The following is a 48,689-nucleotide window of genomic DNA, read 5'->3' as shown; positions in this document are numbered from 1 at the left end:
TGTTTTGGCGGCTGGCGCCGCGGGTTTTTCGGCCCATTGGGCCTCGCATCCGAGGGGCGATACTCCGCCTTCGGCGTTACGTCTCGCCCCTCGGATGCGAGGCGGCCGAAAACCCGTTTCTGGTTCCGTTTCGCGGCCCGTTGTTGGTTCCGTTCTACGGTCTGTTGTTGGTTCGTTGACGAAAGAACCCGGTCTCACCGTGTGGGTGAGGCCGGGTTCCTTGGTTTCGTGGTTCTACGCTTCGAGTTTGTAGCCGAGTCCTCGGACGGTGACCAGGTGTTCCGGCTTGGCGGGGTCGGCTTCGATCTTCGAGCGCAGGCGTTTGACGTGCACGTCCAGGGTCTTGGTGTCGCCCACGTAGTCGGCGCCCCAGACTCGGTCGATGAGCTGGCCGCGGGTGAGCACGCGGCCGGAGTTGCGCAGCAGGTATTCGAGCAGATCGAACTCCTTGAGGGGCAGGGTGACCTGGCCGCCGTTGACGTGGACGGTGTGCCGGTCGACATCCATCCGCACGGGGCCGGCCTCGAGCACGCCGTTCTCGCTGCTGGAATCGAGTTCGTCGCCCGCGCCGCGGCGCAGCACCGCGCGGATGCGGGCGATCAGCTCGCGCGCGGAGTACGGCTTGGTGACGTAGTCGTCGGCGCCCAGTTCCAGGCCGACCACCTTGTCGATCTCGCTGTCGCGGGCGGTCACCATGATCACCGGCACGCCGCTGCGGGTGCGCAGCTGCTTGCACACGTCGGTGCCGCTCATGCCGGGCAGCATCAGGTCCAGCAGCACGATGTCGGCGCCGGAACGGTCGAACTCGGCCAGCGCGGACGGGCCGTCGCCGACGACGGTGACGTCGAAGCCTTCCTTGCGCAGCAGGAATGCCAGCGGATCGGCCAGCGACTCCTCGTCCTCGACGATCAACACACTCGTCATCTGCGTGCCTCCACACCGTTCGTTCGGCCAGCTGGGGTGCGCTGGGCGATGGTTTCTCTCGTGCCGAGCTCCGGCACCGACGCCGCGTCTTCGTCGCCCTCTGTCTCCAGATGGGCGGGAATGCGCAGGGTGAACGTCGAGCCGGTGCCCAGCTTGCTCCACAGGGTGATCTCACCGTTGTGGTTGGCGGCCACGTGTTTGACGATGGCCAGGCCGAGTCCGGTCCCCCCGGTCGAGCGGGAGCGGGCCTTGTCGGAGCGGAAGAACCGCTCGAACACCCGCTCCTGGTCTTCCTTGGCGATGCCGATCCCACGGTCGGTCACCGCCATCGCGACGTGGTCGCCGCGCAGCGACCGGCTCACCGACACGTGCGAACCCTGCGGCGAGTACGCGATGGCGTTCTCCACCAGGTTCGACAGCGCGGTGACCAGCAGCGTCTCGTCGCCGAGCACCTCGAGCCCGCTGGGCCGGTCGGTGCTGACGGTGATGCCCGCGGCCTCGGCGGCGGTGCGCGAGCGGTCGACCGCCTGCTGCACCACCGTGTCGACATCGACCACGGCCAGATCGGGCAGCTTCTCCGCGCCCTGCAACCGCGAGAGCGCGATCAGCTCGGTGACCATCTTGCCCAGGCGCCGCGATTCGGCCAGCACACGCGAGCCGAAGTGCCGCACGGCCTCGGGATCGTCGGCCGATTCGAGCATGGCCTCGGCCAGCAGGCTCATCGCGCCGACGGGGGTCTTGAGTTCGTGGCTGACATTGGCGACGAAATCGCGCCGGGTCGCCTCCATGCGGGCCTGCTCGGAATCGTCGTCGGCGAACAGCACGACGAAGCTGGTCTCCTCCCGCGACAGTTTGCGGGCGACGCCACGCACGGCGATCCGGCCGCGGCCGGGCGAGGGGTTCTTGGCGGTGAGGTCGTATTCGGCGGCGTCGCCGGTGGCGAGCACCTTCTCCACCGCCGCCCAGGCGCGTTCGTCGAGCAGCCGGTTGCGGACCAGGCCCAGTTCCTCGGCGCGCGGATTCACCAGCACCACATCGCGGTACTCGTCGACCACGGCGATGCCGCTCTCCGAGGCCAGCACGATCAGGTCGAGCACCTGCGACATCGTCAGCCCGGTGTCCTCCTGATTGCGCGCGGCGTGGCGGGCATTGACGTACGGGATCAGCAGGCCACCGACTGCCAGTCCCACGACAGCCGCGAGGACTGCCAACAGCACCGCCTGCGGAACACTCACATGATTGATCGTACGAGTGCGAACCCCGGCCCCGACGCCGGGTCACAGAAGTTTCGCGCAGGTCACAGGCCCTTGGCATCCCGTTCGCCTGCCGTTCACCCGACCGTCGACCGGCGTGTCAGCCCGGCGTGTCACCGGCGCGGACGTGGGATCATGCAGTGGACACCCGGGTGAATTTCGGCGGGAAAGGATCGCGATGAGCAAGATTCTGAATTCTCTGTCCGACGACGAGTACGTCCTGGTCCGCAAGACCAAGAAATCCCAGATGGCGAAGCTCGACGAGGGCCACCTGATCGACCTGCACTCCCGCATCCGGCGGGCCCGCAACAAATACGTCAAGCTCTACCGGCGCGAGGGCGCCGCCAAGGTCGAGGCCAAGGGCGCACGCGGCTCCGGCAAGTCGGCCAACAAGCGCAACGCCGCCCGCGCCGAAGTCTTCGAGGACGCCCTCAGCCGCGTCAGCCGCCGCCTGGCCAAGGTCGCCGCGCACAGCGCCGAGCAACTGAAGGAACAACGCCTCGCCCGCGCCCGCACGGACGCCCCCTCCTTCAGCGACGTCGACTCCGTCGACGGAAAAGTCGACTCCGCGGGCCGCATCCGCGTCGACGAAACCCGGCAATCCCCAGGCCGCAAGAAGTACGAGGCCGCCACAATCGCCGCCGGCACCCGCCGCCAGGCAGCGAAGGACAACAGGTAGACCAGAAGCGAACCTGCGTCCACAACCCTCTGACGTGCTGACCGTGCCCAACGAGGCGCGGCGGCCGTTCGTCCGCTGAGACGACCAGTGGCGCCGGTGCGGATACAGCTACCGAGTTACGACGGTCCCGGCGACCGGGGTCAGCCGAAGAGTTCGTCGGCGCTGTTGGCTGTCAGCGCCTGCGCCAACCAAGCGTTGAGCTGATCGAGATCCGTCGTCTCGGTGAGCAGCGTGCGCTGAGCCGCCGACAGTTCGATGCCGCGGCCGGTGAGCACCGTCGACAACGCGCGCTGAACTCCGAGCGCGAGACCCTGCTCACGCCCTTGTTCGAGGCCCTCCTCACGCCCCTGCTCCCGCAGGCGCTGCGCCGATTCGGAGCGGAAGAACGACAGATCGGTGGCCATTTTGTCCCTCCAGAGCTTGGCTGCCTCGGTATGTGAAATTCCCTGCTCGACCAGTTCAGCGTAGAACTCGGTCTCCTCGCTCGCCCCACGTCGACGAAACGCCACCACGATCGCTTCCAGTATCTCACCGATCTCGGGCTCACGCGCATGCGTTATCGCAGACAAGGCGGCCAGCGGCAGATCGGCCTCCGCCTCGGCGGGGTCGATGATCGCGGGGACGTTGTGCGGGCCGAGGACCAACGGCGACAAGCGGAAGGTGGCCCACCGGCGGTAGGAGACCGACATCGGCCTGCTCGCCCAGGTGGCGGTTTCCTTGTCGTGGCAGACCACGACGAGCACTACGGGGAGGTCGTACTTGTTGTGCAGGAAGGTCACATAGTAGGACCACGCGGCAATACGCGAGGGGTCCCGCGTCGATTGTGCCTCGACGACCAGCAGAAACGCATCGTCTTCGGTCTCGATCCGCAAGATGGTGTCGGCGCGGCGTTCGATCGGCGCGGTCTCGGTCAGGTCGACCGAGATCTACTCCACCGCGACAGGGTCGGGGAACGGAAGACCCAGCACATGGAAGGCGCGGGCGAACGCCGCCGGATCGTGGGTGAAGATCTTGTGCATCGCCTCGTGCGACGAACTGACCATGCGGACAAGCTATCAGTCACCGAACTCATGTTCGAATCGGGCAAATCGACACGAGGACAAGAGGATTCACGTAGCCAGGCCCAAACCCAGCGCGGCCGCGACCGGGGCCAGGTAGAGGATCGGGAAGGCGACCGTCTTGTAGGAGTGGGCGCGCAGGACCGTGATAACGGCGCCGGTGAAGTACAGGATCAGCCCGATCGCGGCGGCGATGCCGATCGCGGGGACGGCGAGGCCGAGCAGGAGGCCGATCGAACCGGCGGCCTTGGCGATACCCAGGGGCGTCCACCAGGACTGGGGGACGCCGTAGGTGACGAGGGGGTCGACGACGAAGGGGGCTCGGCGCAGGAGGGAGACGGCGGAGAAGCCGACCCAGAGGGCGGCGGCGATGGTGACGGTGACGTAGGCGGTGTGCATGGCGGACTCCTTCGGTGGCCGCGGTGATCGCGGCGGCTACCGAGGTGACGACGTGACCGCCGGTCCTGTGACATCCACACAGCACAGCGCCCCGGTCCACAGGGGTGGACCGGGGCGCTGTGGAGAGCTGGGGACTACTTGCCGCCCTGGTTGGCGACCGCGGCGGCGCCTGCGGCGGCGGCCTCGGGGTCCAGGTATTCGGCGGGCTTCACGGGGCGCAGGTTCTCGTCGAGTTCGTAGCGCAGCGGGATGCCGGTGGGGATGTTGAGGCCGGAGATGTCCTCGTCGGAGATGTTGTCGAGGTGCTTGACCAGCGCGCGCAGCGAGTTGCCGTGGGCGGCGACCAGGACGGTCTTACCGGTGCGCAGCTCCTGGGAGATGGTGTTCTCCCAGTACGGGATCATCCGGGCGACGACGTCCTGCAGGCACTCGGTCTTGGGGATCTCGATGCCGGCGTAGCGCGGGTCGCCTTCCTGGCTGTACTCGTTGTCGTCGGCGATCGGCGGCGGCGGGGTGTCGTAGCTGCGGCGCCACAGCATGAACTGGTCGTGGCCGTACTGCTCGCGGACCTGCTCCTTGTTCTTGCCCTGCAGGTCGCCGTAGTGGCGCTCGTTGAGGCGCCAGTCGCGGATGACCGGGATCCAGTGCCGGTCGGCGGCGTCGAGCGCGTTGTTGGCGGTGCTGATCGCGCGACGCAGCAGCGAGGTGTAGACGATGTCGGGCAGGATGCCGTGCTCGGCGAGCAGCTCACCGGCCCGCTTGCCCTCGGCGATGCCCTTGTCGGTCAGGTGCACATCCACCCAGCCGGTGAACAAGTTGAGGGCATTCCATTCGCTCTCGCCGTGGCGCAGCAGCACGAGGGTGTAGGTCATGGGGCCATTCTGGCATTGCGCCGAAGGTCAGGCCCACTCCACCTCGTCGAACCCGAGGCTCATCTCGTGTGGTCCGCCCGGGACCAGAGCGTCGACCTGTAATCGGGACGCGTCCGCGTCGACCTCGCGCACCACGGCGCACACACCTCGCAGCGGTCCATCCGGAATATGGACGACATCCCCCGGCACGTAGTCGGCAGCCACCTGTCCGAGGCTACGCGCGCGGGCACCCCGACCACGGCGAACTCGCCGCACGCGGACCGAAGAGTCCGGCCACGGCGGTTTACGCCTCGACCGCCAGGACGCCCGCCCCGACGAGGGTCGCGCCGTCCCCGATCGGCGAGAGCTCGACGGTCAGTTCCCGCACGAAGCCCAGTCCCGCGTGCCGGGCGACGGCGGCGCGCAGTGGCCCCCACAGCGGTTCGCCCGACTGCGCGAAGCCGCCGCCGATCACCACCCGGTCGGTGTCGAGCAGCGCTGCGGCCGAGCAGATCGCCTGTCCCAGCCCGGTTCCCGCCCTTTCCAGCACGGCGAGGGCGATCGGGTCACCGGCCGCGGCGGCGGCCGCCAGTTCGACGCCGGTCTCCCCCGTCCACCCTCGCGAACGCGCCAAGCGCACCGACGACATCCCACTGGCCACCGCTTCCACACACCCGAATCCCCCACAGGCACAAGGGGTGTCGTCACCAGGAACGATGATGTGACCGATGTGCCCGGCATTTCCGGTGCGCCCCACCAGCACTCGCCCGTCGGCGACGATCCCGCCACCCACGCCCGAGGACACCGTCAGCGCCAGCCCGTTGCGTACTCCGCGCAGCCCGCCCACGCGGTGCTCGGCCAGCGCCAGGCAGGCACCGTCGATCGCCAAGCGCACCACCGCATCCGGGAACAGCGCGCGCACCCGCTCGACGATCGGGAAGCCGTCGCGCCACGGCAGCAGGTTCAGCGGGCCGATCACCCCGCCGGGCACGTCCACCGGACCGGCCGCGCCGATGCCGATCGCGGTGACGCGCATGTCGTGTGCCACAACGCCCAGCAGCTCCCGGCAGGCGTCCCACGGGTCGTCCACGGCGGCGGCCACACGGCGCACACCACGCAGCGAATAGTCCGAGTTCACCACTGCCGCAGCGAATTTCGTCGCCCCGATATCGAGCGCCAGTGCCGTCATCGCAACTCCTGTTCTCGCCGGTCCCGGCACCACTCCCGCCCGGACGCGCTCGCCCGGCGGCTTCGGTGATGTGAAGTCTCACAGGATGTGGCACCCGACACTTTGACTACTGGTCGGTACGCGCGGGGCCGTTTCGTTGGATACTTCCACACGGGTCGGGTCGTGACAGTTGGGCAGCACTACATTGATGAAGGATAGCTGTGTCGAAATTCGTTGTACTGGTGTTGAGCCTGTTGACGGCGGGCGTGCTCGCCGCACCGGCCGGCGCGAACCCGTTGTATCCGACCCCGGATCCGGACCCGTTCTTCAGCGCACCGAGTGACATCAGCACATTGGCTCCCGGCGACGTCGTGCGTACCCGCCGCGTCGACACCTGGATGTACCCGGGCACCGAGGGCTGGCAGGTGGCGTTCCGCTCCACCAACTCCGCGGGCAACGCCATCATGGGCGTGACCACCGTCCTGATGCCGGTGGGGGTGAAGAACCCGCCGCTGGTCTCCTACCAGGCGCTGATCAACTCGATCGGCACCCGCTGCAACCCCTCGCAGTCGCTGTTCAACGGCGAGTTGCAGGACGCGCCCGGCGCCATGCTGCCGTTGCAGCGCGGCTGGGCCATCTCGGTGCCCGACTACCTCGGGCCCACCGTCGCCTACGGCGCGGCCAAGCTCAGCGGCATGGTCACCCTCGACAGCGTGCGGGCCGTGCAGAAGGTCGCCGAGCTGGGCGTGAGCGACTCGCCGGTGGCGATCGCGGGCTACTCCGGTGGCGGCATGGCCACCGCGTGGGCCGGTGCGTTGCAGCCGACCTACGCCCCCGAGCTGAAGCTGGCCGCCGTGGTCGCGGGCGGTATCCCGGCCGATCTCGAATTGATGGCCGACGCACTGGGTTTCGCGCCGCACCCCGGCTTCGGCCTGGCCTTCGCCGCGGCGATGGGCATCGAGCGGGAATATCCCCAGCAGGTGCCGGTCTCGGACTCGCTCAACGAGAACGGGCTGTGGTTCCGCGAGTTCACCAAGGACGCGTGCCGCCGATTCCTGTTGTTCCACGGCATCTTCCGCAATGCCGAGCAGATGGCGGCCTCGAAGGACCTGATGAGCAGCGAGGTGGCGCGCGGCGTGCTGCGTGAGAACAGCCTCGTGCACTTCACCGGGGCGCCGACCGCGCCGACCTACATCTGGCAGGGCAAATACGACACCCTGACCCCGTACGGTCCGGTGGCCGAATCGGTGGCGCACTTCTGCGCTCAGGGCGCGCCGGTGCAGCTGGCCACGATCGAGATCTCCGAGCACATGACCGCCGCGGCGGCCGGGTTCGTGGATGCGTGGAACTACGTGGAGTCGCGGTTCCGCGACGAGCCGGTGCCGACCAACTGCTGAGGTAGAACCGCGGTTCTCGGCCGCCTTGATCTGGACTGACCGGAGGGTGCGACGAAGGAGTGCCCGCAGGGAGGGAAGATCAAGGGAACAGGCCGAGAACCCGCGGCGCCAGCCGCAAATGTTACAGCTCTTTCTCGTCGATGAGGTGCTCGAAGGCGCGCAGGTTCTTCAGCGATTCACCGCGCGAGACCCGCCATTTCCATTCCTTGCGGATGGATTCGGCGAAGCCGAGTTCGAGCAGCACGTTGAAGTCGGTGTCGACGGCTTCCAGAATCTGACCGAAGAGCCGGTCGAGTTCGTCGGGGGTCACCGATTCGGCCGAGGTGCGGCCGACGAGGTAGATGTCACCGACATTGTCGAGGGTGTAGGCCACGCCGTAGAGGCGGCGGTTACGGCGCAGCAGGTATTTGTAGACGCCTTCGAAGTTCTCGTCGGGCTTGCGGCAGACGAACGATTCGATGCGCACGCCGTGCTTGCCGACGGTCAGCATCACCGTGGTCTTGAGCTTGCGCTCGCCCGGCAGCACGACGATGAAGGTGTCCTCGCCGTGGCGGGTGTATTCGATCTCGCGCTCGCGCAGCGTCTCGTCGATCACCTGCGATACGGCGTTCACCTGCGTACTCCTGTCCGGCGCCGCCACAGCGCCCGCGATCTGGCCTGGCCGGTGTCGCCCGCGAGCAGGGCGATCGGGCCGCGTTCGGCGCGGAATCCGGCCATGGCGGCAGCGTAGCTGTCGAGCAGGCCCTCGGCGGTGTGCGCCCAGGAGAAGCGGCTCGCGTGCGCGACCGCGGTGGCGCCCATGCGGGCCAGCCGGGCGGGGTCGTCGAGCAGGGCGGCCAGCGCGTCGGCCCAGTCGGGGGTGCGGTGCCCGGCGACGAGCAGGCCGGATTCACCGTCGCGGACCGCGGTGCCGAGCCCGCCCACATCGGCGGCCAGCACCGGGGTGCCGCTGGCCTGGGCCTCGATGGCGACCAGGCCGAAGGATTCGTTGTAGCTGGGCACCGCCACCACGTCGGCGGCGCGGTACACCTGCACCAGCCGGTCGGGGGCCTGCGGCGGCAGGAAGGTGACCCGCTCGGCGATGCCGAGATCGGCGGCCAGTTCGATGAGCGCGTCAGGCCGGGCCAGACCGGTGCCGGACGGTCCGCCGACGATGAGGACGCGCAGGTCACGGCGGGGATCGCGGCGCAGCAGTTCGGCGGCGGCGCGCACCAGCACATCGGGGGCCTTGAGCGGCTGGATGCGGCCGACGAAGGCGACGATCTGCTCCTCGGGACGCAGGCCCAGTTCGGCGCGCGCGGCGAGCTTGTCGCCGGGCCGGTAGCGGGTCAGGTCGGCGCCGGGGGGCACCACGTCGATGCGCTCGGGTGCCGCGCCGTAGAGGTCGACGAGCTGACCGGCCTCGTCGGCGGTGTTGGCGACCAGGCGGTCGGCCTCGGCGATGACCTGCTTCTCGCCGATCACCCTGGTCTCGGGTTCGGGGGTGTCGCCCTCGGCCAGCGCGGCGTTCTTGACCGCGGCCAGGGTGTGCGCGGTGTGCACCAGCGGCACCCGCCAGCGGTCGCGGGTGAGCCAGCCGACCTGGCCGGAGAGCCAGTAGTGCGAGTGCACGAGGTCGTAGTGGCCGGGCAGGTGCCGGGCCTCCTGGCGCAGCACCTCGGCGGTGAAGGGGCACAGCTGGGTGGGCAGCTCGTGCTTGTCGAGGCCCTCGAAGGGCCCGGCGACCACGTGGCGCACCAGCACGCCGGGGGCGGCCTCGGCGACCGGGGGCAGGTCCGAGGAGGTCGCGCGGGTGAAGATCTCCACCTCGGTGCCGCGTTTGGCGAGTTCGAGCGCGGTCTGGAGCACGTAGACGTTCATGCCGCCCGCGTCACCGGTGCCGGGCTGGGCCAGCGGTGAGGTATGCACCGACAGCACCGCGATGCGGTGGGGCAAGAGATCCTGGCGACGCTGACTCACACCTTCCAGTGTGCACGCCGCGACGCCGCCACCATCATCCCCACCGGGATCGGTGACGGCTGTCACATCGGTTTCGTGAGTGAGTTCACGCCGCGTCCGCCATCGAGCGTGCCCGATTCCGGCCGCCGTCGCGAGCGATTTTTCGCCATCGAAGTCGGCGCACCGGTCACTTGTTCAGCGCCGACTCGAACAGTGGCCACGACTTGTGCAGATCCTGTTCCCAGTAGCCCCAGGAGTGCGTGCCGGTGGGTCGCAGATCGACCGTCGCGGGGATGCCGAGCGACTGGAGCCGGTCGCGCAACTGCTGGGTGCACACATTGGTGACCGCCTCCAGCGTCGCGCCGAACAGCAGCTGATAGGTGAGCTGGATCGGGTCGCCCTGGGCGGCGACGGTATCGAGCGGGCCGGGGATACCGGTGCCCGAGGAGATGTAGACCTCGGTGCCGCGCAACGCTTCCGCGTGCAGATAGGGGTCGTGCGCCGACCACGCCGGGTCGGTGGGCGGGCCCCACATATTGGCCGCGTTGCCGAGCCTGCTGCCCACGACCGTGCGCACGATGGCCTGCCCGCGCGGATCGCTGGTGCGCACACAGCCGCTGTAGGACCCGATCGCCCGGTACAGCCCCGGCTCGGCCAGCGCCAGCTGGAACACCGAGGTGCCCGCCATCGACAGTCCCGCAATGGCATTGGCGCCGGTGCCGCCGAAGGCCGCGTCGATCACCGGCGGCAGTTCCTTGGTGAGGAAGGTGGTCCAGCGCTGCTTGCCCAGCACCGGGTCGTCGGCGCGCCAGTCGGCGAAGTAGCTGCCCGCCCCGCCGAACGGGATCACGACGTTGACCTGCTTGTCCTTGAAGAACGACACCACATCGGTGCGGTCGAGCCAGTTCCCGTCGGCCCCGCCGCCGACCCCGTTGAGCAGGTACAGCGTGGGCGCGGGCTCGTCCGGGTTCGCCGCGCGCAGCACCCGTACCCGGTTCACCGTGTCCATCGACGGCGAGTAGACGCCGATGTCGATGGTGTTGTCGGCCTCGGTGCGCTGGTCGTCGATCCGCGCCGCGTCGGTGGGGGTCGCGGGCGCGTAGGCAGCCGTACCCACCGCGGTGACCAGCGCGGCCACCGCCGCGACGACGATCCGCGCGCCTCTTGCCCGACCAGACATCATCGAACTCCGATCTCGACGCCGAATCCTGTTCCCTGCTCGCGATCCAACGACATCTTTGAACGCTACACACGGATTCGGGAAAACATTGTGACGATTACCAGAAGATTTTCCGCGCCCCTGTGCGCGAATGCAGGATGCCGACCCGTCGGTGTCCTGTCACAATCACGGCCTTATCACGTTGGTGCCGTGGACGAACCACGTTACTACCTCCGCCGGTGCGGTTCCTGGCAACCTACGCTGCGCTGACCGGGCACATGCCGTTTCGGGTGCCCCGATGCGGAGGAATCATGTCGGACATCGCTGTTGTGGGAATCGGCTGCCGATTCGCCGGCGGAATAGACTCACCGGAATCATTCTGGGATTTCTTCGCCGAAAAGCGCGACGACAGTAATCCAGTGGAGTTCGACCCTGATTTCTTCGGAATTCCGCATCGCGAGGCCGCCGACCTGGACCCACGGCAGCGTGTGCTGCTCGAGGTCGTCTGGGAGGCGATGGACGACGCGGGCCTGGCCGGGAAGGTCGGCAGACACTCGGTCGGGGTGTACGTGGGCGGGGTCGGGATCGACCGCGTCGCCGACGTACTCGGCTTCACCGGCCCCGCGCACACGTGCTCATCCTCGCCGGCCGCGGTGCCCCTGGCCTGCCGGGCGCTGACCGACGGCGACTGCACCATCGCGCTGGCGGGCGGGGTGAACCCGGCGAGCGACGGGCACGGCGAGGGCCCGCGCATGGTGGTGCTCAGACGGCTCGACGACGCCGTGCGCGACGGCGACCGGGTGTACGCGGTGCTCGAGGGCGGCGTGTCCGACCCGGACGGCCGCCCTGTCGTCCGCTCGAAGGCGGCCACCGAACCAGCTCCCCCGCGAGTGCCGAAACACTATGGAGTCCTGCCGATCTCGGCGCACAGCGCGGCGGCCTGCCGTGCCATGGCAGACCGTTTCGCCGACCTGCTCGCCGACGGCGCCGACCCGGACCGGCTCGCCGAAGCGGCCTGGACCCGGCGGGCACACCACCCGTTCCGCACCGGTGTGCTCCTCGACGGCGCGCCCGAATTGATCCGTGAACTGCGCGGATACGCCGCGGGCGCCGGTCGCGACGCGACCCGCACGGTCGCCGGGAGCGGTGCCGATCCGGTGTTCGTGTTCTCCGGCATGGGTCCGCAGTGGTGGGGCATGGCGCGTGAACTGCTGTGCGCCGAGGGCGCTTTCGCCGCGACGGCACAGCGGGTCGACGCGGCGTTCCACGAGGTGGCGGGCTGGTCGATCATCGGGGAACTGCTGCGGCCGGAGCAGGAGTCGCGGGTGACCGCGACCATGATCGCCCAGCCCGCGAACTTCCTGGTGCAGGTCGCGCTGGTCGACGAGCTGGCCGCCCAGGGCATCCGGCCCGGGGCGATCGTCGGTCACAGCGTCGGGGAAGTGGCGGCGGCGTATGTGTCGGGCGTGCTGACGCTGCGTGAGGCGGTGACCGTCGCCTATCACCGGGCCCGGTTGCAGTCGATCACCGCCGGGTCGGGCGGCATGCTGGCGGCCGGGCTGAGTGCGGAGCGGGCGGCCGGGCTGATCGGGCCCGCGATCGATATCGCCGCGGTGAACAGCCCGCACGCCCTCACCCTCGCCGGTGATCCGGAAGAGCTCGACGAGCTGGCCGAAATGCTCACCGAACAGGGAGTTTTCGCGCGGCGGCTGCGGGTGGAGGTGCCGTACCACAGCCGCATGATGGACCCGATCCTGTCCGAATTGCGCACGGCGCTGGCCCATCTCGATCCCCGAGCACCGCGGATTCCGCTGTACTCCACGGTCACCGGCGCGCCGGTCGGCGCGGGCGAATGGGACGGCGAGTACTGGTGCGCGAATGTCCGCCGGACCGTGCGCTTCTGCGACGCGATGACCGCGCTGATCGGTGCGGGCAGCCGGGTGTTCGTCGAGGTCGGCCCGCATCCGGTGCTCTCCGGCAACATCCACGACCTGCTGCTCGAACTGAGCGAGACCGGCGCCATCGTGCCCACCCTCGATCGCGAACAGCCCGACGCGCACAGCATCCGCGCCACCGTCGCCGGGCTCTACCGCGCGGGCGCGCTCGACCTCGACGCGCTGTTCCCGCCGGAGGAGCCCACGCCACCGCACCAGCCGCTGCCCGGCTATCCCTGGCAGCGCATCCTGCTACGGCCCGCGCCGCCGGCGTCCGAGCAGCGGCGGGGTTCGTACGCCATGCTCGGCGATCCGGACCCGGAGGGCAGGCCGGGCAGGCTGTTGCGGGTCGACCCCGAGACGCTGCCGTGGCTGGCCGACCATGTCGTGGGCGAGATGCGGGTCCTGCCGGGCGCGGCCTACCTGGACGCGGCGCTGAGCGCGGCGGCGCTGCGTCGGGGCGAGTGCCGGGTGGCGCTGGAGAATGTGCGGTTCGTCGCCCCGGTGACCATGAACTCCCCCGATGCGCCGCTGCTGGAACTGAGTGTGGAGGAGGCCAGCGGCCGGTTCCTGATCCGCTCGCGCGGCGCGACCGGCACGGTGTGGACGGTGAACGCGACGGGCAGGGTGCTCAACGGCAGTTTCGAGGCCACCGAAATGGTTGTCCCCGTGCTGGATTCGGCGGCCGAGTTCGAGCCCGAGCAGTTCTACTCGGCACTGGCGGCACGGGGGTTGCGGTACGGGCCCGCCTTCCGCCGGGTCACCTCGGTACGCGCCGACAGCGACACGGTGGTGGCGACGGTCGACGCGGGGATCGCGGCCGGGTCGGGGCATCTCGCGCATCCGGCGGTGGTCGAGGCGGCCGTGCAGGTGGCGGCGCTGTTGTTCGCCGACGACGCGCTCGGCGCGGGCGCGCTGGTGCCGGTCGCCGTGGACGCGGTGCGTCTGTTCGGCGCGTTGCCCGAGCAGGTCACCGTGCTGGCCCGCCGCGACCCGACGGCCCGGCTGCGCGCCGATGTCGAACTGCTCGACGCCTCCGGCACCCGCTGCCTGCAGTTGCTCGGCGTCCAGGTCGGTGCCCTCGACCCCGCCGCCAGTCCCCTGCACCGCATGGCCGAGATCTGCTACACCGACGAATTCGAGCCCCGCCCACCCCTCGACCCCACCGGGCTGCCGAGCGCGGACGACACCGCCACCATCGTCATCGCCCTGGGCTCCGGCCCCCGCGCCCGCCAGCTCGCGAGCGCCCTCCCCGCCGCCGTCCTCCACCACGCCGAACCCACCACCGACCCCACCGAAACGACCTACGTCACCGAGGAACTCACCCAACACCTCTACGCCGCCGTCCACGCATTGCGCTCGGCCAAAACCCCCCACCCGCTCACCCCCGACCTCGCGCACACCTCCGCCGAGCCCACACACTCGCCAACCGCCGACAGCTCGCCAACCGGCCACGCGCTCGCTTCGGCCGACTCCGCACAGCAGTCGACCGCCGACAGCTCGCCCGGACACCCCGCGCGCGCTTCCGCCGAGCCCCCACACCCGCCCACCGCCGACAGCGCGCCCACCAGCCACGCACTCGCTTCGGCCGACTCCGCACAGCAGTCGACCGCCGACAGCTCGCCCGGACACCCCGCGCACACCTCCGCCAAGCCCCCACACTCGCCCACCTCCGACAGCTCGCCAACCGGCCGCGCGCTCGCTTCGGTCGACTCCGCGCACCAGTCGACGATTGGCAGCAAGACATCCACTCGTGCCCGTCCAGCGGCGGAGTCCGCGCCCGGCGACACCGGGCGGTCCGGTTCAACCCGGCGCGATCGCCTGCACGTCTGCCTGGTCGTGGGGACCGTCCACGATGACCTCGCCGCTCTCTGGATGCTGAAGCAGATCGCCGTCACGCTGGGTGAATTCGCCGAGACGCTGGTGGCGCCCGGGGAGGTGGTGCCCGCGCTCGGGGAGGGGCTGATCGACGTCACGCTCGTCACCGAGCAGGCTTTCGTGCTGCCCGATGACGCCGCCGAACCGCAGTACCGGCATCGGGCGCTGGCGGGGGCGCGGCGGGTGCTGCTCACCGAGCAGACGGGGTTGCGGTGGCGGTTGATCGATGTCGATCCCGCGACGGAGCTGGGGGCGCTCGTCGGCGAACTGGGGGTGCCGGGCGCGTTCACCGCCGATGGCACCGACGAGATCCTGCTGCGCGCGGGCACCCGCTGGGCGCCGATGGTGACCAAACGGATCCAGGAGCGCATCGACGAACTCGGCACCGCGCATCCGCTGGCGGACCCGGCGGCCGATTTCGCCCTCGAGCTACCGGCATCGCGGCTGCTCTCGGGCCTGTCGTGGCGGGCGAGCACCCGGCGCGATCCCGAACCGGGGCAGGTGGAGGTGCGGATGCGGGTGATCGGGCTCAACTACAAGGACCCGCTCAAGGTGATGGGCCTGCTCGGGGAACGCGAACTGGCGGGCACCTTCTTCGGCACCTCGCCGGGCATGGAAGGCGTCGGCACGGTGGTGCGGCTCGGCGAGGGGGTCACCGCGCTGGCCGAGGGCGACCTGGTCGCCATCGCGGCCAAGGACATGATGCGCCGCTACCACCTGGTCGACCAGTACGCCGCCATCCGCCTGCCCGCCGACGCGGAGCCCGGATTGTGCACCAGCAGCACCGCTTTCGGCACCGCCGAGTACGCGCTGCTGGACCTGGCCCGGCTGCTGCCCGGTGAGACCGTGCTGATCCACGGCGCGGCGGGCGGGGTCGGCTCGGCGGCCGTGCAGGTGGCCAGGTCGCGCGGGGCCCGCATCATCGGCACCGCGAGCACGCCCGAGCGGCGCGCGCATATCCGCACCCTCGGCGTGGATCACGCGCTGCACTCGCGTTCGCTCAATTTCGCCGACGACGTGCTCCGGCTCACCGACGGCGTCGGCGTGGACGTGGTGCTCAACACCGCGCCGGGTGAGATCCTGCGCCAGAACTTCCGCGCCGTCACCGAATTCGGCCGCATCGTGGAGGTCGGCAAGGCCGACGTGTACACCGGCGGCCTGCTGGAACTGGGCAACTTCGACAAGAACCTCTCATACTTCTCCGTCGACCTGGACCGCATGTGCGCGGTGCGCCCGATGCAGCTCGCCGACCTGTTGCGCAGCGTGTACGCGAAGCTCGAGGCGGGTGCCTACCAGCCGCTGCCCTTCGAGGTGTTTGAAACACATGAGGTGGCAAGGGCTTTCGACGAGGTGATCCGGTCACCGCGAATCGGCCGGATCGCGCTGAGCATGGACGACACCGCCCCGCCGGTGCGGCCACAGCTTCCCGAGGTGCCGATCCACGACGCCGCGACCTACCTGATCAGCGGCGGATTCGGCGGTTTCGGGCTGGCCACCGGGCGCTGGCTGGTGAGCAAGGGGGCCCGGCGGCTCGTGCTGGTGGACCGGGACGGGGCGCGCGGTGCCGACGCGCGTCAGCAGATCGAGGCGTGGCGCGCGCACGGCGTCGAGGTGGTCGAGGAGCTCGCGGACATCGCCGATCTGGTGGCGGTGACCGAGGTGGTGGGACGGGCGCACCGCGCCGGGTATCCGCTGCGCGGTATCTGTCACGCGGCGGGTGCTGTCGCCGACAACCGGATCGGGCTGATGGACCTCGACGAACTCACCCGGGTGTACCGGCCGAAGGCGCAGGGCGCGCGGATGCTGCACCGCGCGGTGAGCAACGCGGGCATCGAGCTGGACATGTTCGTCCTGTACTCCTCGGCCGACTCGATGTTCGGCCTCGGCGGCCGCTACAACCACAGCGCGGCCGATCTCGCCGTCGAGGCACTGGCCGAACAGTGGGCCAGGGCGGGCGAACGGGTGCTGTGTGTGGGCTGGGGACACCTGTCGGGCGCCACCGCAGGCACGGCCGCCGACGAGAAGACGGCCGGGTTCGCGCCGATCGACCCGGCCGACGGCACCGGATACCTCGAACAGGCCCTGCGCCTCGGCCTCACCCGGGCCGCGATCATCCCCACCGACTGGTCCCGGCTGGCCGCCGCGTTCCCGCACCTGCGCCACACCGGCAGGTTCATCGCCCAGATCGCCGCCGAGGACGATTCGACGCAGGCGCGCCTACACGCCGAACTGTCCGCACTCGACGAGGGCGAGCACGACCACATGCCGACCGTGGCGCTGGGAGGCGTGCGATGACCCCCGAAGGGCAGATCGCCGACGCGACGAGGCCCGCCGGCGGAGGACCGGATCAGCGGGCGACCGCGCCGGGCACCCGCCACGGCGCCTGGCCCGCCTTCGCCGGCTGCCTGATCGCGGTGTTCATGCAGATGATCGACGTGACGATCGTCAACACCGCCCTGCCCAGCATCACCGCCGACCTGCGCGCCTCCCCCGCCCAGCAACTGCTGGTGGTCACCGCGTACTCGCTGGCCTTCGCCTGCACGCTGCTCCCGGCGGCCCGGCTCGGGGCGATGTTCGGGCGGCGATGGTTGTTCCTCGGCTCGGTGATCGCGTTCACGGCCGCCTCGGTGTGGTGCGCGATGTCGGGCAGTGCCGTGGAATTGATCGTCGCGCGTGTGGCGCAGGGTGTCGCCGGTGGAGCCATGGCGGCGCAGACCATCGCCATTCTCACCGCGAGCTTTCCGCGCAGCAGGCATCCGCTGGTGTTCGCCGTGTACGGCGGCACGGCGGGGTTCGGCGGCATGCTGGGACCCATCGTCGGCGGCGTGCTGATCACCGCGAATATCGCTGGTACCGGCTGGCATTCGGTGTTCCTCATCAATGTGCCGCTCGGTGCGCTGGCATTCGCGCTGGCCTTCCGGTGGTTGCATCTGGGACCGGCGCGCGAGCGCGGGCGACTCGATCTGGCCGGGGCGGCGCTCTCGACGGTGAGCCTGTTCCTGCTGCTGTCGGCGCTGGCGGCGGTGCAGCAGGACGGGTGGCGGATCGGGCCGGCCGCGGTGCTGCTCGTCGCGCTCGGGATCGGCGCGGGTTTCCTTGTCCAGCAGCGACGTTCGTCGCGCACGCCGCTGGTGCGGCTGGCGCTGTTCGAGGACCGTGGATTCGCGGTCGGCTCGATCCTGGTGACGATGTTCTTCGGGCTGTTCACCGCCTTCGTCTTCGCCATCTCGATCACGTTGCAGGACATCGTCGGGTTCTCGCCGCTGCGCACCGGTGTCGCCATGACGCCCTTCGCCCTCGGCGCCGGGGCGGGCGCGCTGGCCTCGCCCTGGCTGATCGCGCGGTGGGGCGCGCGGGCCATCGCGGCGGGGATCGCGTGGTTCGGGGTGTGCGTGGCCATCGGGGCGACGTATCTGTGGTTCACCGACGGCACCGTCGACCTGCGGATCGCGCTGGTGCCGATCTTCGTCGCGGGCACCGGGGTCGGCGTGTTCGGGGTGCAGTTGCCGCCGATGATGCTGGCGGGGCTGTCACAGCAGCGCATGGACGACGCGTCCGGGCTGCTGCCGACCATCGAACAGGTGGGCAACGGGCTCGGGCTCGCGCTGCTCAGCGCCGTGTTCTTCCGCGCGCACACCCTCGGTGGGGCGCTCACCATGTTCGCCGCCGTCTCGGTCATCGCCCTCGCGATGGGTGCGCTCGCCCTCGCGCTGCCCGGCCGCGAACGGACCTAGCCGCGTGGTCGGTTTCGGTCTCCTCGAGGAATGGCACCCCGCCACCGGACGGCTGGTGAGCTGGCACGCCCGCGCCGGATCGGTGGCGCGGGCCGCGCGGGCGCCGCGTCATCCGGTGCCGCCCTCGCATCAGCAGGAGCAGTATCTGGCGACGGCGTACCGGCATCGCGAGGCCGCGTTCCGGTTCTCCGGGCTGTGCGTGACGACCACGGTGGTGCCGGGTGTGCTCGACCGGCACGCGATGACCCGCGCCGTCAACGCCTTCCTGCGCCGCCACGACACCTTCCACAGCTGGTTCGACCGTGCACCCGACGGCACCTTCGGCAGACACCTCGTCGACCCGGCCCACATCGAGTTCGTCGCGGTGGATCACGGCCTCGCCGACGGCAACCGGGTCCGCGCGCACGTCCGGCAGAGCACGCCGGGCCCGTTCGAATGGCACTGCTTCACCTTCGGCGCGATCGAGCACGGCCAGTCCACCACGCTCTACCTGGCCATCGACCACCTGCACACCGACGGTGTGGGCCAATACATCTCGTGCTTCGAACTCACGCACCTCTACCTGTACGAAACAGGCCGGAACATCGGGACTCTCACCCGGCCCGCCGGTTTCCTCGCCTACTGCGCCCGCGAGCGCGCCGCCTCGGCCGAACTCACCCGCACCTCGCCCGGGGTACGCCGCTGGCTGGAACTCCTGCGCGGCAACGACGGCGAATTCCCCGCCTTTCCCCTGGATCTGGGCCGGGGCCACGAGACCTACCACCGCAGCGCGCACCGCACCATCGACCTGTTCGGCGAGGCCACCGCGCTGCGCTTCGAGAAGATCTGCCGCGAGCACGGCGCGGACTTCCTCGGCGGAATCCTCGCCGCCGCCGCGCTGACCGAACGCGAACTCCTCGACAGCGACTACTACTTCGCCCTGTCGCCGCTCGGCACCCGGTCCACCCTCGCCGAACGCGTCTCCGTGGGCTGGTACGTCAGCCTCGTCCCGGTCGCCTTCCCGATCGGCGCCACCGCCGGTTTCGCCCGCACCCTCGCCGCCGCCCAGCGCGCCTACGAACACGGCCGCACCCTCGCCGCCGTCTCCCCGCACCGCGTCCTCGAACTCGCCGCCGACGACCCCGACATCGCCGCCCGCCCCGGCTGGACGGCCCCCATGATCTCCTACGTCGACGCCCGCGACTGCGCGGGCAACGGGTACTTCCCCGGCACCCCGACCGGCGTCTACGCCGACCGCGCTGCCACCGAGGAAGTCCTCCTCTGGATCACCCGCCTGCCCACCACGACCACCCTCAGCGCCGTCTACCCCGACACCCCCACCGCCCACCGCGCCGTCGACCGCTACCTCCACACCCTGCGCACCACCTTCCACACCGCCATCCAGCGGTAACGGGCGCGCCCCGCCGATCCCGGCGTACGCCAGGATGGGAAGCGACAGCGGCGAGCGGGAGGACGGAGCGAGGTATGGCCACGCCACCACCGGAACGGCCGGGACGGCGCTATTCCGGGATGGACGCCGAGGAACGGACCCGTGCGCGCCGGGCGGCGATCCTGGAGGCCGCGCTGGAACTGTTCGGGACCGACGGGTTCGCGGCGACCTCGGTGAAACAGATCTGCCGGACGGCGGGGCTGACGGAACGGTACTTCTACGAGTCGTTCAAGGATCGCCAAGCCTGTCTGGTCGGGTTGTACAACGACCTGGTCGCCGACCTGCGGGTGGCGACGGAGGCCGCGGTCGCCGCGGCGGGGACCGCCGAGGTCGCGGCGGCGGCGCACGACGGGCTGGCGGCGTTCATCGGTCATCTGACCGACGATCCCCGGCGGGCGCGTGTGATCCTGATCGAGGTGGTCGGGGTATCGGCGGAGATCGAGGAATTGCGCCATGGCGTACTGCGGGCGTTCGCGGAGCTGATCGGGGCCGTGTCGGCGATCGAGCCCGGCGTCGATGCCGCCGACGAGGACACCCGGCTCACCGCCATCGCACTGTCGGGGGCGGTGAACAACCTGCTCGTGGACTGGATGATGACCGGAAGAAGCCAGTCGCCCGACGTGCTGACCAGGGTGTGCTCGACCCTGTTCGTCTCCGCCGCCGCCGGTCTGCGCCGCTAGTCGCTAGTCGTTCAGGGCGGCGGCGAACAGTGGCCAGGAGCGGTGGAAGTCCTCGCGCCAGTAGCCCCAGGAGTGGGTGCCGGTGGGGCGCAGGTCGACGGTGGCGGGGATGTCGAGTTCGGCCAGGCGGGTGGCGAGTTGCTGGGTGCACAGGCCGGTGACGGCGTCGAGGGCGCCGCCGATGAGGAGCTGGTCGAGCAGTTTCATCGAGTCGCCGCGCAGGCCGGGGCCGTCGACCGTGTCGAGGGGGCCGGGCAGGCCGGTGCCGGAGGCGATGTAGAGGGCGAGGCCGCGCAGGCGGTCGGCGTGCAGGAAGGGGTCGTTGGCGGCCCAGAGCGGGTCGCCGGGTTGTCCCCACATGTTCACCGGGTCGCCGTTCTGGCCGGAGACGACGGTGTTGACGATGGCGTGGCCCTGCGGACCACTGGTCGCCACGCAGCCGCTGTAGGAGGCCACCGCGCGGTACAGGCGCGGCGCGGCCAGGGCGAGCTGGAAGGCCGCGGTGCCCGCCATCGACACCCCGGCCACGGCATTGGCGCCGCTGCCGTGGAATCCGGCGTCGATCACGCGCGGGAGTTCCCTGGTGAGGAAGGTGGCCCAGCGCTGACGGCCCAGGACCGGGTCGTCGGCGCGCCAGTCGGCGTAGTAACTGCCCGCGCCGCCGACCGGCATCACCACGGTGACCTGTTCGCCGGCCAGGAACTCGGCGATATCGGTGCGGGTCAGCCAGTTTCCGCCGGTGTGCCAGTCACCGTCGGGTCCGCTGCCGCCGTCGACACCGTTGAGCAGGTAGAGCACCGGGGCGCTCGCGGTGGGGTCGGCGGCGGGCAGCACGGTGACGGTCACCGGTTTGCCCATGGCCACCGAGTACACGACCAGCTCGACCACCCGGCCCGGGCCCGGCGACGCCGAGACGATCCACGCCGCGTCGGCGGTGCGCCCGGCGGGCTCGGCCGAGGCCACCGCGTGCCCGAGCAGGAGTCCGGCCGTGAGCACGAACAGCAGACATCGCGTCCCGACGCTCATGCGTCACCTCCATGACCGGCCGCCGAACAGGCCGCGTCACACAGGGTAAAGGGCTCCGACCTGCGCCGGAGTCACTTCTGAAACATTAGCCCTTCACAGGCCGTCGACGAACTCGCCCACCTCGGCCACGAAACGCGCACGGTCCTCGATGAACAGGCCGTGCTGGGCGCCATCCCAATAGGAGGCGCGGGCGTCGGGGGCGTTCTCGGCGATGTAGCGGCCGTTGTCCACGGGCACCACCGGGTCGGCGGTGCCATGCAGGACCAGCACGGGGACATCGAGGGCGCGCAGGGTCTCGGTGTTGTCGACGGTGCGGTAGAACAGCGCCTTGCGCACCGAGGGCGGGGTGGCCAGACTGCCGCCGAACAGGCGCTGCGCGTCGGGACCCTTGTCCTCGCCGGGGCCGGTATTGGCATTGCCGAACACCGCGAAGGCGCGCACGGCCCGGCCCGCGGCCTCGTCGAAGACGCCAGGAATGGCCTTCTCCATCGCGGGACCGGGCGCCGCGCCGGGCACCTCGCGGCCGATGTGGGCGGGCGCGCCGCAGTAGACGACACCGGCGACCGCCCCGGTGCCGTGGGTGGCCAGGTAGTCGGTCGCGACGATGCCGCCGTAGGACCAGCCCAGCAGCACCGCACCGGACTCGATGCCCTCGGCCGCGAGCACGGCGGCCACGTCGGCGGCCCAGGCCTTGGGATCGTCGTAGCCGGTGCCCGGATCGTCGGAGTAGCCGTGGCCGCGCAGGTCGACGGCGATCACCCGGTAGCGCTGGGCGAGGTCGTCGGCGGCGGCGCCCCAGCAGCGCAGATTGCCCGCCCAGCCGTGCAGCAGCACCAGCGGCCTGCCCGTCTCCGGGCCGGTCACCCGGTAGACGATCCTGGTTCCCTCGGCACTGACAGCATCGCGAATAGCCATGCCGACAGGGTAGAACGCACCGTGATCGGAGCCATGGCACGGGCGAATCGGCGGCGAATAGGATCGGCGCATGAGCACTCGTCACGCCGTCGTCACCGGCGCCAGTTCCGGAATCGGAGAAGCCACCGCCCGCACACTCGCCGCGCAGGGTTTCCACGTCTACGTCGGGGCGCGGCGGTTCGATCGGGTGAAGCAGCTGGCCGACGAGATCGGTGGCACCGCGCTCGAACTCGACGTCACCGACGAGGACTCGGTGCGCGCGTTCACCGACGCGATCGGCGAGGTGAACGTGCTGGTCAACAACGCGGGCGGCGCCAAGGGCCTGGCCTCGGTGCTCGATGCCGACCTCGACGACTGGCGCTGGATGTGGGAGACCAACGTGCTGGGCACCCTGCGCCTGACCAAGGCGCTGCTGCCCAAACTGATCGCCTCCGGCGACGGCCTCATCGTCACCATCACCTCGATCGCCGCGCTGCACGCCTACCCCAACGGCTCCGGCTACACCTCGGCCAAGCACGCCCAGGCCGTGCTGCACCGCACCCTGCGCGAGGAACTGCTGGGCCAGCCGGTGCGGCTCACCGAGATCGCGCCCGGCGCGGTGGAGACCGAGTTCTCGCTGGTCCGCTTCGACGGAGACGCCGAGCGCGCGGCCAAGGTCTACGAGGGCATCGACCCGCTCTACGCCGCCGACATCGCCGAGATCGTCGGCTTCGTCGCGTCGCGTCCCGCGCACGTGAACCTCGACACCATCGTCGTCAAGCCCCGTGACCAGGCCGGTCCCGGCAGCTTCGCCCGGCGCTCCTGACCTGCGGCGTTCAATCCCCGGACCGGACAACCGATCCGGGGCCTCGCGCCGCCCGGGTGGCGGCCCGGCCCGTCGGCACCGATACTGCCCATGACCCACCCTGTCGCGTAGCTGTGAATTCGCTACGCGGCGGGGAGGTCGTTAGCATCACCACGTTTGCCGATAGCCAGGATGAGGAGTGCTCCACCGATGCGCAGTATCAAGTCCGTATTCGACGGGTTCAAAGACTTCCTGATGCGCGGGAACGTCATCGACCTCGCAGTCGCGGTGGTCATGGGCACCGCCTTCACCGCCGTGGTCACCGCGTTCACCAAGGGACTGGTCAACCCGCTGCTCGCGGTGTTCGGCTCGACCAACGAGTTGGGCCTGGGCGTGCAGCTGATCGCGGGCAAGCCGGCCACCTTCATCGCCGTCGGCCCGATCGTCACCGCCTTCATCAACTTCTTCGTGGTCGCCGCGGTGCTCTACTTCGTGCTGATGCTGCCGATGAAGTCGCTGAAGAACAAGTTCGGCACCACCAAGGACGCCGAGCCCACCGAAACCGAACTCCTCATCGAGATCCGCGACCTACTGGCCAAGCAACACGGCCTGAGCACCGAGGAAACCGAACAACTCAGCAAGGACCGCGCCACCGAATCGGTCTGACCCTCACGCCGGAGTTCACTTTCCGTAGGGGTGGGTGGTGCGGGCGGTGCGGAGGGCTTCGGCCCACCAGGTGAGTTGGTCGAGCATGGTCGCGGCGGCTGATTCGGCGGCGTCGGGGTCCAAGAGGGTGCCGGTGGGGTCGAAGCGGGGCCAGGGGTTGGGGAAGGCGACGGAGTCGCGGACGGTGACGGCGTGGAGTTCGGCGAAGACCGGGCGCAGGTGTTCCACGGCGCGCAGGCCGCCGGAGATGCCGCCGTAGGAGACGAAGCCGACGGGTTTGGCCTGCCACTGGGTGTGGTGCAGGTCGATCAGGTTCTTCAGGGTGCGGGAATATCCCACACGCTTATCCGCTTATTGCATTCATACGCAGATATGCGATCATGGGAGATGTCATGAGCACCGCACTGTTCGCCCACCGCGACTACCGATTGCTGTTCACCGCGCAGGTCGCGGCGCTGTTCGGCACCGGTCTCACCACCGTCGCGCTCGGGCTGCTCGCCTACGAGCTGGCCGGTGGCGACGCCGCCATCGTGCTCGGCACCGCGCTGACGTTGAAGATGGTCGCCTACGTCACCGTGGCGCCGATCGCGGGCGCCTACGCCGGGCGGCTGCCGCGCAGGCAGTTCCTGGTGGCGCTCAACGGCATTCGCGGGGCGATCGTGCTGGCGCTGCCGTTCGTCGACCAGATCTGGCAGATCTACGTGCTGATCACCCTGTTGCAGATCGCCTCGGCCGCCTACACCCCCACCTACCAGGCCGTGCTGCCCGACATCCTGCCCGACGAACGCCGCTACACACAGGCCCTCTCGGCCGCCCAGCTCGCGGCGACCATGGAGACGCTGCTGAGCCCCATGCTGGCCGCGCTGGCGCTGAGCCTGATCAGCTTCCACTGGCTGTTCGTTGGCACCGGGATCGGGTTCGCCGTCTCGGTGGGCCTGGTACTGGCCGCGCGGGTCCCGGATGCCGTGACCGGCGACGGGGCGATCCGGGAGCGGCTGGTGGCCGGGCTGCGCTTGTTCGCGGCGACACCCCGGCTGCGCGGACTGCTCGGGCTGAACCTGGTGGTCGCGGCGGCGGGCTCGGTGGTGATGGTCAATACCGTCAACTACGCGCGTGACGTGCTCGGCGGCACCCAGTCGGCGGTCGCGCTGCTGCTGGCCGCCAACGGGTTCGGCACCATGCTGGTGGCGCTGACGCTGCCGCGTGTCCTGGACCGGCGCGGGGAACGGCCGGTGATGCTGACCGGCGCCGCGGTGCTCGTCGCCGGGCTCGCCGCGGCGATCGCGCTGTCGACCGCGGGCGCGGGTGACTGGCGCTGGGCCGCCGCGCTGACGGTGTGGGCCGTGATCGGCGCGGGCAACGGCCTGGTGCTCACCCCCACCGGCCGGGTGCTGCGCCGCTCGGCCCGCGCCGAGGACCGGCCCGCCCTGTTCGCCGCCCAGTTCTCGCTCTCGCACGTGGCCTGGCTGATCACCTACCCGATCACCGGCTGGCTGGCCACGACCGCCGGGTTCACCACCACCTGGGTCGCGCTGGCGGTCATCGCGGGGCTGGGTGCCGGGGCGGCGGTGCGGCTGTGGCCGCGGCACGATCCCGCCGAGATCACCCACGTCCACGAGCTGGGCACCGTCGACCCGGCCGTCCTGGCCGACGCGATCCAGGTGGGACCGCGCCACTACCAGCACACGCACGCGTACGTGATCGACCGCGACCACCCGCGCTGGCCCACCCTGGCCGCCGCCTGAACGAGGACGGCCCGTAGGTCAGCAGCAGCGGCCGAGCGGGGGCTGCGGGCTCGGGTCGGTTGGGGTGGGCAGGCCCGCGAGGAAGGCGTCGAGGTCGATGCGCTGCCCACCGAGCCAGGTGCCCTGCACCGCGACGGTGGCGGCGAGCCGGGCCGGGTCGACGGTGAACGGGTCGGCGGAGAGCTCCACGAAGTCGGCCAGTTTGCCTACCTCGATCGAGCCGACCAGATGTTCGCGGCGCAGCGTGCGGGCGGCGTCGATGGTCTGGGCGCGGAAGGCGGCGTCGAGCGGGATCGCCTGCTCGGCGCCGCGCACGTTCCCGGCGCGGGTGCGGCGGGTGACCACGGTCTGGATATTGGTCAGCGGCGAGGGTGGGGAGACGGGTCCGTCGTTGTGCAGGGAGACGCAGGCGCCGGTGGCCAGGGCGTCGCCGGTGGGCTGCCAGCGGCTGCCGTGTTCGTGGTCGAAGATCTGGCCGTCGAGCAGGTCGCCCCAGAAGTAGGTCTGGAACGGCGACATCGACAGGTAAAGGCCCAGGCTCGCGGCGCGCTCGAGTTGCGCGCGGGTCGCCCCGCCGACGTGTTCGATGCGCCACCGGTGGTCGGTGCCGAGCAGGTCGTAGCGGCGCAGGGCGGCCTCGTAGGCGTCGAGGGCCAGTTCGACGGCCAGGTCACCGTTGGAGTGGAAAGACATCTGCCAGCCCGCGGGCGCGGCCTTGTCCAGGATGGCGTCCAGGTCGGCGCGGGAGTAGTTGAGCGCACCGGTGCCGCCCGCGGTCTTCGGGTCGATGTTCGCGCGGCGGGTGGCCTCGGTGTCGAGGTAGGGGAACGAGGTGGCGGCGCTGCCCACCCACACCGCGCCGTCGGTCCACAGTTTCACCCCGGCCTTGCGCAGCATCTCGTCACCGGCGGCGAAGGTGTCGGTGTCGACGTAGGTGTCGGTGGTCGACATCTCCCACAGATTCACCCGCAGCGGACACGAGACCGTGGCCGCGAGCGCCTCGTAGGCGGGTTTCTGGTCGGGGTTGTAGGCCATGTCGGAGGTGGAGGTGTAGCCCGCGCGCGACATCTCCGCGAGGAACAGGGCGCCCGCCCGCAGCGGGTCGTCGAGGTGGTCGATCAGCGGGTACATGACGGCCCCGAGCACCGGCACCTCGAAGCCCTGGCCGTCGAGCGAGCCGTCGGGATTGCGGCCGAAGTGCCCGCCCTCGGGGTCCGGCGGCGGGTTGTCGGCCCAGCCGTAGCGCTGGATCAGCGCGGTGCCGAAGTAGATGCCGTGCCCGGAGTTGTCGAGGACGGCGGCGATCCGGTCACCGAAGATCTCGTCGAGTTCGGCCGCGTGCGGTGCCGCGTGCTCGTGCAGCAGCGCGTCGAAGCCGCTGAACACCAGCGGCTCGTCCGGGTCGGTCGAGGTGAGTGCCTGCTGGAACACGGCCAGCACGTCGTCCCAGGTGGGCGCGACCCACGGCGCGATCAGCCCGACCGGCGGCTGGGTGCTCACCCCGCCCAGGAAGGGATGCCCGTGTGGCTCGACGAAGCCGGGCAGCAGCGCGGCGGCGCCGGTGTCGATCACCTGCGCGTCGGGCCCGAGCGCCGCCTGACACTCCGCGAGCGTGCCGACGGCGACGATGCGCGTACCCGAGACCGCCGCGGCCTCGGCGCGCGGCCGATCGGGGTCCATGGTGATCACCGTGCCCGCGACGAGGACGAGATCCGACACGGCCTGCTCCCTCCGTTGACACCGCTCCGACCAGCAGAGACTATGCCGCGGGGACGGCGCATCCGGCCTCGACACGCAGCGCGTCAGCGCGGCTGGGCGGCCACTCCCCCGGACGGGGTGGACCCGGCCAGTGCCGACATGGACTGCCAGGTGGGCCAGTCGATCGCCCAGTCGTAGATGTCGCCGTCGGCGGCCGAGAGGTCGATGGAGGTGCCGGTCACTTCGACCGGATCGCCGTAGAGCGCGGTCGGGAAGTAGGACTGGGCATCGCCGGGCGAGAGGTTGATGCAGCCGTTGGTGACATTCGACGACCCCTGCGCGGCGAGCGATTCCGGATTGGCGTGGATGAACTCGCCGTTGTTGGAGATACGCACCGCCCAGCGTTCGCGGACATTCGTGTAGAACGGCGGGTTCGACATGAGGAAGTCCTCGTACTTCTCGGTGACCACATGGGTGCCCGAGCGGGTGACATTGCGCGCCTCGTTGCCCTCGCCGTAGGACACCGCGAAATCGAAGATCGTGGCACCGTCACGCACCACCTGCATCCGGTGACTGGGGGCGTCGGCGATCACCACCTGGCTGCGGCCGATGGTGAAATCGGAGGTCAGATCGGAGTCGCCGTAGACCCCGCCGCCCAGGTCGACGCCGTAGAGCTTCGCGGCCACGTGCACGGTGGTGCCGGGGGTCCAGTAGGTCTTGGGCCGCCAGTGCGCCCGCGACCCGTTGTCGTCGGGCAGCCACGCCCACGACCCCTCGGTGCCGGTGCTCGTGGTGACGGTGAGCGCCTTCTCCGCGGCGGCCTTGTCGGTGACCGGTCCGGTGAACTTCACGATGATCGGCGCCGCGATCCCGACCTCCTGGCCGTCACCGATATTGATCGTGGCCGGGATGGTCGACTTCGGGGTAAGCGTGCGGAAGCCGCCCTCGATCGGCACCTGTTTGCCGTCGGCGCCGGTGGCGGCACCGGTCCAGGTGTAGGCGGCGCCGTAGCCGAGCGGTTCGGTGATCCGGTAGCCGGTGTGGTCGGGGGTGAACTCGCCGGCGACCTGCTTGCCGTCGGCATTGGTGAGGGCCACCTGGTCGATCCGGCCGCTCTCGACGCGCACCGAGATCGGCGCCGCCGGGGCGATGTCGGTCGCGCCGTCACCGGGCTCGAGGGTGACCTGCGCGACAGCGGCGGCGGGCCCGGCGGCCGGTCCCGGCCCGTCGGAGGAGCAGCCGGTCAGCACCACGAGCACTGCCAGCAAGATCACCGCAAACGCCGCGCCGACACCGCGAAGGCCCAGTTCACGCTTCGCCTCGGCCGCACGTCGTCCCGCCGCCCCGCGCGCACGCAACGAGGCGGTTACCGAAAGTTTGCTCACGCATCGAATGTACGCCGCGATTTCGGGCCCGCCGCCCGGCGAAGCTGTCTAGAGGGTCACACCCACCGTGACCGGTTCCGGCTCCAAGGTGACCCCGAAGCGTTCCTGCACGCCCGCGCGCACGGTCTGCGCCAGCGCGACGATGTCGGCGGCGGTGGCCGACCCCCGGTTGGTGAGGGCGAGGGTGTGCTTGGTCGACAACCGCGCCGCCGCGTCGGCGCCGGGGAAGCCCTTGGCGAACCCGGCGCGTTCGATCAGCCAGCCCGCCGAGAGCTTGGTCCCGTCGGGCGCGGGGTAGGTGGGCACCCGCACGTCCTCGCCGACATGGGCGGCGATGGCGGCCAGGACCTGCGGCAACCGGTCCTCGGCGACGACCGGGTTGGTGAAGAACGAGCCCGCGCTCCAGGTGTCGTTGTCGGCCGGGTCCAGGACCATGCCCTTGCCCGCGCGCAGCCGCAGCACCTCGGCGCGCACCCGCGCGGCCGGGCGGGTCTCCCCCTCGTCCGCACCGAGGACCTTCGCCAGCTCGCCGTAGCGCAGCGGCGCGCTCGCACCGCCGGGGTCCAGGGCGAACTCGACCGCGAGCACGACCGCGTCGTCACTGTGCTTGAGCACGCTGGTCCGGTAGCCGAAACCGAGTTCGGCGGGCTCGACCCAGCGCACCTCACCGGTCTTGCGGTCGAGCAGCCGCACCCGCCGCAGCAGCGAGGCGACCTCGACGCCGTAGGCGCCCACGTTCTGTACCGGCGTCGCCCCGGCCGAGCCGGGGATACCGGACAGGCACTCCAGCCCGCCCAGCCCGGCCTCGACGGTCGCCGCGACGACCTCGTCCCAGTTCGCGCCCGCCTCGGCCGTCACACAGTCGGCACCCAGCTCGACGCCGGTGTTCGCCACCCGCACCACAACACCGTCGAAGCCCGCGTCGTCGATGAGCAGGTTCGAGCCACCCGCGAGCAGCAGCACCGGGATGCGGGCCGCGTCCAGGGCGCGCACGGTCGCGATCAGCGCCTCGGTGCTACCGCATTCGGCCAGCAGCGCGGGCCCGCCGACGCGCAACGTCGTCAATTCGGACAATCGCACCGATTCGCGCACCACCGCCCCGGTCCCGGACAGGAGGTCACGCAGCTGATCGGAGGACACCACCCGTGTTGTTCGCACGTCTAGGACGGTAGCGTGTCGCGCATGGCTACACCTCTGGCGTACACCGCTCGCTACACCCATCCGGTCGAAGCGGTGCGCGCGGCGTTCTCCGACGAGCAGTACTGGAAGGCCCGGATCGAAGAGGTCGGCGGCCCCGGCGCCCGCATCGATTCCTTCAGCGCCGACGGCGACCGGGTCCGCGTGCAGATGGTGCAGGCGATCCCCGCCGAGCAGCTGCCGCCCGCCATCACCGCGGTCCGCCCCGGCGACCTGGTCATCCCGCGCGTGGAGACCTACCAGGGCACCTCCGGCACCGTGGAGGCCCACGTCGACGGCGCGCCCGCCAAGGTCGTCGCCACCGCCACCCTGGCCGCCGACGGCACCGGTTCCACCGCCACCGTCACCGGCACCATCGAGGTGAAGATCCCGCTCTTCGGCGGCAAGATCGAGGCCGCCATCTCCGAGCACCTGCTGGAGCTGCTGAACAACGAGGCCGCTTTCACCGAACAGTGGCTCGCCACGCACTGAGCGGTAACGTGTCCGGCTATGGCACGTCGACTGGACTACTCCGCCCGCTATCCGCTGCACACCACCGAAGAGCTGTACGCGGCACTGCGGAGCAGGGATTACTGGGAAGCGCGCGTCGCCGAGATGCGTAAGTACGCACCGCACAACGAGGTGGTCAGCCACGAGGTGAGCGAGGACGGCATCGACGTCGTGCTCGCGCACACCCTGCCGCGGGAGATGCTGCCCGAGATCGCCCAGACGGTGATGCGCAAGGACATGGTCATCACCCGCAAGGAGAGCTGGGGCCCGTTCGAGCACGAGGAGACCGAGGGCAGGTTCTCCGCGTCGATCCCGGCGGGCCCGGGCAGCCTCAACGGCACCATCCGCCTGTTCCCCACCGAGACCGGCGCCACCATGCGCTTCTCCCCCACCGCCAAGGTGTTCATCCCCATGGTCGGCCCGCGCCTCGAGCAGCTCATGCTGGTGAACCTGGTCGACCTGTTCCGCGCCGAACAGGAGGAGACCTCGCGCTGGCTGGCCGCGCAGGCCCCCGAGACGGCGAACAACCCGTAGATACCGTCCGCCCGTGACAGACCCCCGCTCCCGCCGGAAGATCCTGCCCCCGGTCGGCACGATCACCCGCGGGACCACCGGGGTCAACCGGCTGCGCCGCTGCGACCGCTGGCTGGTCAACGACGAACTCGTCACCACCCGCCTGCGTGACGCCCCCGACCCGCTGGTGGTCGACCTCGGCTACGGCGCCGCCCCCTGGACGACCTTCGAACTGGCCGCGCGGCTGCGAACCGTCCGCCCCGATCTGCGCGTGGTCGGGCTCGAGATCGACCCGGCCCGCGTCGTGCCGGGTCGCGACGGCGTGCGTTTCGCCCGTGGCGGCTTCGAACTGGCCGGGCTGCACCCGGTGCTGGTGCGCGCGTTCAATGTGCTGCGCCAGTACCCCGAGGACGCGGTCCCCGACGCGTGGTCGCGCATCCAGGGCAATCTCGCCCCCGGCGGCCTGCTCGTCGACGGCACCTGCGACGAGCTCGGCCGCCGCAGCGCCTGGGTGCTGCTGGACCGGCACCGCCCGCTCTCGCTCACCCTGGCCTGGGACCCGTTCACCGTCGAACGCCCCTCCGATATCGCCGAGCGCCTCCCGAAAGTCCTGATCCACCGCAATATTCCGGGCGAACGGGTGCACACCCTGCTCACCGCCGCCGACCAGTCCTGGGAGCGCGCCGCCGCGCTGGCCCCCTACGGCCCGCGCGTGCGCTGGCGCGAGACCGCGCGGATGTTGCGCGCCAACGGTTTCCCCGTGCGCGCCTACCGGCGCCGGATGCGTGACTGTGTGCTGTCGGTGCCGTGGTCGACGGTCGCGCCGAACGGCTGGTCAGACCCCGGCTAGGGCCCGCCGCACCCGCGCCGCCGCCCGGGGCGCCAGAAGCTGCCCGCCCCAGCGGATCTCGTCGGTGTCGCAGCGGTGGATGGCGACCGCGTCGGCGACCACCTCGTCCAGGGCGCGCTGGGAGATCTCGGTCTCGGCCAGGTCCAGTACCGTGCGCACCGGCGTGGTCACCAGGAAGGCCCCCGCCGACTCGATGTCCGGATCGGCCAGCCTGCGCCGGGTGAGCACCAGCCGTGGCGTCACCGGCGGCCGCCCCGCCGACACCGACAGATGCAGGAACCGCGGCTGCAACCTGCCGAGCCCGTGCAACTCCGCCGCGCTCTGATACGACACCGCCGCGGCCCCGTCGAACCAGGCCGCCCACATCGCGTACTCGTCGAGCGGACCGGCCCGCCACTGCGTCAGCCGCATCATGCCGACCCCGGCCCTGGTCACCGACCCGTCGCCCAGTGCCGCCCTGACCTGGAGTTCACATCCGGTCCGCAGCACCTGACGGGTGGTGAAGAAGCCCGCGTGGCGCCCCGCCAGGCGCCGTAGCACCCGCCACCGATGTTCCGCCGTCCCCGTCAGCCGGCGCCGACCCTCGCCAGTCATGGATCCAGGCTACGCCGCGCGGAGTGCGCCAGGTCACACTTTGCTGTGAGGGCTTTCACTGCGTCCTCAGAGCGGGCACAGAATCTCGAGGAAGAATCCGATGGCATGAGCACACAGACGCCCCAACGTCCCAAGATCGGTCGGCGCACGCTGGTGATCGCGGTCGCCGTGGTCGCCGTGCTGCTCGTGGCGGCCATCGCGGGCACCGAAGCCTATGCCCGCCACCAGGTCTCGCGCTGCATCAGCAGCTCGTTCGAGCAGCAGATGGGGTCGAGCATCGACGTGGGCTTCGGCCCGAAACCGATGCTGCTGACCTATCTCGACGGCAAGGTCGGCTCGGTGACCATCGACAGCGAGGACAACAAGTTCGGTCCCGCCGTCGGCATGGTCGTGCACGCCGAGTTCGAAGACATCGAGCTGGACAAGAACAACGGCGGCGGCACCATCGGCAGCTCACAGGCCGAGGTCACCTGGGACAACGACGGCATCCGCCAGACCCTCGGTGGCATGGTCAGCGGCGTGTCGTCCTCGGCGCGCGACAAGACCATCACCCTCGACGTGCTCGGCGGCCTGGCCCAGCTCCAGGTGGTGCCCTCGGTGCGCGACGGCAATGTCACGGTCGAGACCAAGTCCGCGCAGCTGCTCGGCATCGGCCTGCCCACCGACCTGGTGCAGGGCATCGTCGAGACGTTCACCCAGAGCCTGCAGAGCTACCCGCTGGGCTTGCGGGCCAAGGACCTCCAGGTCACCGACGACGGCATCATCGTGCACCTCGAAGGCGGCCGCACCACCCTGGAATCGACCAGCAATGGCACCGATCAGGCCCAGTTCACCTGCTGACCCGGGCTCAGTCCGGGAAGCCCGCCAGCACCGCCGCCGACTGCGACAGTCCGAGCCGGGTGGCGCCCGCCGCGATCAGCGCGGCCGCGTCCTCGGCGGTGCGGATGCCGCCGCTGGCCTTGACGCCCAGCTTCGCTCCGACGGTCTCGGCCATCAGCCGCACCGCGTGCGCACTCGCCCCGCCCGCCGGATGGAACCCGGTGGAGGTCTTCACGAAATCGGCACCGCCCCGCTCGGCGGCCCGGCACGCGCCCACGATCGCCTCGTCGCTCAACGCCGCCGACTCGATGATCACCTTGAGCACCGCCCGGTCGCCGATCGCCTCGCGCACGGTGATCACATCGGCCAGCACGGCGTTGAAATCACCGGCCACCGCGGCACCCACATCGATCACCATGTCGACCTCCGCCGCGCCCTGATCCACCGCCAGCCGGGCTTCAGCCCCCTTGACCAGCGAGTGGTGTTTGCCGGACGGGAAACCGGCCACCGTCGCCACGACCAGCCCCGGCGCCCGCACCGGCAGCATCGAGGGCGACACGCAGATCGCGTACACCCCCAGCGCCCGCGCGTCCTCGATCAGCGCGCTCACCTGCGCGGGTGTGGCCTGCGGCGCGAGCAGCGTGTGGTCGATCATCGCGGCCACGTCGGCCCGGGTCGGTGGCGTCGAGACGGTCATGAAAACGAGTCTGGCACATCGGCGAATACCGAAACTTCATTGCGCGCCGGTACCCAGGTCGGGAAGACTTACACTTGGCGGTTCCGTCGACCGCCACCGACTGATTTCGGCCCGCCTCCCACCTCTGGACTGACCGGAGGGTGCGACGAAGGAGTACCCGCAGGGAGGGAAGAGGTGGGAGTTAAGGGCCGAAATCCGCGGCGCCAGCCGCAATGTTACGGAGGCGACAGTGCTCATCCGCCGTGAGATACCCATCGATGCTCCGGCCATAGCCGAGATCCATCGGGGCGCGTTCGCCGCGCACTACGCCGAGGACCCGGCCGTCACCGAGCCACCCGAGGTGGCCCTGGTCGAGGCGCTACGGGCCGACGAGTCGTGGATGCCCACGCTCTCGCTGGTGGCCCTGGAGAACGACACCGTCGTCGGGCACATCCTGCTCACCCGCGCCGGAATCGGGCCGTTCCCGGTGCTCGCGCTGGGCCCGCTCGGCGTCGACCCCGACCGGCACAAGACCGGGATCGGCTCGGCCCTGATGCACGCCGCGCTGGGGGCGGCCGACGCGATGGACGAACCGGTCGTCGGCCTGGTCGGCGACCCGGTCTACTACTCGCGGTTCGGTTTCGTGCCCGGCGCCCGGCTCGGCATCGTGCCCGACGAGGCCGAATGGGCCGAGTACTTCCAGGTGCGCCCGCTCACCGCCTACGACCCGGCCGTCAGCGGCGAATTCCGCTACCCGGCGCCGTTCTACGCGCTCTGAGCCCTCACTCGAAGACCACCGTGCGCCTGCCGTGCACGAGCACCCGGCCCTCGAGGTGCCAGCGCAGGCCGCGGGCCAGCACCACCCGCTCGATGTCGCGGCCCTGACGCACCATGTCGCGCACGTCGTCGGCGTGGTCGACGCGGATCACGTCCTGCTCCAGGATCGGGCCCGCGTCCAGTTCGGCGGTGACGTAGTGGCAGGTCGCGCCGATGAGCTTCACGCCGCGCGCGTAGGCCTGGTGATAGGGCCGCGCGCCGACGAACGAGGGCAGGAAGCTGTGGTGGATGTTGATCGCCCGCCCGGCCCAGTGCTCGCACAGCGCGGCGGGCAGCACCTGCATGAAGCGGGCCAGCACCACCGCGTGCGGATCGTGGCCGTCGACGAGTTCGCGGACCTGTTCGAAGGCGGGGCCGCGCTCGGCCGGGTCCTTCGGGAACGGCACGTAATGGAACTTCACGCCGTGCGCCTCGGTCATCCCGGCCAGGTCGGGGTGGTTGCCGATGACGGCCTCGATGGTGGCGGGCAGCTCACCGGCGGCGGCGCGGCCGAGCAGGTCGTGCAGGCAGTGCCCGTCCTTGCTCACCAGCAGCACCACCCGGCGCGGAGCACCGGAGTCGTGCAGCTGCCAGTCGGTCTCGGGGCCGAACTCGGCGGCCACCTCGGCGAAGCGGGCGCGCAGTTCGTCGATGCCGAAGGGCACGGTCGCGGCCTTGACCGCCTGGCGGGTGAAGAACCAGCCGGTGTCCCCGTCGGAGTGGTAACCGGCCTCCACGATCGAGCCGCCGAATTCGGCGATGAACGAGGAGATCCTGGCGATGATGCCCGGCCGGTCCGGGCAGCCAAGGGTCAGCACGAACCGGCGATCATCCGAGGTCAGGGGGGCAGAACTCATGCCCACAGTCTCGCAGGCGGTCAGGCCAGGGCGCGCACGGGCTCACGGACCGAGGCCAGGACGGTGGCCAGCTCGGCGTTGAACAGGTCGTAGCGCTCGACATTGCCCAGATGCCCGGTGGGCAGCACCTTGTGCCCGGCCAGGTTGCCCGCGGCGGCCAGCAGTTCGGCCAGGCGCTGGGCGTGCAGGGGCGGGGTGAGGTCGTCGCGGTCGCCCGCCAGCACGGTGGTGGGCACCGCGAGGTTGCGGGCGTCGTCGCCCAGGTGCAGGGCGGCCAGCACCAGCCCCCAGCGCGAGCGCGCCATCATCGGACAGCCGCGCACCACCGACAGCGCGTAGTCCAGCGTCGGACGCGGGGTGTCGAGAGTCATCACCTGCCGGGCGAAGATCCAGCGCACCGGCTTGATCGGCGGGAACACCACCGGCGTGCCGAGGATGAGCCTGCCCAGCCATGTCGGCGTCGGCATGGCGCGGCCACGCAGCAGGCGCAGCGGCTTGTTCAGCCCGGGGACCATGGTGGAGACCTCGACCAGCGAGTGCGCGCCGGTATTGGTGAGCAGCACCGCGGCGGCGCGCTCGGTGACCTTCTCGGGGTAGCGACCGGCCCAGGAGATCAGCGTCATGCCGCCCATGCTGTGGCCGACGAGCACCGCGCGCTGACCGGGCAGCAGGGTCGCCTCGAGGACGTCCTCGAGGTCGTCGGCCAGCAGGGCCGGGCTCGGCTTGGCGTAACCGTTGGTGGATTCGCCGTGGCCGCGCTGGTCGTAGGCGATGACGCGGTACTCGCCGGCGAAGGCGTTGATCTGGGCGTTCCAGTACTCGATCGAGCAGGTCCAGCCGTGGGCGAACACGATGACCGGCGCGTCGACGGGGCCGTAGGCGTGTACCCGCAACCGGGCGCCGTCGGCGGTGACCACGGTCGTCACCTCGGGGGTGGCCCGGGGTGGGTCGAAGGCGGCGACCCCGTGGGTCCGGGTCCGCAGATCAGCCCGGTGGGCCGCCAAGGTGGTCTTGATCGTGGCGGACGCCGTATCGACCAGATTCACCAGAGCCGTCGGCAACGTTGCACGCATCGGCACACTCCTTCGTGTTACTGCTAGATACAGTAACACCGCGTACCACTGAAACGCGAGAGTCGCGCGCGAGTTCCTACCAGCGCGGGCCGCGCTGGACCTCGTCCACCTTCGGCCGCACATCGGCCAGATAGATGCCGGTGGCGATGATCGCGATGAACGAGGTGAGCATGAATCCACCCACCCCGAGCAGCAGGAAGATCAACGCGCCCGCCAGGATGGCCAGCCAGATCGGCTTGGTCAGCTTGTCCACCGCCGTGAACGCCTCCGCGCGCTGCCGCACGGCATGGATCAGGGCGAAAATCGTCGCGCCGAATGCGGCCAGCCACAGGACCAGCAGGATCACCGACGTCAATCCATGCACCATGTTCACACCCCCATCATACGAACAGCGGCCCCGCACACCAGGAGTGTGCGGGGCCGCCGAATCAGCGCGTCCGAGGCCCTGACGGGCCGTGGACGACTAGATCTTCTTGGGCGCGGCCTTCTTGGCGGGGGCCTTCTTGGCCGGCGCCTTCTTGGCGGCGGGCGCCTTGGTGACCGGGGCGGCGACGGCCTCGGTGGTCACGTCGACGACCTCGGCGTCGACGACGGCCGCGGCCTTCGCGACAGCGGTCTCGGCCTTGGCCACGGCGTTCTCGGCCTCGACCTTGCCACGGCCCAGCAGGTCGTTGACCTTGGCCAGCGCGTCCTCGGCACGCGCGGAGGCGTCCTTGTAGAGGGTCTCGACACGGCCGATCTGCTCGTCGACGGCCTGGTTGGCGCGCAGCCGGTCGACGGTCTCCTCACCGCGCACGGCGAGGTCGGCGTAGATGTCGAGCGCCTGGCGGTAGTACTGCTCGGCGAGCTTGCGCAGCTCCTCCGGGGTGAACTTCTCGCGCAGCTCGGCGAGGTCCTCCGGCAGCTCCGAGGGCAGGCCCGACAGGCGCTCACGGATGGTCTCGAACTGGGCCTGCACATCGGCGGGCACGTTGGCGAAGCGCTCACGGGCCTCGTCGACGCGAGCCTGCACATCGGTGGTGGCGACCCGCTCGCGGACGTCGGCGACGACGTCGTTCACGGCGGTGTAGATCGCGTCACCGGCACCGACGGTGGCGAACAGGGGCTTGGTCACGGTAGCGGTCTTCTCGGTCATCAGTCTTCGTTCTCCTGGCGTGGCGGAGTGTCAGTTGTCGTGAACGAAACGTCGCTGTCCCGTTCGTTCCCCCCTGAGCCGGTTTCATCCCCGTTTTCCCGGCGAAACGACTCATAGATTTCCAGCAACACCTGTTTCTGCCGTTCGGTCACCGAAGTGTCCGCCAGCAGGGCGTCCCTGACCGGGCTGTGCGGGCGCTGCTCGAGATATCCGGCCCGCACGTACAACACCTCCGAAGAGACCCGCAGTGCCTTGGCGATCTGCGCGAGTACTTCGGCGGAGGGATTGCGCAATCCGCGTTCGATCTGGCTCAGGTACGGATTGCTCACCCCTGCCAGGGCGGCGAGCTGACGCAGGGACACCTGCGCGGCTTCGCGCTGGGACCTGATGAAACCTCCGATATCTTGCGCCGCGTGCGCTACGCGGCCCTCGGGCTGGTCTGCCATCACTCACCTTCTGGCGTTGTGTCTTCAATACTAGGACAGGGTGCTAGCTATTGCAAGCACTTGTGTTAGCACAGGTTCCGTTAACGGTTCTCTCAGCCGAACATCAGCTGCGAGATCGTGTAGATGGCCAGACCCGCGAGCGAGCCGACGACCGTGCCGTTGATCCTGATGAACTGCAGATCCCGGCCGACCTGCAGTTCGATCTTCCGGCTCGCCTCGTCGGCGTCCCAGCGCGCGACCGTGTCGGTCACCAGCGTGGTGATCTCGGCGGAGTAGTTACCGACCAGATAGCGCGCGCCGCGGTCGATCCAGCCGTCCACCTTGCCGCGCATCGCCGGGTCGTCGCGCAAGCGCTCACCGAGCTGCTGCACATTTTCGGCCACCTTGCGGCGCAGCGTGGAATCGGGGTCCTCGGCCGATTCCAGGATCAGCCGCTTGGCCGCGCGCCAGGTGGCCTCGGCCATGCCGGTGATCTGCTCGCGGCCCATGATCTCGGCCTTGACCTTCTCCGCCTTGGCGATCATGGCCTCGTCGTGCTGCAGATCGTCGGCGAATTCCTGCAGGAAGCGGGTGGCCGCGCGGCGCAGTTCGTGCTCCGGGTCCGAGCGCACCTTCCAGGTGAACTCGACCAGTTCCCGGTAGATCCGCTCGGCCAGCAGCGTGTTGACGAACTTCGGCGCCCACTGCGGCGCGTCGCGCAGCACGATCCGGTCGATCGTCTCCTGCGAACCCAGCGCCCACTGGTGCGCGCGCTCGGCCAGCAGGTCGATCAGCGGCAGCTGCCGGTTGTCGGCGATGAGTTCGGACAGCACCCGCCCGATCGGCGGGCCCCACAGCGGCTCGGCGATCCGCTTGACGATGGTGTTGTCGATGATCTGCTCGACGTCCTCGTCGCGCAGCACGCCAACCACCGCGGTCAGGATGGTCGCGCTCTCCTGCGCCACCCGCGCGGCGTGGCCCGGATCGGCCATCCACCGGCCCACCCGCAGCGAGATCTGGGCCGAGTCCAGCCGCGCCGACACCACGTCGGGAGCCAGGAAGTTCGTGCCGACGAACGAACCCAGGCTCTCGCCGAGCTGGTCCTTCTTCTTGCGGATGATCGCGGTGTGCGGGATCGGCAGGCCCAACGGGTGCTTGAACAGCGCGGTCACCGCGAACCAGTCGGCCAGCGCGCCGACCATGCCCGCCTCCGAGGCGGCGCGCACATAGCCCACCCACTCGCCACCGCCGCCGCGCGATTCGATCCAGCGACACAGCAGGTACACCACGCTTGCCACCACCAGGAAGCCGGTGGCCAGCGCTTTCATCTTGAAGAGGTCACGTCGTTTGCCCGCTTCGTCGGTCATGAGCGCGAAACCCGCGGGTGGCGGCGCGGGCTCGGTGCGCGGCGCGAGCACCGCCGTGGTGCCGGGAGCTTTCTCCATAGCCACCATTCTGCTGTGCGCGCGCCCGCCGCGCCGCCGCCCACCCGCGTGGCGCGGCCCACGAACCGAGCGAACCGCGCGGTTCGAATAACGCGCGGGTACCGACCGCAGTGTGGTAAATGCCCCAACGTGGCCCAAACGAGCGACGCCCCACACGAGCGGGCATAAGCTGTATCCCGAGAGAGGCCACATCGATCACAAGGGGGCTGTTCTGTCCACCGAAGACCTTGTCGAGATCGGCGAGCCCACCGGCCGGGCCGCCGTGCGCGGCGGCGGCGTCGACGGCCGCAAACGGCGGTGGCGTCAGCACAAGATCGACCGCCGCGAAGAGCTCGTCGACGGCACGCTCAACGCCATCCGCGTCCGCGGCAGCCAGGCGGGCATGGACGAGATCGCCACCGAGATCGGCGTGTCCAAGACCGTCCTGTACCGCTACTTCGCGGACAAGAACGACCTGGTGCACGCCACCATGCAGCGCTTCATCGAGACCACGCTGCTGCCACGTATCTACGGCGCGATCAACCTCGACGCCGACGAGTACCAGCTGGTGCGCGCCGCGATGACCGAGTACGTCGGCACCGTCGACGACGACCCCGAGGTCTACCGGTTCATCATGAGCAACACCGCGGGCGACAAGTCCTCGCTCGCCGAATTCGAACGCCTCTTCGCCGAGGTCGTCACCGCCGTGCTCATCGACCGGGCCGGTGCCAAGGGTGTGCGCACCGACGGCGCGATGCTGTGGTCCTACGTGCTCGTCGGCGGCATCCAGCTGGCCACGCACTGGTGGACCACCACCGAGAAGGCCATGCCGCGCCAAGACGTCATCGACTACCTGACGATGATGGCGTGGAGCGCCATCGAGGGCGTGGCCAAGGCGGGCGGCTCGCCCGAGGTCTTCACCGCACAGACGCACGAACTCCCCGAGATCCCGCCCGCGACGTCCTGACCGGCGGTTTCCGGCCTTCCCGGGAGGGGGGCTCGACATCGCCGCGCGGTTGGTTACGCTGAACCGAGCGGGGCGCTGTGGCTTGCGTCACCGCAGGCGGCCGTGTGCCGTCATGCGCGTCGGCACCAACGGAGGTACCTCGATGGCGAAGAACGTGCCGACATCCCGGCTGGCCCGCGGGACGAAGCTGGGGGCGGTAGCGGCGAGTTCGGTCATCCGTTCCAAGAAGACCCGGCTCTCGATGCGGGGCAGGTCGGAGGCGGTGCGCGCCCGGATGGCCGAGGAGTCGATGATCCGCACCACCGAACAGGTGGTCATGGTGCTCGGCACCATGAAGGGCGTGGCCATGAAGCTGGGCCAGATGATGTCGGTCCTGGACCTGGATCTGGTGCCCGAGGACCATCGCGAGCGCTTCCAGCAGCGGCTGGCGGTGCTGCGCAATGCCGCGCCGACGGTGTCGTTCGAGTCGATGCGCGAGGTGATCGAGCAGGACTTCGGCCGCCCGCTGGCCGAGCTGTTCGCCGATTTCGATCCGGAGCCGATCGCGGCCGCCTCGATCGGGCAGGTCTACAAGGCCCGCCTGCACGACGGACGCAGTGTCGCGGTGAAGGTGCAGTACCCCGGCGTCGACATCGCGGTGCGCGCCGACCTGAAGAACCTCACCATGTTCCGCCGGGTACTGGCCTCGGCGATGCCGTGGATCACCCCGGCCGTGCTCGACGAGCTGAAACTCAACATGGAGGCCGAGCTCGACTACCGGGCCGAGGCCGCGACCCAGTCCGAGATCGCCACCCTCTACCGGGGGCACCCGTTCATCGTGGTGCCCGACGCGGTGCCGGAGCTGTCCACCACGCGCGTGCTGGTCAGCGAGTTCATCGAGGGCACCGGCTTCGAGGACATCGCGAAGATGCCCGCCGCCGCGCGCGACCGCGTCGGCGAGATCATCTACCGGTTCTACGTGGGCTCGCTGTTCACCTTCAACGAGTTCTGCGGCGACCCGCATCCGGGCAATGTGCTGCTGGCCGCCGACGGCCGCGTCGCCTTCCTGGACTTCGGCCTGTTCAACCGGATGGACCCCAAGCTGGTCCACTTCGAGAAGCTGTGTCTGCGCGCGGCCGCCGAGGAACGTGCCGAGGACCTGCGCCAGCTCATGATCGACCGCGGCGTGATCGACTCGCCCGAGGAGATCGGCGCCGAGGAGTGTCTCGAGTACGTGCTCGCCGCCTCCGAATGGTGTCTGGTCGACGAGACCCTCACCATCACCCCCGAGCTGGCCAGCGGCGCGTTCCTGCTCGCCGTCGACCCGCGTGCCAGCGAGTTCACCGGCATGAAGCAGCAGAACCTGCCGCCCGAGCACCTGTTCTCCCGCCGCGCCGACTTCCTCACCTTCGGCATGCTCGGCCAGCTCGACTGCACCGCCAACTGGCATTCGATCGCCAGGGAATGGCTCTACGACGAACCGCCGGTCACCGAGCTGGGCCGGGCCCATCACGAGTGGCTCGCCGCCCGCCCGCAGAAACCGGCCAAGAAGCCCCGCAAGGCCACCACCCGATGAAAGGCAGCTCCATGCCGCAGTCCCGTGAGTTCGACCTGATCCTGTTCGGCGCGACCGGATTCGTCGGCAAACTCACCGCCGAATACCTGCTCACCGCCGCACCGGCCGGGGCGAAGATCGCGCTGGCCGGGCGCTCGGCGGGCAAGCTGGCCGCCACCCGCGCCGATCTGGGACCGGCCGCCGCGCACTGGGACCTGGTGGTCGCCGATTCCAGCGACCCGGCCTCGCTGGCCGCGATGGCCGAACGCACCACCGTGGTGGTCACCACGGTCGGCCCGTACCTGCGCTACGGCCTCCCGCTGCTGGGCGCGTGCGCCGCCGCGGGCACCCACTACGCCGACCTCACCGGCGAGCCGCTGTTCATCCACGACGCCATCGAGCAGTTCGAGCAGACGGCCGTCGAATCCGGCGCCAAGATCGTCAATTCCTGTGGTTACGACTCGATTCCGTCGGATCTGAGCGTCTACGAGATCTACCGCGCCACCGTCGCGGACGACACCGGCGAACTCGAGGACACCACCCTGGTCGCCTCCCTCAAGGGCGGCATGAGCGGCGGCACCATCGATTCCGGCCGCGCCATGATGGAAGACGTCGCCGCCGACTCGAGCCGCGGCAAGATCCTGGCCCACCCGTACTCGCTGAGCCCGGACCGCAGCATGGAACCCGACGTGGGCCGCCAGTCCGACCAGGCCCTGACGCGCGCCGAGAACATCGACCCGAGCCTGGACGGCTGGGTCACCACCTTCATCATGGCCTCGCACAACACCAAGGTCGTGCGCCGCACCAACGGCCTGCTGGGCTGGGCCTACGGCAAGCAGTTCCGCTACCGCGAGGTGATGAATGCGGGCAACTCCCCCGCCGCGCCGCTGGTCGCGGCCGGGATCGCGGGTGGCATCGTAGCCGGGATGGCCTCGGGCGCGGTGCTGTCGCGGGTGTCGCTGGGCCGCAAGCTGCTCGACCGGATCCTGCCCAAGCCCGGCACCGGTCCCAGCGAGCAGGCCCGCCGCAGCGGCTGGTTCACCATGAAGACCTTCGCCCGCACCAGCTCCGGCGCCAAGTACCAGGCCACTTTCTCCGGCACCGGCGACCCCGGTTACCAGGCCACCGCCGTGCTGCTCGGCCAGAGCGGCCTGTGCCTGGCCTTCGACCAGCTGCCCGAACGCGCCGGCGTGCTCACCCCGGCCTCGGCCATGGGCGAGGCGCTCACCGCGCGACTGCGCGAGGCAGGCATGACCATCGAGGTCACCCGCCAGTGAATCTCGCCCGCAGGACCATGAACGCCCCGGCGCTGGCGGCGGTCTACGAACACGCGTGGCGACCCGCGCTGTTCTACCTCGCCAGCGGCCGCACCACCGGCAGCGACCGGCGCGACGCCGTCAGCGCGCTGCGCATCGACGGCACCGCGCACAAGGTGCTCGACCTCGCCTGCGGCCCGGGCAATTTCACCCGCCACCTCAGCGAGCACCTCACCGGTGACGGCTATGTCACCGGCCTGGACTACTCCGAGCCGATGCTGGCCAAGGCCGCCGTCGACAACGCGGGCCCGCGCGTCGGCTATGTCCGCGGTGACGCGCGCACCCTGCCCTTCGCCGACGGCACCTTCGACGCCGTCTGCTGCTTCGGCGCCCTCTATCTCATCCCCGACCCGATCGCCGCCACCCGCGAGATGATCCGCGTGCTGGCCCCCGGCGGCCGCATCGCCATCACCACCAGCTTCCGCGAGGACAATCTCTTCGGCACCGCCACCACCCTGGCCGCGAGCGTCGGCGGCCTGCGCCTGTTCGACCGGCAGACCTTCCCCCGCCTGTTCGCCGAGTCCGGCCTCACCGAGATCGACCAGCACGTCCACCGCTTCATGCAGTACGTCGAGGCCACGAAGCCGGGCTAGACCAGGCTCAGCCAGTAATCCTGGAACTTCAGGAACACCAGCAGCAGGACCACGGCGTAGAACACCACGACCAGGGTCCAGCGCCATTCGGCGAGGATGCGCATCGGGCCGCGTGAGCGCGACCAGGCTTCCTGGGTGGTGACCGCGAACAGGATCGGGGTCGCCGCCCAGACCACCATGCAGTACGGGCACAGCGCGTTGATCCGGTACAGGCTCTGGAAGATCAGCCAGCAGATCCCGGCCACGCCGAGCACGGTGCCCAGCCACAGCCCGCCCCAGATCCAGCGCGGGAAACCGACCCCGACCACGGACAGCACCCCGAGGGTGACCACCACCGAGAAGCCGACCACGCCGATCAGCGGGTTCGGGAACCCGAACACCGCGGCCTGGTCGGTCTTCATCACCGAGCCGCACGAGAGCACCGAGTTGATGCTGCACGAGGTGACGTAGTCGGGGTCGACGAACAGCTTGAACCGCTCGACGGTGAGCGCGAACGACGCCAGCCAGCCCGCCAGCCCGGCGATCAGCAGCAGCCAGGCGGCACGGGCGGGGGCGGTGATCATTTCGCGGCGTCAGCGATCACGGCGGCCAGGCCGTTCTCGGTGAAGATCGCGTCGGTCTGGTTCAGCTCGCCGTTGATGAACACCGACGGCGTGGACTTCACCCCGCTGGTGAGCGTGGCCTGGGTGACCTGCTGGATATAGTCGGCGTACGGCTTGCCCTCGATGCACTCGGCCACGGCCGGATCGGTGTAGCCGACCTCGGTGGCGATCTCGATCAGCTCGTCGTCGGAATGGCCCGCGCCGCCCTCGGGCGTCTGCTTCTCGAACATCGTCTGCAACCAGGTCTGGTACTTGCTCGGGTCCGACTTGGCCACGCAGAACGAGGCATTGGCCGCGCGCGAGGAGTACTGGTTGGTGGAGGCCTTGTCGAGGAACGAGATGATCTGGTACTCGACGACCGCGGTGCCGTCGGCGGTGGCCTGGGCCAGCGCGGCGCCGTTGGCGGCCTCGAACTCCTTGCACGCCGGGCACTGCAGGTCGGCCACGACGCGCACCTTCACCGGGGCGTCCGGATTGCCGATGCGCACCGTGCCGGTATCGGTGACCGAACCACCGGTGGCCGGGAGCTGGGCCATCGAACTGGACGCGGTGTCGGAGTCGGAGTCCGAGCGGTTGACCGCGATCCCGATGCCGATGGCCGCGATCAACGCGACCAGGACCGCGGCGACACCGATCTGGATCGCCACCTTGCGCCGCTTGTCGGCTGCCTCGGCCGCTGCCAGCGGGTTCTTGCCGGTGCTCACGTCGTCACACGCCTTTCGTTCGGTGTCACCCCCGTCGGGGACATCATGCGGGCCGAACCTGAGATTTTCCGAAAAGTCCGGATCAGGATTCGTCGAGCCTGCGCAGCTGCTCGGCGACGTCGAAATCGGCGGGCGGCCAGTCCAGATCGAGGCCGGTCAGCGCGTCGATCAGCAGCTCGGTGACGGCCAGTCGCGCATACCACTTGTGGTCGGCGGGCAGCACGTACCAGGGCGCGTAGTCGGTGTTCGTGCGTGCCAGCAGGTCCTGATACGCCTTCTGGTATTCCGGCCAGTAGGCGCGTTCGGAGATGTCGGAGGGATTGAACTTCCAGTACTTGTCGGGCCGTTCCAGCCGCTGCCGCAGCCTGCGCTTCTGTTCGTCGAGCGAGACGAACATGGCCACCTTCACGATGACGGTCCCCATCGCGGCGACCTCCTTCTCGAAGGCGTTGATCAGCTCGTAGCGCGGTTCCCATTCCGACTGCGGCACCAGCTCGTGCACCCGCACCACCAGCACGTCCTCGTAATGCGAACGGTCGAACACCCCGAGCTGCCCGTGCGCGGGCAGCCGCTTGCGGATACGCCACAGGAAATCGTGCTGCGACTCTTCCGAGGTCGGCACACCGAAGGAGGCATGATCCACCCCCTGCGGATCAACCGATCCGATCACATGCCGAACGATCCCGCCCTTCCCCGCGGTATCCATCCCCTGCAACACCAGCAGCACACTGCGATTCCCCCCGGTCCGCCCATGCGCGAACAGCTTCTCCTGCAACTCCGAAAGCACCTGCCCCCGCTCACCGAGCAGTTCCTTCCCCAGTCGCTTGTCACCGGTGAACCCAGGCGTCGCCGAAGTATCGAGATCGGCCACATTCTGCCCATCGGCCCGCAACGCGGCCACAACAGGCTCATCCCAATGTTTCACCATTTCCCATGCCTACCACTACTCCCCCCGATTGCCGGCCAAGCTCGACGCAATCGTTGCCTGCCGTCCAGCCGGACGCGGTCAGTTGGGGGTGCCGGTGGCGAGGACGACTTCTACCGTGCGGGTGGTGCCGTCGGGGGCGGTGATCTCGAGGCGGACCAGGTCGGCGGGTTTGCGGATGTTGATGGCGGCGCTGAGGGCCTTGGCGGTGGTGACGGTGGTGCCGTCGACGGCGGTGATCACGTCACCGTCGGTGATGCCTGCCTGACGGGCGGGCTGGCCGTAGAACGCCCAGGTCACGCGGGCTCCGGCGGTGGGGTGGGCGTCGACGATCTGGACGCCGAGGGTGGCGGTGGGGCCGATGTGGACGGTGTCGGTGGGGATGCCCGAGCGGATCTGGTCGACGATCCGCAGGGCGGTGTCGATCGGCACCGCGTAGCCGTTGGCTGGTCTGCTCTCCAGCTCGGCGGGCGTGCGCTCACCGGAGGCCGCGGTGATCACCCCGACGACCGCGCCGGTCCCGTCGGCCAGCGCGCCACCGGACTGCCCGCCGACCACCGGCGCGGCGATCTCCACCATCCCGCGCAGCGATTTGCGGGACATGTCCGCGGAGTTCATCGCCACGATGGCCGCGTCCAGGTCGGTGATCGGCCCCGCGACCGCAGTGGGTTCGCCGCCGTCGCCGCCCGCGTCGCCGATGGCCAGCACGTCCTGGCGGATGCGCAGGTCGGCGGAGGTGCCCAGCCGCGCGGCGGTGAGCCCGGAGGCACCGGCCAGCGACAGCAGCGCGATATCGGCCGAGGAGTCGTAGCCGAGCACGGTGGCCTCGTAGACCAGCCCGTTGCCGATATCGGTCACCTTCAACTGCTCGGCGCCCTTGATCACATGGTGGCTGGTGAGGATCTGCCCGTCCTCGGTGAGCACGATGCCCGAACCCGCCGCGGCGATCCCCAGCGGTGACGCGTCGACCTCGATATTGACCAGCGCGGGCTGCATCTGCCCGGCCACCAGCACCGGGTCCAGCGGAACCGGCGGCGGGGCCTGGGCGATGGCGGCCACCTCGCCGACCGGGCCCGAACCGGGAAGCGTCAGCTCACCGCGGAATCCGAGAAACGCGGCGACCCCGAACACGGCGACGACCAGCATCGCCAGCACCCGTCCACTTCGCACGTGCGTGTCCTCTCTCGCGAGCCGACTCCTCCATTGTTACCCGCGATTCCCCGCGCGCCGGTCTCGATCCGGATGCGGTGGCTTGGCAAACGACACATGCGCCGGTAGGCATAGGGACATGAGCAAAGCAGCTGCCTACGCCCTGCCGTCCGCCGATGGCTCCTTCGAGAAGGTCACCATCGAACGCCGTGACCTCGGCCCCGACGACGTGCTGATCGACATCAAATTCGTGGGCATCTGCCACTCCGACATCCACACCGCCCGCGACGAGTGGGGCGGCACCCGATACCCGTGCGTCCCCGGCCACGAGATCGCGGGCATCGTCGCCGCGGTGGGCTCGTCGGTGCGCAAGTACCAGGTGGGCGACCGGGTCGGCGTCGGCTGCCTGGTGAACTCGTGCGGCAAGTGCGAGCCCTGCCTGGCCGGTGAGGAGCAGTACTGCGCCCGCGGCGCGAGCTGGACCTACAACTCCCCGGTCCCGGAGGAGACCCAGCCCGGCGGCTACACCCTCGGCGGCTACGCCACCCAGATCGTGGTCACCGAGAACTTCGTCGTCGCGATCCCCGAGGGCATCGACCTCGATGTCGCCGCGCCGCTGCTGTGCGCGGGCATCACCCTGTACTCCCCGCTCAAGCACTGGAACGCGGGACCGGGCAAGAAGGTCGCGATCATCGGTATGGGCGGGCTCGGGCACGTCGGGGTGAAGATCGCGGCCGCGCTGGGCGCCGAGGTCACCGTGCTCAGCCAGTCGCTGCGCAAGCGCGACGACGGCCTGCGCATGGGCGCCACCCACTACTACGCGACCAGCGACAAGGAGACCTTCCGTCAGCTGCGCAACAGCTTCGACCTGATCATCAACACCGTCTCCGCCGACCTGCCCATCGACAACTACCTGCGCCTGCTCGCCCTCGACGGCAGCCTGGTCATCCTCGGCCTGCCCGAGAACCCGATGACGGTGCACGGCCGCAACCTCGCCGCCTACCGCCGCTCCCTGGCCGGTTCCATGATCGGCGGCATCGCCCAGACCCAGGAGATGCTGAACTTCTGCGCCTCCCACGGCATCGGCGCCGACATCGAACTCATCTCCGCCGACGAGATCGACTCCGCCTACGACCGCGTCATCGCCTCCGATGTCCAGTACCGCTTCGTGATCGACGCTGCGTCTATTTGAGCGCTGGCGCGCTCGAGTTCGCGCCCCTTGGGCGGTCCCGTCGATCAGGCACCGTGGCTTGCTCCTTCGTCGCGTACGCCACGGCACCTGATCGACGGGACGGGCGCGAACCGCCGACTTCGTCGGCGATCCCTCCTCG

General features: G+C 70.0%; 47 protein-coding genes and 1 pseudogene. 19 read left to right on the top strand and 29 right to left on the bottom strand.

All coding sequences use genetic code 11. The annotated features are described in order from the left end of the window. Positions 1–234: 234 nt before the first annotated feature. On the bottom strand, positions 235–924 hold the full coding sequence (locus ACWEMY_RS20865; protein WP_278261559.1) for a response regulator transcription factor: 690 nt from the start codon (positions 922–924) through the stop codon (positions 235–237). After that, positions 921–2,159 (bottom strand): sensor histidine kinase, encoded by a 1,239-nt coding sequence (locus ACWEMY_RS20860; protein WP_452391344.1) that lies wholly within the window; start codon positions 2,157–2,159, stop codon positions 921–923. Before ACWEMY_RS20860 ends, ACWEMY_RS20865 begins: the two co-directional genes overlap by 4 nt. Before the next feature lie 196 nt (positions 2,160–2,355). On the opposite strand from ACWEMY_RS20860, the gene ACWEMY_RS20855 reads away from it, so the two are divergent. After that, positions 2,356–2,856 (top strand): hypothetical protein, encoded by a 501-nt coding sequence (locus ACWEMY_RS20855; RefSeq protein WP_452391343.1) that lies wholly within the window; start codon positions 2,356–2,358, stop codon positions 2,854–2,856. 140 nt (positions 2,857–2,996) lie between these two features. Here the strand turns inward: ACWEMY_RS20855 and ACWEMY_RS20850 are convergent, their stop codons facing one another. From ACWEMY_RS20850 to ACWEMY_RS20830, 5 genes are all read right to left on the bottom strand, one after another. Beyond that, a complete protein-coding gene (locus tag ACWEMY_RS20850) occupies positions 2,997–3,728 on the bottom strand; it encodes a hypothetical protein (protein WP_452391342.1) in 732 nt (243 codons plus the stop codon). 237 nt (positions 3,729–3,965) lie between these two features. After that, entirely contained in the window at positions 3,966–4,313 is a 348-nt protein-coding gene (locus ACWEMY_RS20845) for a DoxX family protein (RefSeq protein WP_452391341.1), read from the bottom strand. A gap of 134 nt (positions 4,314–4,447) precedes the next feature. Then, positions 4,448–5,185, bottom strand: coding sequence for a phosphoglyceromutase (locus ACWEMY_RS20840; RefSeq protein ID WP_375930433.1), 738 nt, complete (start codon positions 5,183–5,185; stop codon positions 4,448–4,450). A 27-nt stretch (positions 5,186–5,212) separates the two neighbouring features. After that, positions 5,213–5,389 carry a KOW domain-containing RNA-binding protein gene (locus tag ACWEMY_RS20835; RefSeq protein ID WP_375930436.1) on the bottom strand — a complete coding sequence of 59 codons (177 nt, stop codon included), beginning with the start codon at positions 5,387–5,389 and terminating at the stop codon, positions 5,213–5,215. Between the two features lie 79 nt (positions 5,390–5,468). Next, positions 5,469–6,353, bottom strand: coding sequence for an ROK family protein (locus ACWEMY_RS20830; protein WP_452391340.1), 885 nt, complete (start codon positions 6,351–6,353; stop codon positions 5,469–5,471). A gap of 200 nt (positions 6,354–6,553) precedes the next feature. Here ACWEMY_RS20830 and ACWEMY_RS20825 point away from each other — a divergent pair, with 200 nt between their 5' ends. After that, positions 6,554–7,729 (top strand): lipase family protein, encoded by a 1,176-nt coding sequence (locus ACWEMY_RS20825; RefSeq protein ID WP_452391339.1) that lies wholly within the window; start codon positions 6,554–6,556, stop codon positions 7,727–7,729. A gap of 121 nt (positions 7,730–7,850) precedes the next feature. Here the strand turns inward: ACWEMY_RS20825 and ACWEMY_RS20820 are convergent, their stop codons facing one another. The 3 genes from ACWEMY_RS20820 to ACWEMY_RS20810 all read right to left on the bottom strand — a co-directional run bounded on the left by ACWEMY_RS20820 (position 7,851) and on the right by ACWEMY_RS20810 (position 10,847). Then, entirely contained in the window at positions 7,851–8,342 is a 492-nt protein-coding gene (locus ACWEMY_RS20820) for a YbjN domain-containing protein (protein ID WP_452391338.1), read from the bottom strand. Continuing rightward, positions 8,339–9,697 (bottom strand): D-inositol-3-phosphate glycosyltransferase, encoded by a 1,359-nt coding sequence (mshA, locus tag ACWEMY_RS20815; protein ID WP_452391347.1) that lies wholly within the window; start codon positions 9,695–9,697, stop codon positions 8,339–8,341. The genes ACWEMY_RS20820 and mshA overlap by 4 nt, the downstream gene beginning before the upstream one ends. 157 nt (positions 9,698–9,854) lie before the next feature. Then, positions 9,855–10,847, bottom strand: coding sequence for an alpha/beta hydrolase (locus ACWEMY_RS20810; RefSeq protein WP_375930448.1), 993 nt, complete (start codon positions 10,845–10,847; stop codon positions 9,855–9,857). A gap of 398 nt (positions 10,848–11,245) precedes the next feature. Between ACWEMY_RS20810 and ACWEMY_RS20805 the strand changes: the two genes are divergently transcribed. The 4 genes from ACWEMY_RS20805 to ACWEMY_RS20790 all read left to right on the top strand — a co-directional run bounded on the left by ACWEMY_RS20805 (position 11,246) and on the right by ACWEMY_RS20790 (position 20,481). Further along, a complete protein-coding gene (locus tag ACWEMY_RS20805; protein ID WP_452391337.1) occupies positions 11,246–16,933 on the top strand; it encodes an SDR family NAD(P)-dependent oxidoreductase in 5,688 nt (1,895 codons plus the stop codon). Continuing rightward, positions 16,930–18,372, top strand: a complete 1,443-nt coding sequence (locus ACWEMY_RS20800; RefSeq protein ID WP_452391336.1) for an MFS transporter — start codon at positions 16,930–16,932, stop codon at positions 18,370–18,372. Before ACWEMY_RS20805 ends, ACWEMY_RS20800 begins: the two co-directional genes overlap by 4 nt. Before the next feature lie 4 nt (positions 18,373–18,376). After that, positions 18,377–19,762 (top strand): condensation domain-containing protein, encoded by a 1,386-nt coding sequence (locus tag ACWEMY_RS20795; RefSeq protein WP_452391335.1) that lies wholly within the window; start codon positions 18,377–18,379, stop codon positions 19,760–19,762. A gap of 74 nt (positions 19,763–19,836) precedes the next feature. Then, positions 19,837–20,481: a TetR/AcrR family transcriptional regulator gene (locus ACWEMY_RS20790; protein WP_452391334.1), complete on the top strand. Its 645-nt coding sequence runs from the start codon at positions 19,837–19,839 to the stop codon at positions 20,479–20,481. Between the two features lie 3 nt (positions 20,482–20,484). Here the strand turns inward: ACWEMY_RS20790 and ACWEMY_RS20785 are convergent, their stop codons facing one another. Both ACWEMY_RS20785 and ACWEMY_RS20780 read right to left on the bottom strand, forming a co-directional pair. Further along, positions 20,485–21,507, bottom strand: coding sequence for an alpha/beta hydrolase (locus tag ACWEMY_RS20785; protein WP_452391333.1), 1,023 nt, complete (start codon positions 21,505–21,507; stop codon positions 20,485–20,487). A gap of 93 nt (positions 21,508–21,600) precedes the next feature. Continuing rightward, complete coding sequence (locus ACWEMY_RS20780; protein WP_452391332.1) at positions 21,601–22,422, bottom strand: alpha/beta fold hydrolase; 822 nt, start codon at positions 22,420–22,422, stop codon at positions 21,601–21,603. A gap of 70 nt (positions 22,423–22,492) precedes the next feature. Between ACWEMY_RS20780 and ACWEMY_RS20775 the strand changes: the two genes are divergently transcribed. Together ACWEMY_RS20775 and mscL are read left to right on the top strand one after the other, a co-directional pair. Continuing rightward, positions 22,493–23,227, top strand: a complete 735-nt coding sequence (locus ACWEMY_RS20775) for an SDR family NAD(P)-dependent oxidoreductase (RefSeq protein ID WP_452391331.1) — start codon at positions 22,493–22,495, stop codon at positions 23,225–23,227. 189 nt (positions 23,228–23,416) lie between these two features. Further along, positions 23,417–23,872, top strand: a complete 456-nt coding sequence (gene mscL / locus ACWEMY_RS20770; RefSeq protein WP_375930472.1) for a large conductance mechanosensitive channel protein MscL — start codon at positions 23,417–23,419, stop codon at positions 23,870–23,872. A gap of 15 nt (positions 23,873–23,887) precedes the next feature. Here the strand turns inward: mscL and ACWEMY_RS20765 are convergent. Next, positions 23,888–24,193: pseudogene (locus ACWEMY_RS20765) on the bottom strand (NADPH-dependent FMN reductase); the annotation flags it as partial. 71 nt (positions 24,194–24,264) lie between these two features. On the opposite strand from ACWEMY_RS20765, the gene ACWEMY_RS20760 reads away from it, so the two are divergent. Beyond that, positions 24,265–25,617: an MFS transporter gene (locus tag ACWEMY_RS20760; RefSeq protein ID WP_452391330.1), complete on the top strand. Its 1,353-nt coding sequence runs from the start codon at positions 24,265–24,267 to the stop codon at positions 25,615–25,617. Positions 25,618–25,635: 18 nt separating this feature from the next. Here ACWEMY_RS20760 and ACWEMY_RS20755 read toward each other — a convergent pair whose 3' ends face one another. The 3 genes from ACWEMY_RS20755 to ACWEMY_RS20745 all read right to left on the bottom strand — a co-directional run bounded on the left by ACWEMY_RS20755 (position 25,636) and on the right by ACWEMY_RS20745 (position 29,792). Continuing rightward, positions 25,636–27,336: an amidohydrolase gene (locus ACWEMY_RS20755; protein ID WP_452391329.1), complete on the bottom strand. Its 1,701-nt coding sequence runs from the start codon at positions 27,334–27,336 to the stop codon at positions 25,636–25,638. A gap of 83 nt (positions 27,337–27,419) precedes the next feature. Further along, positions 27,420–28,622: a L,D-transpeptidase gene (locus tag ACWEMY_RS20750; RefSeq protein ID WP_452391346.1), complete on the bottom strand. Its 1,203-nt coding sequence runs from the start codon at positions 28,620–28,622 to the stop codon at positions 27,420–27,422. 126 nt (positions 28,623–28,748) lie between these two features. After that, positions 28,749–29,792 (bottom strand): UDP-N-acetylmuramate dehydrogenase, encoded by a 1,044-nt coding sequence (locus ACWEMY_RS20745; protein ID WP_452391345.1) that lies wholly within the window; start codon positions 29,790–29,792, stop codon positions 28,749–28,751. A gap of 90 nt (positions 29,793–29,882) precedes the next feature. On the opposite strand from ACWEMY_RS20745, the gene ACWEMY_RS20740 reads away from it, so the two are divergent. The 3 genes from ACWEMY_RS20740 to ACWEMY_RS20730 are packed head-to-tail and all read left to right on the top strand — an operon-like array spanning position 29,883 to position 31,749. Further along, complete coding sequence (locus ACWEMY_RS20740) at positions 29,883–30,368, top strand: DUF2505 domain-containing protein (protein ID WP_375930490.1); 486 nt, start codon at positions 29,883–29,885, stop codon at positions 30,366–30,368. An 18-nt stretch (positions 30,369–30,386) separates the two neighbouring features. Continuing rightward, the gene (locus ACWEMY_RS20735; RefSeq protein ID WP_375930493.1) at positions 30,387–30,920 is read left to right on the top strand and encodes a DUF2505 domain-containing protein; all 534 of its coding nucleotides are present in this window, start codon (positions 30,387–30,389) and stop codon (positions 30,918–30,920) included. 13 nt (positions 30,921–30,933) lie between these two features. Then, positions 30,934–31,749 carry a class I SAM-dependent methyltransferase gene (locus tag ACWEMY_RS20730; RefSeq protein WP_452391328.1) on the top strand — a complete coding sequence of 272 codons (816 nt, stop codon included), beginning with the start codon at positions 30,934–30,936 and terminating at the stop codon, positions 31,747–31,749. Here ACWEMY_RS20730 and ACWEMY_RS20725 read toward each other — a convergent pair. After that, positions 31,735–32,343, bottom strand: coding sequence for a hypothetical protein (locus tag ACWEMY_RS20725; RefSeq protein ID WP_452391327.1), 609 nt, complete (start codon positions 32,341–32,343; stop codon positions 31,735–31,737). The genes ACWEMY_RS20730 and ACWEMY_RS20725 overlap by 15 nt on opposite strands. A 105-nt stretch (positions 32,344–32,448) precedes the next feature. On the opposite strand from ACWEMY_RS20725, the gene ACWEMY_RS20720 reads away from it, so the two are divergent. Further along, positions 32,449–33,183, top strand: coding sequence for an LmeA family phospholipid-binding protein (locus ACWEMY_RS20720; protein ID WP_375930502.1), 735 nt, complete (start codon positions 32,449–32,451; stop codon positions 33,181–33,183). Positions 33,184–33,190: 7 nt separating this feature from the next. On the opposite strand, the gene deoC is transcribed toward ACWEMY_RS20720, so the two are convergent. Next, positions 33,191–33,859 (bottom strand): deoxyribose-phosphate aldolase, encoded by a 669-nt coding sequence (gene deoC, locus ACWEMY_RS20715; protein ID WP_452391326.1) that lies wholly within the window; start codon positions 33,857–33,859, stop codon positions 33,191–33,193. Positions 33,860–34,088: 229 nt separating this feature from the next. Here deoC and ACWEMY_RS20710 point away from each other — a divergent pair, with 229 nt between their 5' ends. Further along, a complete protein-coding gene (locus ACWEMY_RS20710) occupies positions 34,089–34,616 on the top strand; it encodes a GNAT family N-acetyltransferase (protein ID WP_452391325.1) in 528 nt (175 codons plus the stop codon). A 4-nt stretch (positions 34,617–34,620) separates the two neighbouring features. Here ACWEMY_RS20710 and purU read toward each other — a convergent pair whose 3' ends face one another. The 6 genes from purU to ACWEMY_RS20680 form a co-directional block, all read right to left on the bottom strand. After that, on the bottom strand, positions 34,621–35,511 hold the full coding sequence (gene purU, locus ACWEMY_RS20705) for a formyltetrahydrofolate deformylase (RefSeq protein WP_375930511.1): 891 nt from the start codon (positions 35,509–35,511) through the stop codon (positions 34,621–34,623). Positions 35,512–35,531: 20 nt separating this feature from the next. Further along, complete coding sequence (locus ACWEMY_RS20700; RefSeq protein ID WP_375930514.1) at positions 35,532–36,584, bottom strand: alpha/beta fold hydrolase; 1,053 nt, start codon at positions 36,582–36,584, stop codon at positions 35,532–35,534. Positions 36,585–36,660: 76 nt separating this feature from the next. Further along, on the bottom strand, positions 36,661–36,951 hold the full coding sequence (locus ACWEMY_RS20695; protein ID WP_375935508.1) for a DUF2516 family protein: 291 nt from the start codon (positions 36,949–36,951) through the stop codon (positions 36,661–36,663). A 96-nt stretch (positions 36,952–37,047) separates the two neighbouring features. Further along, positions 37,048–37,719 carry a heparin-binding hemagglutinin gene (locus ACWEMY_RS20690; RefSeq protein WP_452391324.1) on the bottom strand — a complete coding sequence of 224 codons (672 nt, stop codon included), beginning with the start codon at positions 37,717–37,719 and terminating at the stop codon, positions 37,048–37,050. Beyond that, positions 37,719–38,165 (bottom strand): helix-turn-helix domain-containing protein, encoded by a 447-nt coding sequence (locus tag ACWEMY_RS20685; protein WP_336088229.1) that lies wholly within the window; start codon positions 38,163–38,165, stop codon positions 37,719–37,721. The genes ACWEMY_RS20690 and ACWEMY_RS20685 overlap by 1 nt, the downstream gene beginning before the upstream one ends. Before the next feature lie 92 nt (positions 38,166–38,257). After that, the gene (locus ACWEMY_RS20680) at positions 38,258–39,589 is read right to left on the bottom strand and encodes a DUF445 domain-containing protein (RefSeq protein ID WP_375930521.1); all 1,332 of its coding nucleotides are present in this window, start codon (positions 39,587–39,589) and stop codon (positions 38,258–38,260) included. Positions 39,590–39,851: 262 nt separating this feature from the next. On the opposite strand from ACWEMY_RS20680, the gene ACWEMY_RS20675 reads away from it, so the two are divergent. Then, on the top strand, positions 39,852–40,535 hold the full coding sequence (locus ACWEMY_RS20675; RefSeq protein ID WP_452391323.1) for a TetR/AcrR family transcriptional regulator: 684 nt from the start codon (positions 39,852–39,854) through the stop codon (positions 40,533–40,535). Between the two features lie 87 nt (positions 40,536–40,622). Here the strand turns inward: ACWEMY_RS20675 and ACWEMY_RS20670 are convergent, their stop codons facing one another. Beyond that, complete coding sequence (locus tag ACWEMY_RS20670) at positions 40,623–40,853, bottom strand: hypothetical protein (protein ID WP_375930524.1); 231 nt, start codon at positions 40,851–40,853, stop codon at positions 40,623–40,625. On the opposite strand from ACWEMY_RS20670, the gene ACWEMY_RS20665 reads away from it, so the two are divergent. From ACWEMY_RS20665 to ACWEMY_RS20655, 3 genes are read left to right on the top strand one after another with little or no spacing between them, the layout of a single operon-like run. Then, positions 40,825–42,090, top strand: a complete 1,266-nt coding sequence (locus tag ACWEMY_RS20665; protein WP_452391322.1) for an ABC1 kinase family protein — start codon at positions 40,825–40,827, stop codon at positions 42,088–42,090. The two genes, ACWEMY_RS20670 and ACWEMY_RS20665, sit on opposite strands and share 29 nt — an antisense overlap. 11 nt (positions 42,091–42,101) lie before the next feature. Then, a complete protein-coding gene (locus ACWEMY_RS20660) occupies positions 42,102–43,346 on the top strand; it encodes a saccharopine dehydrogenase family protein (protein WP_452391321.1) in 1,245 nt (414 codons plus the stop codon). Then, on the top strand, positions 43,343–43,978 hold the full coding sequence (locus ACWEMY_RS20655; RefSeq protein WP_452391320.1) for a class I SAM-dependent methyltransferase: 636 nt from the start codon (positions 43,343–43,345) through the stop codon (positions 43,976–43,978). The genes ACWEMY_RS20660 and ACWEMY_RS20655 overlap by 4 nt, the downstream gene beginning before the upstream one ends. Here the strand turns inward: ACWEMY_RS20655 and ACWEMY_RS20650 are convergent. The 4 genes from ACWEMY_RS20650 to ACWEMY_RS20635 form a co-directional block, all read right to left on the bottom strand. Then, the gene (locus tag ACWEMY_RS20650) at positions 43,975–44,541 is read right to left on the bottom strand and encodes a vitamin K epoxide reductase family protein (RefSeq protein ID WP_375930536.1); all 567 of its coding nucleotides are present in this window, start codon (positions 44,539–44,541) and stop codon (positions 43,975–43,977) included. The two genes, ACWEMY_RS20655 and ACWEMY_RS20650, sit on opposite strands and share 4 nt — an antisense overlap. After that, the gene (locus tag ACWEMY_RS20645) at positions 44,538–45,284 is read right to left on the bottom strand and encodes a DsbA family protein (protein WP_452391319.1); all 747 of its coding nucleotides are present in this window, start codon (positions 45,282–45,284) and stop codon (positions 44,538–44,540) included. The genes ACWEMY_RS20650 and ACWEMY_RS20645 overlap by 4 nt, the downstream gene beginning before the upstream one ends. An 82-nt stretch (positions 45,285–45,366) precedes the next feature. After that, complete coding sequence (locus ACWEMY_RS20640) at positions 45,367–46,212, bottom strand: polyphosphate kinase 2 family protein (protein ID WP_452391318.1); 846 nt, start codon at positions 46,210–46,212, stop codon at positions 45,367–45,369. A 78-nt stretch (positions 46,213–46,290) separates the two neighbouring features. Then, positions 46,291–47,379 (bottom strand): S1C family serine protease, encoded by a 1,089-nt coding sequence (locus tag ACWEMY_RS20635; RefSeq protein WP_452391317.1) that lies wholly within the window; start codon positions 47,377–47,379, stop codon positions 46,291–46,293. Between the two features lie 118 nt (positions 47,380–47,497). Here ACWEMY_RS20635 and ACWEMY_RS20630 point away from each other — a divergent pair, with 118 nt between their 5' ends. Continuing rightward, positions 47,498–48,550, top strand: coding sequence for an NAD(P)-dependent alcohol dehydrogenase (locus ACWEMY_RS20630; protein WP_452391316.1), 1,053 nt, complete (start codon positions 47,498–47,500; stop codon positions 48,548–48,550). The last annotated feature ends 139 nt before the right edge of the window (positions 48,551–48,689 follow it).

This window comes from Nocardia sp. NPDC004415 (assembly GCF_053602435.1).
Note: the sequence above shows the minus strand (reverse complement) of the source record. Positions and strands in the feature narration are given on the sequence as shown.

Coding starts and splice junctions, on each gene's coding strand:
- ACWEMY_RS20865 (WP_278261559.1), bottom strand. CDS start 924: ATGACGAGTGTGTTGATCGTCGAGGACGAGGAGTCGCTGGCCGATCCG.
- ACWEMY_RS20855 (WP_452391343.1), top strand. CDS start 2,356: ATGAGCAAGATTCTGAATTCTCTGTCCGACGACGAGTACGTCCTGGTC.
- ACWEMY_RS20845 (WP_452391341.1), bottom strand. CDS start 4,313: ATGCACACCGCCTACGTCACCGTCACCATCGCCGCCGCCCTCTGGGTC.
- ACWEMY_RS20840 (WP_375930433.1), bottom strand. CDS start 5,185: ATGACCTACACCCTCGTGCTGCTGCGCCACGGCGAGAGCGAATGGAAT.
- ACWEMY_RS20830 (WP_452391340.1), bottom strand. CDS start 6,353: ATGACGGCACTGGCGCTCGATATCGGGGCGACGAAATTCGCTGCGGCA.
- ACWEMY_RS20810 (WP_375930448.1), bottom strand. CDS start 10,847: ATGTCTGGTCGGGCAAGAGGCGCGCGGATCGTCGTCGCGGCGGTGGCC.
- ACWEMY_RS20800 (WP_452391336.1), top strand. CDS start 16,930: ATGACCCCCGAAGGGCAGATCGCCGACGCGACGAGGCCCGCCGGCGGA.
- ACWEMY_RS20790 (WP_452391334.1), top strand. CDS start 19,837: ATGGCCACGCCACCACCGGAACGGCCGGGACGGCGCTATTCCGGGATG.
- ACWEMY_RS20785 (WP_452391333.1), bottom strand. CDS start 21,507: ATGAGCGTCGGGACGCGATGTCTGCTGTTCGTGCTCACGGCCGGACTC.
- ACWEMY_RS20780 (WP_452391332.1), bottom strand. CDS start 22,422: ATGGCTATTCGCGATGCTGTCAGTGCCGAGGGAACCAGGATCGTCTAC.
- ACWEMY_RS20775 (WP_452391331.1), top strand. CDS start 22,493: ATGAGCACTCGTCACGCCGTCGTCACCGGCGCCAGTTCCGGAATCGGA.
- mscL (WP_375930472.1), top strand. CDS start 23,417: ATGCGCAGTATCAAGTCCGTATTCGACGGGTTCAAAGACTTCCTGATG.
- ACWEMY_RS20760 (WP_452391330.1), top strand. CDS start 24,265: ATGAGCACCGCACTGTTCGCCCACCGCGACTACCGATTGCTGTTCACC.
- ACWEMY_RS20740 (WP_375930490.1), top strand. CDS start 29,883: ATGGCTACACCTCTGGCGTACACCGCTCGCTACACCCATCCGGTCGAA.
- ACWEMY_RS20735 (WP_375930493.1), top strand. CDS start 30,387: ATGGCACGTCGACTGGACTACTCCGCCCGCTATCCGCTGCACACCACC.
- ACWEMY_RS20725 (WP_452391327.1), bottom strand. CDS start 32,343: ATGACTGGCGAGGGTCGGCGCCGGCTGACGGGGACGGCGGAACATCGG.
- ACWEMY_RS20720 (WP_375930502.1), top strand. CDS start 32,449: ATGAGCACACAGACGCCCCAACGTCCCAAGATCGGTCGGCGCACGCTG.
- deoC (WP_452391326.1), bottom strand. CDS start 33,859: ATGACCGTCTCGACGCCACCGACCCGGGCCGACGTGGCCGCGATGATC.
- purU (WP_375930511.1), bottom strand. CDS start 35,511: ATGAGTTCTGCCCCCCTGACCTCGGATGATCGCCGGTTCGTGCTGACC.
- ACWEMY_RS20700 (WP_375930514.1), bottom strand. CDS start 36,584: ATGCGTGCAACGTTGCCGACGGCTCTGGTGAATCTGGTCGATACGGCG.
- ACWEMY_RS20695 (WP_375935508.1), bottom strand. CDS start 36,951: ATGGTGCATGGATTGACGTCGGTGATCCTGCTGGTCCTGTGGCTGGCC.
- ACWEMY_RS20690 (WP_452391324.1), bottom strand. CDS start 37,719: ATGACCGAGAAGACCGCTACCGTGACCAAGCCCCTGTTCGCCACCGTC.
- ACWEMY_RS20685 (WP_336088229.1), bottom strand. CDS start 38,165: ATGGCAGACCAGCCCGAGGGCCGCGTAGCGCACGCGGCGCAAGATATC.
- ACWEMY_RS20680 (WP_375930521.1), bottom strand. CDS start 39,589: ATGGAGAAAGCTCCCGGCACCACGGCGGTGCTCGCGCCGCGCACCGAG.
- ACWEMY_RS20665 (WP_452391322.1), top strand. CDS start 40,825: ATGATCCGCACCACCGAACAGGTGGTCATGGTGCTCGGCACCATGAAG.
- ACWEMY_RS20670 (WP_375930524.1), bottom strand. CDS start 40,853: ATGACCACCTGTTCGGTGGTGCGGATCATCGACTCCTCGGCCATCCGG.
- ACWEMY_RS20660 (WP_452391321.1), top strand. CDS start 42,102: ATGCCGCAGTCCCGTGAGTTCGACCTGATCCTGTTCGGCGCGACCGGA.
- ACWEMY_RS20650 (WP_375930536.1), bottom strand. CDS start 44,541: ATGATCACCGCCCCCGCCCGTGCCGCCTGGCTGCTGCTGATCGCCGGG.
- ACWEMY_RS20640 (WP_452391318.1), bottom strand. CDS start 46,212: ATGGTGAAACATTGGGATGAGCCTGTTGTGGCCGCGTTGCGGGCCGAT.
- ACWEMY_RS20630 (WP_452391316.1), top strand. CDS start 47,498: ATGAGCAAAGCAGCTGCCTACGCCCTGCCGTCCGCCGATGGCTCCTTC.